At 73.3% G+C, this 57408-nt stretch carries 51 protein-coding genes (2 of these 51 running past the window's edge); 30 read left to right on the top strand and 21 right to left on the bottom strand.

The window, feature by feature from the left end; genetic code table 11:
- The 21 genes from ABZ937_RS05540 to ABZ937_RS05440 all read left to right on the top strand — a co-directional run.
- A protein-coding gene (locus ABZ937_RS05540) for a hypothetical protein (RefSeq protein WP_361685959.1) crosses the window boundary here: on the top strand, positions 1–1303 show its 3' portion. The gene continues 32 nt to the left of window position 1, outside the view; 1303 of the gene's 1335 nt are visible here — the last part of the coding sequence; its start codon lies off the left edge, out of view; the stop codon is at positions 1301–1303.
- A gap of 86 nt (positions 1304–1389) precedes the next feature.
- Entirely contained in the window at positions 1390–1962 is a 573-nt protein-coding gene (locus ABZ937_RS05535; RefSeq protein WP_361685957.1) for a GNAT family N-acetyltransferase, read from the top strand.
- 127 nt (positions 1963–2089) lie between these two features.
- On the top strand, positions 2090–2173 hold the full coding sequence (locus ABZ937_RS05530) for a putative leader peptide (RefSeq protein WP_309474722.1): 84 nt from the start codon (positions 2090–2092) through the stop codon (positions 2171–2173).
- Between the two features lie 126 nt (positions 2174–2299).
- Complete coding sequence (locus ABZ937_RS05525; protein WP_361685955.1) at positions 2300–3997, top strand: nitrite/sulfite reductase; 1698 nt, start codon at positions 2300–2302, stop codon at positions 3995–3997.
- A complete protein-coding gene (locus tag ABZ937_RS05520; RefSeq protein ID WP_361685953.1) occupies positions 3994–4176 on the top strand; it encodes a hypothetical protein in 183 nt (60 codons plus the stop codon). Before ABZ937_RS05525 ends, ABZ937_RS05520 begins: the two co-directional genes overlap by 4 nt.
- Positions 4173–4892 (top strand): phosphoadenylyl-sulfate reductase, encoded by a 720-nt coding sequence (locus ABZ937_RS05515; protein ID WP_361685951.1) that lies wholly within the window; start codon positions 4173–4175, stop codon positions 4890–4892. The genes ABZ937_RS05520 and ABZ937_RS05515 overlap by 4 nt, the downstream gene beginning before the upstream one ends.
- 50 nt (positions 4893–4942) lie before the next feature.
- A complete protein-coding gene (gene cysC, locus ABZ937_RS05510; protein ID WP_361685949.1) occupies positions 4943–5515 on the top strand; it encodes an adenylyl-sulfate kinase in 573 nt (190 codons plus the stop codon).
- Complete coding sequence (gene cysD / locus ABZ937_RS05505) at positions 5512–6447, top strand: sulfate adenylyltransferase subunit CysD (protein ID WP_361685947.1); 936 nt, start codon at positions 5512–5514, stop codon at positions 6445–6447. Before cysC ends, cysD begins: the two co-directional genes overlap by 4 nt.
- A gap of 2 nt (positions 6448–6449) precedes the next feature.
- Entirely contained in the window at positions 6450–7784 is a 1335-nt protein-coding gene (locus tag ABZ937_RS05500) for a GTP-binding protein (RefSeq protein ID WP_361685945.1), read from the top strand.
- A 235-nt stretch (positions 7785–8019) separates the two neighbouring features.
- A complete protein-coding gene (locus tag ABZ937_RS05495) occupies positions 8020–9132 on the top strand; it encodes an aliphatic sulfonate ABC transporter substrate-binding protein (RefSeq protein WP_361685943.1) in 1113 nt (370 codons plus the stop codon).
- 35 nt (positions 9133–9167) lie between these two features.
- Positions 9168–9947 carry an ABC transporter ATP-binding protein gene (locus ABZ937_RS05490; RefSeq protein ID WP_361685941.1) on the top strand — a complete coding sequence of 260 codons (780 nt, stop codon included), beginning with the start codon at positions 9168–9170 and terminating at the stop codon, positions 9945–9947.
- The gene (locus ABZ937_RS05485) at positions 9934–10824 is read left to right on the top strand and encodes an ABC transporter permease (protein ID WP_361685939.1); all 891 of its coding nucleotides are present in this window, start codon (positions 9934–9936) and stop codon (positions 10822–10824) included. Before ABZ937_RS05490 ends, ABZ937_RS05485 begins: the two co-directional genes overlap by 14 nt.
- A 5-nt stretch (positions 10825–10829) precedes the next feature.
- Positions 10830–11582: a sirohydrochlorin chelatase gene (locus ABZ937_RS05480; RefSeq protein WP_361685937.1), complete on the top strand. Its 753-nt coding sequence runs from the start codon at positions 10830–10832 to the stop codon at positions 11580–11582.
- A gap of 267 nt (positions 11583–11849) precedes the next feature.
- The gene (locus ABZ937_RS05475; RefSeq protein WP_361685935.1) at positions 11850–14042 is read left to right on the top strand and encodes a hypothetical protein; all 2193 of its coding nucleotides are present in this window, start codon (positions 11850–11852) and stop codon (positions 14040–14042) included.
- Positions 14043–14045: 3 nt separating this feature from the next.
- Positions 14046–15287 carry a hypothetical protein gene (locus ABZ937_RS05470; RefSeq protein ID WP_361685933.1) on the top strand — a complete coding sequence of 414 codons (1242 nt, stop codon included), beginning with the start codon at positions 14046–14048 and terminating at the stop codon, positions 15285–15287.
- Positions 15284–17836, top strand: coding sequence for a GTPase-associated protein 1-related protein (locus tag ABZ937_RS05465; protein ID WP_361685931.1), 2553 nt, complete (start codon positions 15284–15286; stop codon positions 17834–17836). Before ABZ937_RS05470 ends, ABZ937_RS05465 begins: the two co-directional genes overlap by 4 nt.
- On the top strand, positions 17833–19506 hold the full coding sequence (locus tag ABZ937_RS05460) for a hypothetical protein (protein WP_361685929.1): 1674 nt from the start codon (positions 17833–17835) through the stop codon (positions 19504–19506). The genes ABZ937_RS05465 and ABZ937_RS05460 overlap by 4 nt, the downstream gene beginning before the upstream one ends.
- Positions 19503–19628, top strand: coding sequence for a hypothetical protein (locus tag ABZ937_RS05455; protein ID WP_361685927.1), 126 nt, complete (start codon positions 19503–19505; stop codon positions 19626–19628). The genes ABZ937_RS05460 and ABZ937_RS05455 overlap by 4 nt, the downstream gene beginning before the upstream one ends.
- A 55-nt stretch (positions 19629–19683) precedes the next feature.
- The gene (locus ABZ937_RS05450; RefSeq protein WP_361686128.1) at positions 19684–20352 is read left to right on the top strand and encodes a tellurium resistance protein; all 669 of its coding nucleotides are present in this window, start codon (positions 19684–19686) and stop codon (positions 20350–20352) included.
- 8 nt (positions 20353–20360) lie between these two features.
- Positions 20361–21389: a PP2C family serine/threonine-protein phosphatase gene (locus ABZ937_RS05445; RefSeq protein ID WP_361685925.1), complete on the top strand. Its 1029-nt coding sequence runs from the start codon at positions 20361–20363 to the stop codon at positions 21387–21389.
- Positions 21390–22727, top strand: a complete 1338-nt coding sequence (locus ABZ937_RS05440) for a protein kinase (protein ID WP_361685923.1) — start codon at positions 21390–21392, stop codon at positions 22725–22727.
- 48 nt (positions 22728–22775) lie between these two features.
- Here ABZ937_RS05440 and ABZ937_RS05435 read toward each other — a convergent pair whose 3' ends face one another.
- The 3 genes from ABZ937_RS05435 to ABZ937_RS05425 form a co-directional block, all read right to left on the bottom strand.
- Positions 22776–23099 (bottom strand): hypothetical protein, encoded by a 324-nt coding sequence (locus ABZ937_RS05435; protein WP_361685921.1) that lies wholly within the window; start codon positions 23097–23099, stop codon positions 22776–22778.
- 48 nt (positions 23100–23147) lie between these two features.
- Entirely contained in the window at positions 23148–24668 is a 1521-nt protein-coding gene (locus ABZ937_RS05430; protein WP_361685919.1) for a hypothetical protein, read from the bottom strand.
- A 510-nt stretch (positions 24669–25178) separates the two neighbouring features.
- Entirely contained in the window at positions 25179–26195 is a 1017-nt protein-coding gene (locus tag ABZ937_RS05425) for a 2-dehydropantoate 2-reductase N-terminal domain-containing protein (protein ID WP_361685917.1), read from the bottom strand.
- A 383-nt stretch (positions 26196–26578) separates the two neighbouring features.
- Here ABZ937_RS05425 and ABZ937_RS05420 point away from each other — a divergent pair, with 383 nt between their 5' ends.
- Positions 26579–28822: an MMPL family transporter gene (locus ABZ937_RS05420; RefSeq protein WP_361685915.1), complete on the top strand. Its 2244-nt coding sequence runs from the start codon at positions 26579–26581 to the stop codon at positions 28820–28822.
- 105 nt (positions 28823–28927) lie between these two features.
- Positions 28928–29887, top strand: a complete 960-nt coding sequence (locus ABZ937_RS05415; protein WP_361685913.1) for a DUF6528 family protein — start codon at positions 28928–28930, stop codon at positions 29885–29887.
- 7 nt (positions 29888–29894) lie between these two features.
- On the opposite strand, the gene mgt is transcribed toward ABZ937_RS05415, so the two are convergent.
- The 4 genes from mgt to ABZ937_RS05395 all read right to left on the bottom strand — a co-directional run bounded on the left by mgt (position 29895) and on the right by ABZ937_RS05395 (position 34211).
- Complete coding sequence (gene mgt / locus ABZ937_RS05410; protein ID WP_361685911.1) at positions 29895–31106, bottom strand: macrolide-inactivating glycosyltransferase; 1212 nt, start codon at positions 31104–31106, stop codon at positions 29895–29897.
- A gap of 80 nt (positions 31107–31186) precedes the next feature.
- Entirely contained in the window at positions 31187–32458 is a 1272-nt protein-coding gene (locus ABZ937_RS05405; protein WP_361685909.1) for an extracellular solute-binding protein, read from the bottom strand.
- Entirely contained in the window at positions 32458–33291 is an 834-nt protein-coding gene (locus ABZ937_RS05400; protein ID WP_361685907.1) for a carbohydrate ABC transporter permease, read from the bottom strand. The genes ABZ937_RS05405 and ABZ937_RS05400 overlap by 1 nt, the downstream gene beginning before the upstream one ends.
- On the bottom strand, positions 33288–34211 hold the full coding sequence (locus ABZ937_RS05395; RefSeq protein WP_361686126.1) for a sugar ABC transporter permease: 924 nt from the start codon (positions 34209–34211) through the stop codon (positions 33288–33290). Before ABZ937_RS05395 ends, ABZ937_RS05400 begins: the two co-directional genes overlap by 4 nt.
- Positions 34212–34375: 164 nt before the next feature.
- Between ABZ937_RS05395 and ABZ937_RS05390 the strand changes: the two genes are divergently transcribed.
- A complete protein-coding gene (locus tag ABZ937_RS05390) occupies positions 34376–35239 on the top strand; it encodes an aminoglycoside phosphotransferase family protein (RefSeq protein WP_361685905.1) in 864 nt (287 codons plus the stop codon).
- Between the two features lie 13 nt (positions 35240–35252).
- Here the strand turns inward: ABZ937_RS05390 and ABZ937_RS05385 are convergent, their stop codons facing one another.
- The 4 genes from ABZ937_RS05385 to ABZ937_RS05370 all read right to left on the bottom strand — a co-directional run bounded on the left by ABZ937_RS05385 (position 35253) and on the right by ABZ937_RS05370 (position 39652).
- Positions 35253–35978 carry a 3'-5' exonuclease gene (locus ABZ937_RS05385; RefSeq protein ID WP_361685903.1) on the bottom strand — a complete coding sequence of 242 codons (726 nt, stop codon included), beginning with the start codon at positions 35976–35978 and terminating at the stop codon, positions 35253–35255.
- A gap of 102 nt (positions 35979–36080) precedes the next feature.
- The gene (locus ABZ937_RS05380; RefSeq protein ID WP_361685901.1) at positions 36081–37319 is read right to left on the bottom strand and encodes an SAV2148 family HEPN domain-containing protein; all 1239 of its coding nucleotides are present in this window, start codon (positions 37317–37319) and stop codon (positions 36081–36083) included.
- 116 nt (positions 37320–37435) lie between these two features.
- Entirely contained in the window at positions 37436–38782 is a 1347-nt protein-coding gene (locus tag ABZ937_RS05375; protein WP_361685899.1) for a copper amine oxidase, read from the bottom strand.
- 54 nt (positions 38783–38836) lie between these two features.
- The gene (locus ABZ937_RS05370; protein WP_361685897.1) at positions 38837–39652 is read right to left on the bottom strand and encodes a Tat pathway signal sequence domain protein; all 816 of its coding nucleotides are present in this window, start codon (positions 39650–39652) and stop codon (positions 38837–38839) included.
- Between the two features lie 197 nt (positions 39653–39849).
- On the opposite strand from ABZ937_RS05370, the gene glgX reads away from it, so the two are divergent.
- Complete coding sequence (gene glgX, locus ABZ937_RS05365; RefSeq protein WP_361685895.1) at positions 39850–41961, top strand: glycogen debranching protein GlgX; 2112 nt, start codon at positions 39850–39852, stop codon at positions 41959–41961.
- Here glgX and ABZ937_RS05360 read toward each other — a convergent pair.
- The 3 genes from ABZ937_RS05360 to ABZ937_RS05350 all read right to left on the bottom strand — a co-directional run bounded on the left by ABZ937_RS05360 (position 41958) and on the right by ABZ937_RS05350 (position 43428).
- Positions 41958–42191, bottom strand: coding sequence for a hypothetical protein (locus ABZ937_RS05360; RefSeq protein ID WP_361685893.1), 234 nt, complete (start codon positions 42189–42191; stop codon positions 41958–41960). The two genes, glgX and ABZ937_RS05360, sit on opposite strands and share 4 nt — an antisense overlap.
- Before the next feature lie 5 nt (positions 42192–42196).
- Entirely contained in the window at positions 42197–42508 is a 312-nt protein-coding gene (locus ABZ937_RS05355; RefSeq protein ID WP_361685891.1) for a hypothetical protein, read from the bottom strand.
- A gap of 503 nt (positions 42509–43011) precedes the next feature.
- Positions 43012–43428: a hypothetical protein gene (locus tag ABZ937_RS05350; protein WP_361685889.1), complete on the bottom strand. Its 417-nt coding sequence runs from the start codon at positions 43426–43428 to the stop codon at positions 43012–43014.
- Positions 43429–43491: 63 nt separating this feature from the next.
- On the opposite strand from ABZ937_RS05350, the gene treY reads away from it, so the two are divergent.
- On the top strand, positions 43492–45861 hold the full coding sequence (gene treY, locus ABZ937_RS05345) for a malto-oligosyltrehalose synthase (protein ID WP_361685887.1): 2370 nt from the start codon (positions 43492–43494) through the stop codon (positions 45859–45861).
- A 54-nt stretch (positions 45862–45915) separates the two neighbouring features.
- Here treY and ABZ937_RS05340 read toward each other — a convergent pair whose 3' ends face one another.
- The gene (locus ABZ937_RS05340) at positions 45916–46851 is read right to left on the bottom strand and encodes a LysR family transcriptional regulator (protein WP_361685885.1); all 936 of its coding nucleotides are present in this window, start codon (positions 46849–46851) and stop codon (positions 45916–45918) included.
- Positions 46852–46951: 100 nt separating this feature from the next.
- Here ABZ937_RS05340 and lpdA point away from each other — a divergent pair, with 100 nt between their 5' ends.
- Complete coding sequence (lpdA, locus tag ABZ937_RS05335) at positions 46952–48379, top strand: dihydrolipoyl dehydrogenase (protein WP_361685883.1); 1428 nt, start codon at positions 46952–46954, stop codon at positions 48377–48379.
- A gap of 137 nt (positions 48380–48516) precedes the next feature.
- A complete protein-coding gene (locus ABZ937_RS05330) occupies positions 48517–49767 on the top strand; it encodes a M14 family zinc carboxypeptidase (protein ID WP_361685881.1) in 1251 nt (416 codons plus the stop codon).
- 39 nt (positions 49768–49806) lie between these two features.
- Here the strand turns inward: ABZ937_RS05330 and ABZ937_RS05325 are convergent, their stop codons facing one another.
- A complete protein-coding gene (locus tag ABZ937_RS05325; RefSeq protein ID WP_361685879.1) occupies positions 49807–50220 on the bottom strand; it encodes an SSI family serine proteinase inhibitor in 414 nt (137 codons plus the stop codon).
- 107 nt (positions 50221–50327) lie between these two features.
- Positions 50328–50879 carry a DUF1707 and FHA domain-containing protein gene (locus tag ABZ937_RS05320; protein ID WP_361685877.1) on the bottom strand — a complete coding sequence of 184 codons (552 nt, stop codon included), beginning with the start codon at positions 50877–50879 and terminating at the stop codon, positions 50328–50330.
- Positions 50880–51056: 177 nt separating this feature from the next.
- Between ABZ937_RS05320 and treZ the strand changes: the two genes are divergently transcribed.
- Positions 51057–52802, top strand: a complete 1746-nt coding sequence (gene treZ, locus ABZ937_RS05315; protein WP_361685875.1) for a malto-oligosyltrehalose trehalohydrolase — start codon at positions 51057–51059, stop codon at positions 52800–52802.
- An 8-nt stretch (positions 52803–52810) separates the two neighbouring features.
- Here treZ and ABZ937_RS05310 read toward each other — a convergent pair whose 3' ends face one another.
- The 4 genes from ABZ937_RS05310 to ABZ937_RS05295 all read right to left on the bottom strand — a co-directional run bounded on the left by ABZ937_RS05310 (position 52811) and on the right by ABZ937_RS05295 (position 56662).
- Complete coding sequence (locus ABZ937_RS05310; RefSeq protein ID WP_361685873.1) at positions 52811–53746, bottom strand: aminoglycoside phosphotransferase family protein; 936 nt, start codon at positions 53744–53746, stop codon at positions 52811–52813.
- 53 nt (positions 53747–53799) lie between these two features.
- Positions 53800–54927 carry an aminopeptidase P family protein gene (locus ABZ937_RS05305; protein WP_361685871.1) on the bottom strand — a complete coding sequence of 376 codons (1128 nt, stop codon included), beginning with the start codon at positions 54925–54927 and terminating at the stop codon, positions 53800–53802.
- A gap of 170 nt (positions 54928–55097) precedes the next feature.
- A complete protein-coding gene (locus tag ABZ937_RS05300) occupies positions 55098–55661 on the bottom strand; it encodes a PDZ domain-containing protein (RefSeq protein ID WP_361685869.1) in 564 nt (187 codons plus the stop codon).
- A 134-nt stretch (positions 55662–55795) separates the two neighbouring features.
- Positions 55796–56662: a LysR family transcriptional regulator gene (locus ABZ937_RS05295; RefSeq protein WP_361685867.1), complete on the bottom strand. Its 867-nt coding sequence runs from the start codon at positions 56660–56662 to the stop codon at positions 55796–55798.
- Positions 56663–56755: 93 nt separating this feature from the next.
- On the opposite strand from ABZ937_RS05295, the gene ABZ937_RS05290 reads away from it, so the two are divergent.
- Positions 56756–57408, top strand: the 5' portion of a protein-coding gene (locus ABZ937_RS05290; RefSeq protein ID WP_361685865.1) for a hypothetical protein. Its footprint extends 97 nt past the window's final position; only the first 653 of its 750 coding nucleotides appear in the window; the start codon lies at positions 56756–56758; its stop codon lies off the right edge, out of view.

Raw genomic sequence — 57408 nt, 5'->3', positions numbered from 1 at the left:
ACGGGGCGCGGCACTGCGCGCCGTCCTGACCGGGACCGCGCTGGCGCTCACCGCCGCCGCCACCCTGATCAGCGCGTCCCAGGCCGAGGTCGCCGAGGACCCGGGTGCGCTCAAGCCGCTGACCTCCCCGGCGGACACGGACCGGCTCCGACTCCAGGAGGACCTGGTCCCCGCCCGCACGCTGGACCGGCTCGAGGCCGCGATGGGCCGCCCGGTCGGCGTCGACACCGTTCTGCAGAGTGCCGACCGGGAACTGCGGGAGGCCGCCGACTGCTCCGCCGGCGACCGCGCGTCCCTGCCCGTCGCCCCGGCCGTGGCCCGCGCCTACTGCTGGGACCCGGCCGACACCGCCGCCGACGACTGGCGGCCGGCCTCCGTGACCACGTCCGGGGACGCCGACGGCGACGGCGTCTGGGGCACCCACCGGGTCGTCCTCGCCGGCTGGACCCACAGCACCGGCACCGGCCGCCCCGGCGAGCGCGGCCTCGCCCGGGTCGCCTTCGTCGACGCCGACGACCCCGCGCACCTCGCCTACCGCTGGGTGCTGCTGGTGGTACCGGTCGACGGCGGCCGGGACTACCGGAGCCTGGCATCCGGCGTCTCCGGCATGGTCTGGTACGAGGACAAGCTGCTGGTCACCACCACGACCGGCAGCGCCGACGCGCTCTACGTCTACGACCTCGACCGCATCCAGCGCACCACGGTCGACGCACCCGCCGTCGGCCGGGTGCCCGGCGGCTGGTCCGCCGACGGCTACGGCTACGTCCTGCCCGCGGTCGGCTCCTACCGCTTCACCGCCGGCCGCTGCGGCCCCTCCGGGCCACCCTGCCCCGGCGCGCTCGCCCTCGACCGGGGTACGGCACCCGACACCTTGACCGCGGCGGAGTGGACCGCGCCCGGCGCCGACCGGCCCGCCCGGCTGTGGCGGTACGCGTTCAGCATCGATCCGGCGCGGGCCGGGCTGCTCGCCACGGACGGGGCGGGGCGGGCCGAGGCGGTGGAGGCGTACCGGACCCGGGCGGCCGGGATCAGGGGCGTGCTGTCGTACCGGAAGGCCGGCGCGGATCGGTCGTCCTGGTATGTGGGACGGCTGCCCGCTTCGCAGGATGGGCACGGGGGACTGTGGCGGCAGGACACCGAGGGCGCCCAGGCCGCCCGGTGCGGCTCCGACGCCTCGGAGCGCTGCTGGGCGCGGGGGGCGGGGTCCCTCTCCTACTGGCAGGAGACGGGCGAGGTGTGGTCCCTGTCGGACCGCATGCTGTTCGCGCTGCCCCTGGCCGACCTCGACGGCGCCCTGGACTGACCTCTCCGCGGGCGGCCCGGGCTCCCCCTCCGCCGGCGCCCGGACCCGATCGACAGAACCGGTGGCGGGATGATTCCCTGGCCCGCATGAGCAGCGTCCCTGTCACCACCTGGTCCCTGGAGCAGACCTCCCCGGCCGACCTCCTGCCCGCCGCCGCGCCCGACGGCGACGTCCGGATCGTCCGCGCCGCGGCGCCCTCCCCCGAGTTCAGCCGGTTCCTGTACGCCTCGGTCGGCGGCGACATCCACTGGACCGACCGGCTGAGCTGGTCGTACGCGCGGTGGCAGGAGTACCTGGAGCGGCCCGGCGTGGAGACCTGGGTGGCCTACGACCGGGGCACCCCGGCCGGCTATGTCGAGCTGGACCCGCAGGACGAGGGCGTCGTCGAGATCGTCTACTTCGGGCTGATCCCCGCCTTCCGCGGCCGGCGCATCGGCGGCCACCTGCTGTCGTACGGCACGGCCCGCGCCTGGGACCTGGCCGAGCGGTGGCCGGGGCGGACGCCGACGAAGCGGGTGTGGCTGCACACGTGCAGCAAGGACGGCGAGTTCGCGATGGACAACTACCAGCGGCGCGGCTTCAAGCTGTTCGACACCAAGGTGGAGCTGGAGCCCGACCTGGCCACTCCGGGGCCGTGGCTCGGCGCATACCCCGCCTGACCTGCCGGGACAAGCCTCCCGGCGACGCATGTGAGCGACGACACCCTTGTTCCACATTCCGGGACAAGGGTGTCCGCATGATGGACGAAGCTGGACTCTGTCCAGATCGCCGTGACACGCTTCCGCCATGTCTGGAACTGGAATTGCCTTGGTGAGTCGGCGGCACGTCGACCTCGGCCGCATGTCCAGCGCCATCTGTCCGGTGAGCTGACGCCCCCAGCACCGCCGCGAACCCCGTACCTGATTCTTCTTGCGCAATGCCGCGCACGCCTGCCCGCGTGCGCGCATCTGTGCAGGTCAGAGCTGATTTCCCATCGGTCCCGAAGGACGTACAACCATGGCCGCCACCCCGCAGAACCCCGCCTCCGCGCCCCGCCGCAGGGTGAGCCGTCACCGCGGCGAGGGCCAGTGGGCCGTTGGCCATTTCACGCCCCTCAACGGCAACGAGCAGTTCAAGAAGGACGACGACGGTCTCAATGTGCGGACACGCATTGAGACGATCTACTCCAAGCGCGGCTTCGACTCGATCGACCCGAACGACCTGCGCGGCCGGATGCGCTGGTGGGGGCTGTACACCCAGCGCCGTCCCGGGATCGACGGCGGCAAGACCGCGATCCTGGAGCCGGAGGAGCTGGACGACTCGTACTTCATGCTGCGGGTGCGGATCGACGGCGGGGCGCTCACCACGCGGCAGCTGCGGGTGATCGGCGAGATCTCGCAGGAGTTCGCGCGCGGCACCGCGGACATCACGGACCGGCAGAACGTCCAGTACCACTGGATCCGGATCGAGGACGTGCCCGAGATCTGGGAGCGGCTGGAGGGTGTGGGCCTGTCCACCGTCACCGCCTGCGGTGACACCCCGCGTGTGATGATCGGCTCCCCGGTGGCGGGCATCGCCGAGGACGAGATCATCGACGCCACGCCGGCGCTGGAGGAGATGAAGCGCCGCGTCCTGAACAACAAGGCGTACTCCAACCTTCCCCGCAAGTTCAAGACGGCCATCTCGGGTTCGCCGCTGCTGGACGTCGTGCACGAGATCAACGACGTCGCGTTCGTCGGCGTGCGCCACCCCGAGCACGGCCCGGGCTTCGACGTGTGGGTGGGCGGCGGCCTGTCCACCAACCCCAAGCTGGGCGTGCGGCTGGGCGCCTGGGTGCCGATCGACGAGGTCCCCGACGTCTACGAGGGCGTCATCTCGATCTTCCGTGACTACGGCTACCGCCGGCTGCGTACCCGCGCCCGGCTGAAGTTCCTCGTCGCCGACTGGGGCGCGGAGAAGTTCCGTCAGGTGCTGGAGGACGAGTACCTGGGAGGGCGCAGGCTGATCGACGGGCCCGCCCCCGAGCAGCCCGTGCAGCAGTGGCGCGACCACATCGGTGTGCACCGGCAGAAGGACGGCCGCTTCTACGTCGGCTTCGCCCCGCGGGTCGGCCGGGTCGACGGCGCCACGCTGACGAAGGTCGCCGACCTCGCCGAGGCGCACGGCTCGGGCCGGGTCCGCACCACCGTCGAGCAGAAGATGATCATCCTCGACGTCGAGCAGGACCAGGTCGACTCGCTGGTGGAGGGCCTGGAGGCGCTGGACCTCACCGCCCGGCCGTCCTCCTTCCGGCGCGGCACCATGGCCTGCACCGGCATCGAGTTCTGCAAGCTCGCCATCGTGGAGACCAAGCAGCGCGGCTCCCAGCTGATCGACGAGCTGGAGCGCCGTCTGCCGGACTTCGACGAGCCGATCACGATCAACCTCAACGGCTGCCCGAACGCCTGCGCCCGTATCCAGGTGGCGGACATCGGTCTCAAGGGCCAGCTCGTGCTGAACGACAAGGGCGAGCAGGTCGAGGGTTACCAGGTGCACCTCGGCGGCGCGCTGGGCCTGGAGCCGGGCTTCGGCCGCAAGGTCCGCGGCCTGAAGGTCACCGCGGAGGAGCTGCCGGACTACGTCGAGCGGGTGCTGAAGCGGTTCCAGGCGGAGCGCGAGGACGGCGAGCGGTTCGCCACCTGGGCTTCCCGGGCTTCCGAGGAGGCCCTGTCGTGAGCGAGCGGGCCGCGCCCTTCTACTGCCCCTACTGCGGTGACGAGGACCTGCGTCCCAGCGAGCAGGGCCACGGTGCCTGGGAATGCGGGGCGTGCAACCGCGCATTCCAGCTGAAGTTCCTCGGGCTGCTCGCCCGGGGTCTTCAGCGAGCCGACAACGGAGGGGATGACCGGACATGACGACGGCTCAGGAAGAGCGTACGACCGAGGAGTTGAAGGCCCTCGCCGAGCAGGCGGGCCGCGAGCTGGAGGACGCCTCCGCACTGGAGATCCTCCAGTGGGCGGTGGACACCTTCGGTGCGAAGTTCTGCGTCACCTCCTCCATGGAGGACGCCGTGGTCGCCCATCTCGCCTCGCGCGTGCAGAAGGGCGAGGCCCCCGTGGATGTGGTCTTCCTGGACACCGGCTACCACTTCCCGGAGACCATCGGCACCCGGGACGCCGTGGAGGCCGTGATGGACGTCAACGTCATCACCCTCACGCCGCGGCAGACGGTCGCCGAGCAGGACGCGGAGTACGGCCCGAAGCTGCACGACCGCGACCCCGACCTGTGCTGCGCGCTGCGCAAGGTCAAGCCGCTCGAGGAGGGGCTGAAGGGCTACGAGGCGTGGGCGACCGGACTGCGCCGCGACGAGTCCCCGACCCGGGCGAACACCCCGGTCGTCGGCTGGGACGAGAAGCGGCGGAAGGTCAAGGTCTCGCCGATCGCCCGCTGGACCCAGGACGACGTGGACGCGTACATCACCGAACACGGCGTGCTCGCCAACCCGCTGCTGATGGACGGCTACACCTCCGTCGGCTGCGCTCCGTGCACCCGGCGGGTCCTGGAGGGCGAGGACGCGCGGGCCGGCCGCTGGGCGGGCCGGGCCAAGACCGAGTGCGGGCTGCACGGATGACGGCGCACACAGCAACGCACACGTCGTCCACCGCTGCCGTCGCTACTGCTGTGACGGAAACGACCACTGCGATTCAGGAGAACCACGTGACGACCGGAGCCACCGTCTGGCTCACGGGTCTGCCGAGCGCCGGCAAGACCACCATCGCGTACGAGCTGGCGGGCCGGCTGCGCGCCGAGGGCCACCGTGTCGAGGTGCTCGACGGCGACGAGATCCGCGAGTTCATCTCGGCGGGTCTCGGCTTCTCCCGCGAGGACCGGCACACCAACGTGCAGCGCATCGGCTTCGTCGCCGAGCTGCTGGCGCGTAACGGCGTCAAGGCGCTGGTGCCGGTGATCGCGCCGTACGCGGACAGCCGGGACGCGGTGCGGGTGCGGCACGAGGAGAACGGGACGCCGTACCTGGAGATCCATGTGGCGACTCCGGTCGAGGTGTGCAGCGTGCGCGATGTGAAGGGCCTGTACGCCAAGCAGGCCGCGGGCGAGCTGACCGGGCTCACCGGGGTCGACGACCCGTACGAGGAGCCGGAGACGCCCGATCTGCGGATCGAGTCTCAGGACCAGACCGTGCAGGAGTCCGCGGCCTCCGTGTACGCCCTGCTGAGCGAGAGGGGACTGGCATGACCACGGTCGCCAAGGTGGAGGAGGGCACGGACAGCCCGTACGCCCTGTCGCACCTGGACTCCCTGGAGTCCGAGGCGGTGCACATCTTCCGTGAGGTGGCGGGCGAGTTCGAGAAGCCGGTGATCCTGTTCTCCGGCGGCAAGGACTCCATCGTCATGCTGCACCTCGCGCTGAAGGCGTTCGCTCCGGCCGCGATCCCCTTCTCCCTGCTGCATGTGGACACGGGACACAACTTCCCGGAAGTTCTTGAGTACCGGGACCGTGTGGTGGCCGCACATGGGCTGCGCCTCCATGTGGCCTCCGTCCAGGACTACATCGACCGCGGTGTGCTGAAGGAACGTCCCGACGGCACCCGCAACCCCCTCCAGACGCTGCCGCTCACCGAGAAGATCCAGTCGGAGAGGTTCGACGCGGTCTTCGGCGGTGGCCGGCGCGACGAGGAGAAGGCCCGCGCCAAGGAGCGCGTGTTCTCCCTGCGCGACGAGTTCTCCCAGTGGGACCCGCGCCGCCAGCGCCCCGAGCTGTGGAACCTGTACAACGGCCGGCACGCCCCCGGTGAGCACGTCCGCGTCTTCCCGCTGTCCAACTGGACCGAGCTGGACGTCTGGCAGTACATCGACCGCGAGGGCATCGAGCTGCCGCAGATCTACTTCGCGCACGAGCGCGAGGTGTTCCAGCGGGGCGGGATGTGGCTGACCGCGGGCGAGTGGGGCGGCCCGAAGGACGGCGAGACCGTCGAGAAGCGCCAGGTGCGCTACCGCACCGTCGGCGACATGTCCTGCACGGGTGCCGTCGACTCGGACGCGACCACGCTGGACGCCGTCATCGCCGAGATCGCCGCGTCCCGGCTGACCGAGCGGGGCGCGACCCGCGCCGACGACAAGCTGTCCGAGGCCGCGATGGAAGACCGCAAGCGCGAGGGGTACTTCTAAGCATGAGCACGACCACGACCGAGGCACTCTCGGCCACCACGCTGCTGCGATTCGCCACCGCCGGCTCCGTCGACGACGGCAAGTCCACGCTGGTCGGACGGCTGCTGCACGACTCCAAGTCGGTCCTCGCCGACCAGCTGGAGGCCGTCGAGCGCGCCTCCGCGAGCCGTGGCCAGGACGGCCCGGACCTCGCTCTCCTCACGGACGGCCTGCGCGCCGAGCGGGAGCAGGGCATCACCATCGACGTCGCGTACCGCTACTTCGCGACCCCGCGGCGCCGGTTCATCCTCGCCGACACCCCCGGCCATGTGCAGTACACCCGGAACATGGTCACGGGTGCCTCCACGGCCGAACTGACCGTGATCCTGGTCGACGCCCGCAACGGCGTGGTCGAGCAGACCCGCCGGCACGCGGCCATCGCCGCGCTGCTGCGCGTCCCGCACGTCGTGCTGGCCGTGAACAAGATGGACCTCGTCGGGTACGAGGAGCAGGTCTTCGCCTCCATCGCCCAGGAGTTCACGGCGTACGCCACCGAGCTGGGCGTCCCCGAGGTCACCGCGATCCCGATCTCGGCGCTGGCCGGCGACAACGTGGTGGAGCCGTCCGCGAACATGGACTGGTACGGCGGTCCGACCGTGCTGGAGCACCTGGAGACCGTGCCGGTCAGCCATGACCTGGCGCACTGCCACGCGCGGCTGCCCGTGCAGTACGTGATCCGGCCGCAGACCGCCGAGCACCCCGACTACCGGGGCTACGCGGGCCAGATCGCCGCCGGTACGTTCCGGGTGGGCGAGCCGGTCACCGTCCTGCCGTCCGGCCGTACCACGACGATCTCCGGCATCGACCTGCTCGGCACGCCGGTCGACGTGGCCTGGACGACGCAGTCGGTGACGGTCCTGCTCGCGGACGACATCGACGTCTCGCGCGGCGACCTGATCGTGCCCACGAAGGACGCCCCGGCCACCACGCAGGACGTGGAGGCGACCGTCTGCCATGTCGCCGACGCCCCGCTCACCGTCGGCCACCGGGTGCTGCTCAAGCACGGCACGCGCACGGTCAAGGCGATCGTGAAGGACATCCCGTCCCGGCTCACGCTCGACGACCTGTCCCTGCACCCGCACCCGGGGCAGCTCGTCGCCAACGACATCGGCCGGGTGAAGATCCGTACCGCCGAGCCGCTGCCGGTCGACTCCTACGCCGACTCGCGCCGCACCGGCTCCTTCATCCTGATCGACCCGGCCGACGGCACCACGCTCACCGCGGGCATGGTCGGCGAGTCCTTCGCGTCCCCCGAGCCGGTCAAGGACCCGGTGCCCGATGACGGCTGGGACTTCTGAACATGAACCCCACCGATGTCTACTCGACGTTCGCCAAGGAGGGCGGCCGCATCGGCAGCGGCGCCCTCGGCAGCGGGCAGGGCGGAGTGGCGCGATGTGTGCGCTGACGTACGCGCACCGCTTGCGCGCCCCGTCCCCCCACCCGACGTCCCGGTTGCGACGAAGACCCTTTGCCGAACTCCCGGCCACGACCTGAGAGACCGTGACCGCCGGGCCAACGAGAGGAACCCCTCCCGTGCCTGCCAACCGCTCAACGCTTCTCCGCCGCGGCATAGCCGCGATCGCCGCACTCCCCCTGCTGACCCTCGCAGCCTGCGGCTACGGGTCCGACTCCAAGGACGACAACACCACCACCAAGGTCGCCGCCGGAGCCAAGAAGATCGACGGGCTCGACACCGTCAAGATCGGCTACTTCGGCAACCTGACCCACGCGACCGCCCTGGTCGGCAACCAGAAGGGCTTCTTCCAGAAGGAGCTGGGCGCCACCGAGGCCAAGTACCAGATCTTCAACGCCGGTCCGTCCGAGATCGAGGCGCTGAACTCGGGTTCCATCGACATCGGCTGGATCGGCCCGTCCCCGGCGATCAACGGCTACACCAAGTCGAACGGCAAGAGCCTGAAGATCATCGGCGGTTCGGCCTCCGGCGGTGTGAAGCTGGTCGTCAACCCGGCGAAGATCAAGTCCCTGAAGGACGTCAAGGGCAAGAAGATCGCGACCCCGCAGCTGGGCAACACGCAGGACGTGGCGTTCCTCAACTGGGTGGCCGAGCAGGGCTGGAAGGTCGACGCCGAGAGCGGCAAGGGTGACGTGTCCGTCGTGCGCACGGACAACAAGGTCACCCCGGACGCCTACAAGTCCGGCTCGATCGACGGCGCCTGGGTGCCGGAGCCGACCGCGTCCAAGCTGGTCGCCGAGGGCGGCAAGGTGCTGCTGGACGAGGCGTCGCTGTGGCCCGACAAGAAGTTCGTGATCACGAACATCATCGTGTCGCAGAAGTTCCTCAAGGAGCACCCGAAGGCCGTCGAGGCGGTCCTGAAGGCGTCGGTCGAGACCAACAAGTGGATCAAGGCCAACCCGGACGAGGCGAAGGCCGTCGCGAACAAGCGGCTGGGCCTCGACTCCGGCAAGGAGCTGCCGGCGAAGGTCCTGGACCCGGCGTGGAAGTCGATCCAGATCACCGACGACCCGCTGGCCGCGACCCTCAGCACCGAGGCACAGCACGCCGTCAAGGCCGGTCTGCTGGAGAACCCGAAGCTGGACGGCATCTATGACCTCACCCTCCTGAACAAGGTGCTCACCGCCGAGGGCGGCAGCTCCGTCAGCGACGCCGGTCTCGGCGCGAAGTAACCCCGTAGCCGACGAGTTCCCAGGAGGTGACGACCATGTCCACGACCTTCGCCAAGGCCGACGAGTCGGTCGAGCACGCGGCGCGCATCGAGCACGTCTCGAAGTCCTTCGCCGTACCGGGCGGACAGCAGCTCGTCCTGGACGACATCAGCCTCGATGTCGCTCCGGGCGAGTTCGTCACCCTCCTGGGGGCCTCGGGCTGCGGCAAGTCGACCCTGCTGAACCTGGTGGCGGGGCTGGACCGGCCCTCCGCCGGCAGCATCGCGACCAACGGGCGCCCCGCTCTGATGTTCCAGGAGCACGCCCTGTTCCCGTGGCTGACCGCGGGCAAGAACATCGAACTCGCCCTGAAGCTCAGGGACGTGCCGAAGAGCGAGCGGCGGGAGCGGGCCGAGGCGCTGCTCGAACTCGTCCGGCTGCAGGGCTCGTACGGCAAGCGGGTGCACGAGCTGTCCGGCGGTATGCGCCAGCGTGTGGCCATGGCCCGCGCGCTCGCGCAGGACAGCCAGCTGCTGCTGATGGACGAGCCGTTCGCGGCGCTCGACGCGATCACCCGGGACCTGCTGCACGACGAGCTGACCCGGATCTGGCAGGAGACGGGCCTGTCGGTCCTCTTCGTCACGCACAACGTGCGCGAGGCGGTGCGGCTCGCCCAGCGGGTGGTGCTGCTGTCGTCCCGGCCCGGCCGGGTGGCCCGCGAGTGGCGGGTGGACATTCCGCAGCCGCGGCGCATCGAGGACGCGCCGGTCGCCGAACTGTCCCTTGAGATCACCGAAGTACTGCGTGGGGAGATCCGCCGCCATGGCCAGCACTGACACGACGAAGGCAGTCCTGCGGGACGCGGCGGGCGTCGAGGCCGGCCTGGACGCGCTGGAGGTCGGCGTCGTCGGCCGGACGCCGATCCGGCAGACCTTCAACGGCAAGATCCTGCCGCCGATCGTCGCCACCGCGGTGGTGCTGGTGGTGTGGCAGGCGCTGATCTCGTTCAAGATCGTCGACGATCCGACCAAGCTGCCCTCCCCCGCCGACGTGGGCAACGAGTTCAAGGACGCCTGGCTGGAAGGCAAGCTGCTCGGCTACATCTGGACCAGCGTCTCGCGCGGTCTGCTGGGCTTCCTGTTCGCGCTGGCCATCGGCACCCCGCTGGGTCTGCTGGTGGCCCGGGTGAAGTTCGTGCGGGCGGCCATCGGCCCGGTGCTGTCCGGTCTGCAGTCGCTGCCGTCGGTCGCGTGGGTGCCGCCGGCGGTGATCTGGCTGGGCCTGAACAACTCGATGATGTACGCGGTGATCCTGCTCGGCGCGGTGCCGTCCATCGCCAACGGCCTGGTATCCGGCATCGACCAGGTGCCGCCGCTGTTCCTGCGGGCGGGCCGCACGATGGGCGCGACCGGTGTGAAGGGCGCCTGGCACATCGTCCTGCCGGCCGCGCTGCCGGGCTATCTCGCCGGCCTGAAGCAGGGCTGGGCCTTCTCCTGGCGCTCGCTGATGGCGGCGGAGATCATCGCCTCCTCCCCCGACCTGGGCATCGGCCTGGGCGCGCTGCTGGAGAACGGCCGCAACGCCAGCTCCATGTCCATGGTGTTCGAGGCGATCTTCCTGATCCTGTTCGTCGGCATCGCCATCGACCTGCTGATCTTCAGCCCGCTGGAGCGGTGGGTCCTGCGCAGCCGCGGCCTGCTGGTGAAGAGCTGAAGCCCATGCGCCACGAGCCCGTTCTCCTCGTCATCGCCCACGGCAGCCGCGACCCGCGGCACGCCGCGACCGTGCACGCCCTGGTGGAGCGGGTACGGTCGCTGCGGCCGGGGCTGCGGGTGGAGACCGGGTTCCTGGACTTCAACGTCCCGTCGGTGAACGGGGTGCTGGAGTCGCTGGCGGCGGAGGGCGTGCGGGACGTCGTCGCCCTGCCGCTGCTGCTGACGCGCGCCTTCCACGCGAAGGCCGACATCCCGGCCGTGCTGCGGGACGCGCCGGCGCGGCTGCGGATCCGGCAGGCGGACGTGCTCGGCCCGTCCCCGCTGCTGCTGTCGGCGCTGGAACGGCGCCTGTACGAGGCGGGTCTGTCCCCCGCCGACAAGTCCTCGACCGGGGTCGTGCTGGCCTCGGCGGGGTCCTCCGACCCGGAGGCGATCGCAGTGATCGCCGACATCGCGCGGGAGTGGTGGCACACCGGTTGGTGCGCCGTGCGGCCTGCGTTCGCCTCCGCTGGTTCTCCCGCCGGGTTCTCCCGCACCGAGGACGCCGTGCGCGAACTGCGGGACCTCGGCTGCGAGCGGGTGGCCGTGGCACCGTACGTCCTGGCCCCCGGCTTCCTGCCGGACCGTATCGCGCGCGGCGCGGCCGGGGCGGATGTGCTGGCCGACGTGCTGGGCGCGGCACCGGAGGTGGCACGGGTGCTGCTGGAGCGGTACGACGGGGCGCGGCGGCCGGCGCTGGCGGCGCTCTACGCGTGACGCTGGTCCTGGCAGTGGTTCCGGCCGCACCGTGGGGCTGGCTGCTCATTGCGGACTGCGGGTTCGTGGTGGCTGGTCGCGCCCACGCGGCGGAGCCGCATATCGATACCGCCCCGCGCCCCTGGGTGGGTTGTCGCGCCGTCGGCTGTCACGGCACCGTACTGCCGCTCAGGCTCCTACCTGCTCGGCTTCCTCTAAAACCCTTCCTGGCCACCTCCGGATCTGCTGGGATGGTCCCCTGAGCACTATCGGGGGAGAGCGGTTCGCGTGGCCGGTCGGGAGTTCGGGCATCACCTGGGGCTGCCCAGGGCCCTGTCGGGTCTGCCGCTCAGTCCGCTCGTGCCCGGATACGGCACCCTCGCCGCCGCCCAGCACGCGGCGGGCTTACGCCATCTCGGCGAGGTGCTGGCCGCCGGCGGTGGGTTACAGGTGCTGGACGGGCTGTACGTGCCCGCGGGGCCGCGTGGCCGGCGCCGGGTGGACGCGCCGCTGCTGGAGGGACTGGCCCGGTCCTCGGGACCCGCCGTCGCCCCGCTCGCCGAGCGGCTGGCCGCGCTGCACCGCGCCGACCCGCAGGCACCGCGCCGGGTCGTCCTCTACCAGCTGATCAATCTCCTCCAGGACCAGCCGACAAGTCAACTGGCCTCGTACATAGGCCAGTTGGGCGTTCATCGCGACGAGGCGGCGGGGCTGCTGGCGGCGGCCCGGGTGCGGCCCGCGCTCGACCGGCGGCAGCGGGACGCCGCCGAGTCCCTGGCCGACGCCCGGGAGCAGCGGCGGCTGCACCGGCTGCGCGCCCTGCTCGACCGGCTCCCCGCGGGCGGTACCGACCCGGCGCTGGCGGCCGTGCGGGCCGAGACCGCCGAGCGGCTGCGCGCCGCCGAGGACGCCCTGCGGGCCGGGCGGCGGGCCGAGGAGCGGGGTGACCGGGAGGCGGCGAGCGCCGGGTACCTGTGGGCGCTGCACGCCGCCGCCGACGACCGGCGCGCCCTCGGCGGACTGGTCCGCGTACACGGCCGCCACCCCTCACTGGGGGCCGAACTCCGCGCTGAGCACGTCGAGTTGACCTGGAAGGACAGCCGGGAGCCGCCCGGTGAGTGGCGGCTGCTGCGGCTGTACCGGGACGGGCGGGGCAAGCCCGCCGTACGCGGCGTCCCCGACTCGGCCAACGCCACCGCGGGCACGGCACGGGACACGGGGGCCGAGCCGGGTGTCACGGTCCGGTACGCGGCCCTGCCCCTGCGCGACGGGCGGGTGGACGGACCGCCATTGGTGTCCCGGCGGCTGCTCGTCGCCCCCGAGGTGGAGCGCCCGGTGCTCACGGACGGGCCGGAGCGGATCGAGGGCACCTGGCGGCGCCCGGCCGGCGCCGCCGACGTCACGGTCGAGCACACCGGCCCCGACGGCCGCACCGCACAACTCCCCGCGCACGCCGAGGGGTTCACCGCCACCGGACTGCCCGCCGGCGGCCACGCCTTCCGCATCGTGTGCCACTACCGCACCGCCGGCGGCCGTACGGTCCCCTCCCCCGGCCTCCGGATCACCGCCACCGTGCACCCCTGGCCGGAGCCCGTGCGCACGCTGACCGCCCGGCCCGTGGGCGGCGCCGTACATTTCGGTTGGACCGGGGCCCAGGACGCCGAGGTCCGGCTGGTGGCCTGGCCCGACGGGGCGCCGGAGCCGGGCGCCGAGCTGCGCACCGACGCGCTGCCGCCCCCGCTGGACTGGCCCGGGCCGGCCGATGCCCTGTGCCCGCCGCCCGGCACGTACACCGAGGTCGGTGCGGTCGCCGTGCGCGGCGCCCGGGCGCTCGCGGGGCCCGCGGTCGGCGTGGAGGCCGTACGGCCCGTGGCCGGGCTGACCGCACACCGGCTCCCGGACGGGCAGGCGCGGATCGTCCTGGACTGGCCCGAGGACGTCCCGCACCTCGTGGTCGGCTGGACGCCGGTGGGATCCGGCGGCGGCGGGGAGCGCACGGTCACCGCGCACGCTTACCGGCGCGGCGGGCTTCAGTTGCCCGTCGGCCCGGGCGCCGTGCGGGTGCGGGCCGCGTCGGCGCCCCGCGTGCCCGGCGCGGTGGTCGTGGTCCCCGAAGCGGCCGAGGTGCTGGTGCCGCCGGACGCGGCCGTCTCCTATCAACTGGTCCGGGCGCCACGGCGGCTGCTCGGCCGGGGACGGACCCTGCTGCGGGTCACGCTGACCGCGCCCGGCGACTTCGCTCACGTCCCGGAGTTCGTGTGCGTCGCCCGCGGCGGCACCCTCCGCCCCCGCAACGCCACCGACGGCACGGCCGTCCTCAGGATCCCCGGGCCCGAACTGGCCCGGCACGGCAGCCTCGAACGGGAGCTGCCCACCGCCCCCTGCCCCGCCCCCTACACCCTGCGCGGCTTCCTGCTCGGGGAGCACGCGGCCTCGGTCCGCCTCGAAGAACCCTCTCTCGCCAGCCTGGTGGTGCGCTGAGCCATGACGACCGTGATCTGCCCCTACTGCTTCGCCCGCGCGTCGGCGGCCAGACTGCCGTACCGCTGCCTGATGACCCCGAGCGGGGTGCGCGGCGGAGCGCCCTGCGGGCCCGAGTCCGACGACAGGTGGGCCTCCTTCGTGGGGCCCGGCGTGCCGCCGGCGGCTCGGATGCGCGGGCCGGTGTTCGCGCCGGCGCGCCGGCTCGGCGGGCTCGGCAACGCCGGCAGCAGCGTGCCCTGCCCCGCGTGCGGGGTGCCGACGCCGGTGCGGGTGTGCGGGTCCTGCCACAGCGATCTGCCCAGCGACTACTGCGACCAGGACAGCCGGATCATCGCCCTGGTCGGCGCCAAGGCGTCCGGCAAGAGCACCTATGTGGCCGTGCTGCGCAACGAGTTGGACCACAGGGTGGGGCAGGCCTATCACGCGTCGCTGGCGGCGATGGGGCAGCACACCCAGGCCCGGGACAGGGAGATGACCGAGGACCTGTACGAGCGGCTGCGGCTGCCCGCCGCCACCCGGCCGGCCGCGCTGGGCTTCAACGACCCGCTGCTGTACCGGCTCAGCCTGCCCAGGCGGGGACTGCTGGGCGGCTCCGGCACCCGGCACACCACGCTGGTCTTCTTCGACGCGGCCGGCGAGGACCTCGCGGACGCCGAGGCCATGGACCGCTACACCCGCTACCTGAGCGCCGCCGACGGCATCATCCTGCTGGTCGACCCGCTGCAACTCGGCTCCGTCCGGGACCGGTTGCCGGTGCACGAGGGTCCGCCGCTGCCCGTGCTGGAGACCTCGCCCCGGCAGATCGCCGCCGACCTCGCGACCCAGCTGCGCACCCACGGCAAGGGCAGGGCGGGCGGCCGGGTGAGTACGCCGATCGCGGTCGCCGTCACCAAGACGGACATGCTCAGACCGCTGCTCGACCCGCACTCCCCGCTGCTGCGCAACGCCCCGCACCCGGGCGGCGCCTACGACGCCGAGGACCGGCTCGCCGTCCACGAGGAACTGCGCACCCTGCTGACGGACTGGGACTCCGGCGCGCTGCTGCGCCAACTGGAGCACGATTTCGCCCAGTTGTCGCTGTTCGGGCTGTCGGCGCTGGGCGCGCCACCGCCCGCGAACGCGCCGGCGGACGTACCGAAGTCGGGGCCGCAGCCGGTGCGGGTGGAGGACCCGCTGCTGTGGCTGCTGTCCCTGCGCGGGCTGCTGCCCGTGCGCACGGCCGGAAAGGAGCGGGTCCGGTGAGCCTCGCCCAGCTGCACTACACCTCGGCGCCGCCCGGCCCGGACGGGTCCGGCTTCCGCTTCACCGCGGTCAGCCCCGGCGTACCGACCACGCTGCTGCGGGAGGCGGAGCAGCTCATCGGGTACGAGCCGCCGCGCGATCTGCCGGACCGGCCGGACGCCGAGCAGCTGAAGTCCTTCCCGAGGGCCTTCGCCTGTACCGAACTGTCCGACGGCGGGCGCCTGTTGAGCCGGTCGGTGTACACCGGCGCCGACTACAGCGGGCGCTGGGGCAACTTCCACGCCCACGCCGTGCATCTGCCGCCCGGGACCCGGCTGCCGGACGGGGCGCTGCCGATCACCGCGTGGGAGTCGCCGCGCTGGGCGGACGCGACGCCCCCGGACGGCCGGCCGTGGCCGATCGACCGGTTCGAGCCGTCCGAGCTGGTGCGCCGGGACGGGCTCGTGGCGTTCGCCCGGTCCCGGGCCGACCGGCTCGCCGCGTTCTTCGCCGACCTGCGCACGCTCGCCGAGGGCAGCGACGTCCGGCAGATCGTGCTCGTGGAGCGGGACAGCGCGGACGTGGCCCAGTGGATCGCGCTGGCCTGCACGGTCCTGCCGCGCGAGCAGGCCCACCGGCTGACCTTCACGACGTACACCCGGCGGCCGCAGCAGGCCCGCCAGCAGATCGTCGGGGCGCTGCCCTCGTCGGAGCCGGTCGGGCACGACCACCGGTTCCGGGTGCACGACCACACCGGGCGGTCCGCCGCGGAGCCCGTGACGGACGTCTGGGCCGATGTGTGCGCGCGGGTCTGGGCGGCCGGGCGGCCGGAGCTGTTCCGGGACACCGCCCGCGCCGCCCGGGACACCGCCGACGTGGTCGGTCCCCTCGCCGCGACCGCGCTCGCCGAGGGCATCGCCCTGCGCCCGGCCGCCCGCGCGGCGGCGGCCCGCTGGGCCACGGAGCACGCCTTCGACCTGCCGGAGCCGGCCCTGACGGCCTTGCTCGGGGCGCTGGCGCAGGGGGCCGAGGACGAGGTCGGCGACGGTGCCGCGGACGACGAACCGGCCGCGCTGGCCGCCCTGTCGGCCCGGCTGGACGGGCAGGTGCCCACGGTCGTGTCGGCGCCGCTCGCCGCGCGGGTGCTGACCATGGCGGTGAGCGGGCGGGGCCCGGTCCCCGCGCCGGCCGCGGGGTCGCTGACCCCCGAGGTGCGGGCCGCGCTGGCCCGGGACCTCGCACCGGCCCTGCGGCACGGCATCGCCGACGCGACCGGGCCCGCCACCGGCCGGCCCCTGGCGCTGCTGCACATCGCCGACCTCCTCGACGTCGACTGCACGGACCTGCTGCCGGAGTTCGCGGGCCGGACCGCCCGGGAGCTGGTGAGCGAGCGGGAGCCGAGCGAGGCGGGCGGGACGGGCGACGGCCTCACGGGCGAGGCGGGCGACGGCCTCACGGGCGAGGCGGGCGACGGCCTCGCGGGCGGCGCGCTGCTCGACGCCGTCCACGGGCACCCCGCCCTGCGCGCGGCCCTGTTCGGGGCGCTGGACGCGCTCGCGGCGGCTCATCCGGCCGCCGTCGCGGGGCGGCTCGCCGGGTCGGGGCTGCCGGTGCAGCTGGACCCGGGCTTCCCGCACCTGCGGATGTGCGTGCTCGGCGCGGCGGCCGGCCGGTCCGGCGGTGACCGGCGTGCCCGGTTGCGTGCGGTGCTGCACACCGCCGGGGTCTCGCCGCACGCCGAACCGGCCGTGCTGCACACGGCGTTCCGTCTGGTGTGGCCCGACGAACCGCCCACCGGCGAGGAGGCGAGCCTGCTGCTGAACGAGCTGGGCTCGGACGCGCACCGGCTGGCCGGCACCCGGGACCTGCTGGTGGCCGCCGCGCTCGCCGCCCCGGCCGAGGACGCCGCCGTCCCGTCGCTCGCCGCCGACCTGCTGCGCTGCTTCACCGCGGAGCTGGCCCCGGCGCACCGGGCGCCGCTGCTCCTGCTGGAGTTCACGGCGCTGCTCGGCACCGACGGCGAGGGCGAGAACTGGGTGGAACGCGTGCGGACGCTGCGGGACGGCGCCGTCGAGCCGGTGTCGGAGCAGGTGACCCGGCGGGTGTACGACGCCGTCGCCCGGCGGCTGCTGACCGTGCCGGTACCGGAGAGCGAGCTGTACGCGCTCGCCCGCTCCGGTGACACGGCACTGCTGGCGGCCTACGAGCGGGCGGCGCGCGGCGCCACGGTGGCCGAGCGGCTGCGTACCGCGCCGTCGTACGTGGCCGCCCGTTTCTGTGACTGGAGCGCCTATCAGGACACCGACCCCGGCTGGGAGGCGACGCGCACGGCGCTGCTGGCCAAGGTGCTGCGGCCGGTGGTGCGGGCGCTGCCCGCCGAGGACCGGGCCGCCGTCGAGGAGGCCCTGCGGCGTACCGGCCGGGGCCGGCTGGACGCGTACCGCGCGTGGAACCGGCCCGGTGCCCTGGGCCGGCTGGCCGGCCGGCTGACCGGGCGCGGCCGGCGCGAGGACGGGCGGGCGCCCTGGCCCGGGGACGTCCGGCCACCCGCCGACGGAGGTGGCCGGTGAACGCCGCGAGCGGCGACCCGTACCTGCACATCGCGGTGCGGGTGCTGCTGGCGCTGTTCGCGTGGGCGGGCCTGGTCGCCGTCGCGGTGTGCCTTTTCCGGACGCTCTGGGAGTTCCTCGGGCGGGGTGTGCACGCGGTGTGGCGGGGGCTCGGGCCGTGGGAGTCGGGCCGGCTGGACCCGCGCCTGCCCGGCGTCGCCGGAGGGGAGCCCGCCCAGCTGGCCTACTGGTGGCGGCAGTCGTGGGCGGACGCGGCGTCCGCGAGCCGGGACGGCATGCGGATGCTCTGGCGGGCGTTCCGCGATCCCTGGCTGGACCGGATCGTACGGAACCTGTTCCGCGGCCGGCGCCCCCGGGGCCGCTGGGTGCGGGTGCCGCTCGGCCGGTTTCTGCTGGTCGCCCTGATCGCCCCCGGTACGGCGGCGGGCGCGCTGGTCGGCGCGGTGCTCGCCACCGTGCTGCTCGGCTGGGCCCTGCTGGTCCTGGCGCTGCTGCTGGGTGTGGTGTGGCTCGGCTGGGCGGCGAGCGTGCCGCTGCTACGCGGGGTGGAGCGGGGCTGGGCGCTGCTGCGCGGCCTGCGCGTCACCTGCCCCCACCCCGGCTGCTACGCGCCGGTGCCGCTGGCCCTGCACCCCTGCCCCGACTGCCCGGCCCGCCATGCCGAGCTGCGGCCGGGACGGTACGGCGCCCTGTGGCACGTGTGCGGCTGCGGGCGCCGGCTGCCGGCCACCCGGCTCACCGGGCGGGGCAGGCTGTCCGCGCTGTGCCCGGCGTGCGAGCAGATCCTGCCGGAGGCGGTGGCCACCACCCGGGTGGTGCACACGCCGCTGGTCGGCGGCACCTCCTCCGGCAAGACGATGCTGATGGCGGCCATGGTGGAGGGGCTGCACTCCTGGGCCCGGGAGGGCGAACTGCGCATCGAGTACGCGTCGGCGGCCGACCAGCGCTCCCACACCGGGGTCAGCCGGCAGCTGCACCGGTCCGGGTGGGCGCACGCCACCACCGGCGGGCCGCCCCGCGCCCTGATGCTCACCGTGTCCCGGGGCCGCAGACGGCGGCTGCTGTACCTGTACGACCCGATGGGCGAGTCGGTCAGCGAGGCCGAACGGGTCCGGGCCCAGCGGTACCTGGCGCACGCGGACGGGGTCGTCCTGGTCGCCGACGTGCTCGCCGATCCCACGGTGCGCGCCCGGCTCGGCCCGGCCGACGCCGAGCGGGCGGAGCGGGCCCGGCCCTCGGCGCAGGGCCCGCGGACCACGTACGAGCGGCTGACCGGCGAACTGGCCGCGCTGACCGGACGCCGGCGGCGGCTGCCGGTGGCGGCGGTCATCACCAAGCGGGACGCGCTGGACCAGCTGACCTCGCTGCCGAAGCCGGGCGCCCGGATCGACGACTGGCTCGGCGACATCGGCTTGGGCGCCCTGGTGCGGGCCCTCGGCCACGACTTCCGCACGGCCCGCTACTGGGCCGTCAGCGCCCACGCGGCCACCGGCACCGGGCCGTTGGAGAGCGAGCAGCGGCGGGCCGCCGAGCCGGTGCTGTGGCTGCTCGCGGCCACCGGGCTGCGCACCGGTCCGCTGACCGGGCGGGCCGGTGGCGGGGCGGGCCGGGTGCCGTGGCCCCGGCGGCGGACGGACGACGGCGGGGAAGGCGGGTACAGCCCGGCATGAACCATGTGACTCCGCCCGTCGGCCGGGCCCGGCGGGCGATGGCGGGACTGTTCGTCACCGCCCTGCTCCTGGCGGCGGCAGCCCTGCCCTTCGGGGCCTGGCTGCTCCTGCCCCACCCCTGACAAACCGCTTGGACACGAAAGGAATTGCGGCGTGAGTGACATTCCCGGCGGGCCGATGGCCAACCGGCCGGTCCACTTCATCTGGCTGCTCGACTGCTCGTACTCGATGCAGGGCGAGAAGATCGCCAAGCTCAACTACGCGATCAGAGAAGCCGTTCCGGAGATGCGGTCGGTGGCCCACGACAACCCCGCGGCCCAACTCCTGTTGCGCACGGTCACCTTCTCCACCACCGCGCAGTGGCACCACCAGACCCCCGTCCCCGTGGACGACTTCACCTGGCAGGACGTCCAGGTCGACGGCATGACCAACCTCGGTGAGGCGCTGCACCTGGTCGCGCGGGAGCTGCAGACCCCGCCGATGCCGCAGCGCGCGCTGAAGCCGGTGCTGGCGCTGGTCTCCGACGGCGTGCCCACCGACGACTGGAAGGCGGGCCTGAAGGCCGTGGACGCCACCCCCTGGGGCCGCAAGGCGGTCCGGGTGGCCATCGCGATCGGCACGGACGCGGACCGCGGGGTGCTCCAGGAGTTCCTCGGCAACCCGGAGCTGCAGCCGCTGGACGCCAACAGCCCCAAGCAGCTGGCGGCGGCCATCCGCTGGGCGTCGACGGCGGCGGTGAAGGCGGCGTCCCAGCCGGTCGCCGGCGAGGGCTCCGGGCCGAACATGGCGAAACAGCCGTACGCGCCGCCGGTGCTGGACGACGACGATGACGACGACGTGTGGTGACGCTCGGGGTGCGACGGTGGGAGACGCTGGCCGGCACCGTCCAGGGGGTCAACAAGCGGCGCAACCAGGACTGGCACGAATGCCGGGGCACCGGCTCCGCGGCGGATCCCCTGGTCCTGGCCGTGGCCGACGGGCACGGCTCGGCGGTGCACGCGCGCAGCGAGCTGGGCGCGCGGTTCGCCGTGGACCGGTTCGTGTCCCTGGCCGCCCACTTCGGCCGGGTGGCGCACGACTGCCATGAGCCGGGGCGGCTGGCGCGGCTGATGACGTACGCCCGGGACGACTTCCCGCGTGCCCTGGTGCACGAGTGGCGGCAGGCGGCCCTCGGCCACTGGGACCGGAACCGCCCGGTGGTGGAGGAGGCCGCCCGGGAGCCGGGGCCCGAGGAGAAGCTGGTCCTCTACGGCACCACGCTGATCGGCGCGGTGCTCACGCCGTGGCTGTTCGTGGCCTGGCAGCTCGGCGACGGGGACCTCGCGGTGGTCGAGCACGACGGCACGCTGATCCGGCCGCTGGCGCCCGCCGTGGAGGACCTGGGCGACGAGACCGAGTCGCTGTGCGGGCGGGAGGCGTGGCGGTCGATGCGGATGCACTGGGCGCCGGTGTTCGAGGAGGCGCGGGCGCCACGGCTGGTCGTGCTCTCCACGGACGGCCTCTCGAAGAGCTTCGCGTCAGCCGACGGCTACCCCGAATTCGTCACGGGCCTGTCCGCCCGCCTCACCGAGGAGGGCACCACGAACGTCCGCGACTCCTTGCCCACCTGGCTCACCCAGGCCTCCCACTACTCGGGCGACGACACGACGCTGACGGCGGCGGTACGGGTGGGGGAGGGTGCGGGGGACCCGGTGGATCCGGATCCGGGAGATCCGGGGGAGGCTCCGGTGGGTCCAGGAGAGGCATTGGTGGATCCGGGAGAGGCTTCGGTCCCGGCGAGCGCTGCGGCACCGGCAGGCGATTCCGCGTCGGTGGGCGCACGGACACCACCCCCCGGTCCGGTCGGGAACGGTGTGGACATGGAGAGGAACACGGAGACGTAGATGAGCGGCATGCTCGATGGCGGGGTGCGCCTCGCGGCGGAGAACGGTGACGATGTCGAGATCCTCGACTTCCTCGGCGCGGGCGGCCAGGGCGAGGTGTACCGGGTGCGGACGCCGGACGGGGAACGGGCCCTGAAGTGGTACTACCCGACCTGCGCGACCGCCGAGCAGGAGGCGATCGTACGGGAGCTGGTGACCCGGGACTTCGCGGACGACCGGTTCCTGTGGCCGGAGGCCTTCGTGCCGGCGCACCGCGGCTCGTTCGGCTATCTGATGGGGCTGCGCCCGGACCGCTACAAGGGTCTTCCGGCGCTGTTCCGGCGGCAGTTGCGCACCAGCCCGCGCGCGCTGCTGACGGCCTGCCTGTACACGGTGGAGGCGTACCAGGCGCTGCACTCGCGGGGCATCGCCTACCGGGACATCTCCTGGGGCAACATCTTCTTCGACCCGGACACCGGTGACGTCCTGGTCTGCGACAACGACAACGCGGTGGTGGAGGGCGACGCCAGCGGCATCTCGGGGACCATGGAGTTCATGGCGCCGGAGCTGGTGCGCGGGGATCCGGGTGCGCGCCCGGGCACCCAGTCCGACCTCCACTCGCTCGCCGTACTGCTGTTCATGCTGCTGATGAACCATCATCCGCTCAAGGGCAGGCGGGAGTTGGGAATTCATTGCCTGGACGAGGCTGCTGAGCGCAAGTTGTACGGCAAGAGCCCGCTGTTCGTGTTCGACCCGGCGGACGACGCCAACGAGCCCGACCCGATGGAGCACGCGACGGTGCTGGCCACCTGGGACGCGGCGGCGGAGAAGCTGCGGGACCTGTTCCGGCGCTCGTTCACGATCGGGCTGCGCGATCCGGCGGCCCGGGTACGGGAGTCGGAGTGGCGCGACGCGCTGCGGGCGGTGCTGGACGCGGTGGTCGAGTGCGCCTCGTGCGGGCGGCAGAACATGACCGAGCCGGGCGAGAACCCGCCGCCCCGGGACTGCTGGGGGTGCGGGGACCGGCTGGTGCTGCCGCCGAGGCTGACGGTGACCACTCCCCCGCCCCGCACCGAGCACCACATCCGGCTGCGCCGCGGGGCCCGGGTGCAGGACCACCATCTGCTGCCGGAGCCGGCGCGGCACGACTGTTCGGATGCGGCGCTCGTGGCGGAGCTGGTCGAACACCCCAAGAAACCGGGGCGGTTCGGGCTGGCCAACCGCTCGCGGCAGACCTGGGCGGGTACCCGCACGGACGGCACCGTGCAGCAGGTCGAGCCCGGTCAGACGGTGCCGCTGCGCTCGGGTCTCGACCTGGACCTGGGCGGCGGCGTACGGGCGGTGGTGCGGGCGCGGTAGCCCACGGGGCCCCGCGGTGGCGGGGCCCCGGCCACTCGCCCTGGCTGCCTACAGGCCCATGGCGTGCAGGAGTTGCTGGGTGAAGGTGAGGCTGGCGGTGCCGGCCGACGCTCCGATGGCGATCGTCTCCAGCGCGGAGCGGATCTTGCCCCGGTTGGGCGGCAGACCGTCCTCGGCGGACAGTGCCAGTTCGCCCTGGATGATCTCCCCGCTGCGCACGAGTCCCGGGTACTCGGCGTGCAGCGCCTCGGCGAGCCGGTCGGCGACCTGCATCAGGGTCGCCAGGTCCGGGGTGGACTGGTTGATCTGGATCTGGCCGTGGTCACCGAAGTTGGCCGGGCCGTTGACGTTTCCGAAGTTGTAAGTACTCATGTCCTGTCCTTGCTCGCGAGCATGACGAGCCGTCAAATGACTGGGGTCTCATGGCTTCGGCGCGGGCTGGCCGGATCCCGCGGGTCCGGGCGCGCCCTGGGCTCCCGGACCGCCGTGGGGTCCGGGGCCCTGCTGCCCGCCCAGGAGGACCGTCCCGTGGGCGCCGAAGTTGCTGGGACCGCTGACGTTACCGATGTTGTACGTCTGTGTGTTGATGACCTGGACGGCCTTGTCGAAGGAGCTGGTGTCGATGTTGTGGTCCCGCAGAAACCGTTCTGTCGCGGTCAGCACGCCCTGCTGGAGCCGGAACAGGAAGTCCTGCGCGTCGATGCGGTCGGCGTAGCCGGCCTCGTCCCACGCGCCGAGGTCCTCGCGCAGGCTGCCGGTGGCGCCGTAGTCGTGCCGGACGTGCTGTTTGGTGATCGCCCGGCGGGTCTTGGCCAGCGCCCGTGCGTGGTCGCGTTCCCAGCGGCGGCGCCGGAGTATGCGGCCGAGGGCTCCGCGCAGTTCGGGGCCGGTGCGCCGGGTGGCGTACCGGACGAGGTCCCACCAGCGTTCGAAGGGGGCCACCGGCAGCCGGTCGACGCGGTAGAAGCGGCCGTCCAGCGGCGGTATCGCGTAGGCGGCCACCTCCCAGGTGAGGCTGGGCGGCTGGAGTATGGCCCGCAGGTACATGGAGACGACGAGCCGGCCGCCCTCGCCGATGCGCTCCAGGCACAGGTGGGTGCGCATGCCGGCGCCCGGTGTCCGCAGGCCGGCCTGCACCAACTGGCTGGGTATCTGGGCGCCGGGCCGCCGGGTGCGGTCGGGGACCAGCTCGGCGATGAGGTGGGCGTTGCTGCCGAGGACGTAGAGCCGGTTCCTGGCCCGCAGTCCCTGCAGGCCGGAGATGCCCTCCATGTGGCGGGCCACGTACGTGTGCAGGTCGATGACGTCGAACGGGCGCAGCGGGAGTTTTCCGCCGCCCGGGGCGTCAGCGGGCCTGCTGATGTCGATGGGCTGCCAGACGACCTCCTTGATCTTCTCGCCGCTGCCGACGAACGGCTTGGTGTAGGCGGCCTCGTCGGCGTAGGGCAGGACGTTGGCGCGCTTCAGCTCGTGCAGCGCGGCCTCGGCCGCGGGTTCCACGGGGGGTGCCGTCTGTTCGGGCTTCGCCCCGGCGAGGAACACCTCCCGTGCCGTGTCACGGCTCTTGGCCTCGTGGTGGCGGACCAGGGCCCAGGCGCTCGCGCATACGCCGAGAGGGCCGAAAATCGCCACCCATCCGAGTGACCGGTGTCCGTTGACCAGGCCCCAGAGCCCGACGAGAAGGGCGATGGGTAAGGCCGCCTGGAGGCAGGCGAGCCGGCGGTCGAGACCGGCGCGGCGGCGGGTGGCCACGCGCGCGTGGCGAGCGAGGGCGACGAAGTTGATGCCGAGGCTCAGCCCGAGGGCGTTCAGCCGGTCGCCGGTGAGCATCCGGTCGACGTAGAGGGCGAAGTCGTCGTCGAGGTGCGCGGAGGCGCTCAGGCGCCGGGTCACTCCGTCCTTGCGGTACTGCGGCAACGACGGCAATGGTCTGCCCGTCATGCTCATCCGTCCCCCTCATGCCGTCCGCGCGCTTCACCCTAGGGACAACCCGGCGCGTCTGTCGCGCGGTTCGGTGAGCCTGGCCATCCGGGGGGCCGGCGTGTGGTATCGGCCGCCGCGGTCCGGCGTTCCCCTGTGACGTCGGACCGCGGTGGCGTCTCGTTCTGCGTCCGCCGCGGCCCCGGTGTCACAGCTGGACGCGCCAACTGCCCACCGAGGGTCGCTTATCGGCCAATCTCCGGGCCGTACCGATCCCGGTGCCGCGCGGGCGTTCCGGCTCGGCCACGACGTCGAGCCGGGCGCCCGCGCCGAACGTGAGGGCAGCCAGTCGGTGAGGTGGGCGACGGCCGCGAGGTGCGGCCCGGTCCGCCTCGAACCGTGCGGCCGGCCGCTGCCCGGTACCCGCCGTGAAGCCGGCCGCCCCGTGCCCTCGTCGTCCCCCCGTGCGCTACCCGTCGTACCCCTGCGCACTGGCCGCCGGTGATCACCGACGCCGTACCGGCCGGAGGATCAACCGCCGTTCCGTACCGCCTCGTCGGCCAGCCGGTCCAGTTCGGCGAGCGGCAGTGAGCCGGCTGCCCTGCCCTCCCGCGCGAACCGGTTCGCGAGGCGCTGCAGCAGTGCGTTGAGCGGGGTCGGTACGCCGTGCAGCCGGCCGAGCAGGACGATCTCGCCGTTGAGGTAGTCCGCCTCTATCGTGCCGGTGCCGCGGACGAGGGACTGCCAGGAGGAACCGCCGCCGCGCGGGGCCCCGTCCAGCGGGACCAGGGTGACCTTGTCGCCGCGGGCCGCCTGCTGCTCGGCCGTGCTCGCGTACGGGATCCCGGCGGCGTCGAGCACGGCCTCCCCCTCGGCCCGTACGCGCGCGAACAGGGCCTGGGCCTCGTCGCTCGCCAGGGGTCCGCTGACCGCTTCGAGGGCGTTGCCGAGGTTCCCGAGCAGCTTGGCGTACTGCCAGCGGGCCACGTCGGGCACGACGGGCGCCTCGAAGTGCGCGTCCGCGAGGTCGGCGGCGATCCGGCGGGCGGTGTCGTCGGTGCCGTGCGGGGCGCGGCCGAGGTGCAGGACGCCGGTGAGCGGGGTGCCGGCGGCGGAGACGACGCCGGGTTCCACGAAGGTGGACGGCAGCCAGACGCAGACGCCGTACACCTGCCGGAAGCGGCGCAGCGCGAGACGGCCGCTCTCCACGCCGTTCTGCAGGCAGACGAGCGGCAGCTGTTCGGCCGCCGTGCCGCCGCCCTCCACGGGTATGCCGGCCCAGGTCTCCAGGGCGGCCACGGTGTCCTGGGTCTTCACGGCGAGGACGAGGACGTCGTCGGCGCGCAGTGCGCCGAGCGGCTCCGGCCCGTCGACGGCGGGCAGCCGGTACGTCAACTCCCCCTGGGGGACCCGCAGGCGCAGCCCGTGCTCGCGGAGGGCGGCCAGGTGCCGGCCGCGGGCGACCAGGACGACGTCGCGCCCGGCCTGGGCGAGCCGGCCGCCGACGGCGCCGCCGACCGCCCCGGCTCCGATGATGATGTAGCGCATGGCCGAGAGCCTCGCACACACGTCGGAACGCGCCGCATCCCCGGTGCCCTGACGTGCGGCCGTCGTGCCCCGTGGGGGCGGGCACGACGGCCGCGCCCGCGCGCGGGGCGGGCTGCGCGAAACTCTGGCCGATCACCGGGGGCCCGGGCAACCTCTACACGCACCTGTGACTTGTTCGACAAGGTTTCGCAACCCCGAGAGGCACCCCCGAGAACCGGCCATAGATGTAAGGGGCCACAGTCCTCCCCAGCGATGATCCGAACTTCGCACACTTCACCGGGCAGTACGACGAGATGTCTTTATCCGGCCCCTACTGTCGAACCCGAGCAAGTGAAGACGTGGCGGCTGGGGGCCGTCACCGCACACGAGGGGGAAGACCCGTCATGGGGAACACAAAGGTGCGGGGGCTGGCCGCCCGTGCCGGCGGCTGGAGCGCCCGGCACCGCTGGGCGGCCGTCGGCATATGGGTGCTGTTCGTCGTCCTGGCGATGGGGCTCGGCTCGGCGGCGGGCCGGGCCGACGTGGACCAGGGCGACCAGCTGAAGGGCGAGACACACACCGCCGCGAAGATCATCGACGACGCCGGGATCAAGGAGCCGGCCTCGGAGACCGTCCTGATCCAGGCCAAGGGCAGCGCGGTCAAGGCCACCGGCGGCGAGTTCCGCGCGGCCGTCGCCGATGTCGTCGAGGCCGTCGAAGGCACCGGGAAGGTCACCGGTGTGACCTCGCCGTACGACACGCACACCATCTCCCGCGACGGCCGCAGCGCGCTGGTCCAGTTCGATCTGCGCGGTGACGCGGAGACGGCCGCCGACCGGATCGAGCCGGTGCTGGACGCCGTCGCCGGGGTGCAGAAGAAGCACGACTCGCTGCGGATCGAGGAGATCGGCGGCGCCAGCATGCAGAAGCAGTACAAGGACGCCTTCGGGGACGACTTCCAGCAGGCCGAGTACTCGGCGGTGCCGGTGGCGCTCGGCATCCTGCTGATCGCGTTCGGCGCGCTGGTGGCCGCGCTGCTGCCGGTGGCCCTGGCGATCACCGCGATCATGGCGACGATGGGCCTGATGGGCCTGGTCAGCCACCTCCAGCCGATGAGCGACACCGCCAGCTCCGTGATGCTGCTGGTCGGTATGGCCGTCGGCGTCGACTACTGCCTGTTCTACCTGCGCCGCGAGCGCGAGGAGCGGGCGGCCGGCCGGGACGCGGGCACCGCCCTCCGGATCGCCGCCGCGACCAGCGGCCGGGCGATCATCGTCTCCGGTGTCACGGTGTGCGTGGCGATGGCGGGCATGCTGTTCACCGGGCTCGCCGAGTTCGAGGCGATGGGCCTGGCCTCGCTGATGGTGGTGGCGGTCGCCATGGTCGGCTCGGTGACCGTGCTGCCCGCGCTGCTGTCGCTGCTCGGCGAGCGCGTCGAGAAGGGCCGCCTCCCGTTCCTGGGCCGCCGGCGGCGCAGGCAGGGCGCGGACTCGGGAAGCCGGTTCTGGACCGCTGTGCTGCGGGGCGTGCTGGCCAAGCCGCTGATCTCGGTCGTCGTCGCGGCGGGCGCGCTGCTGGCGATCGCCGCGCCCGCGCTCGGCATGAAGACCCAGCAGCTCACCCTGGACCAGGAGTTCGGCGACTCGCTGCCCATCGTGCAGACGTACAACCGGATCAACGACGCCTTCCCGGGCGGCAGCGAGCCGGCTCAGGTCGTCGTCAAGGCCAAGGACATCAACTCCCCCGAAGTGCGCCGGGCACTGGCCGACTTCAAGAAGCAGGCGGTCGCCTCGGGCGCCTCGCGCGGCCCGGTCGACATCAAGCTGTACGACGCGCAGAACGTGGCGCTGGTCTCCGTGCCGCTGGTCGGCGGCTCCGACCTGGACGAGGCGACGAAGAGCCTGCAGAAGCTGCGCGACGAGGTCCGGCCGGCCACGCTCGGCAAGGCCGACGGCGTACAGGCGCCGGTCACCGGGCAGGTCGCCGGCAACCATGACTTCAACGACCAGCTGATGGGCTCGGTCCTGCCGGTCTTCGCGTTCGTGGTCGTCTTCGCCTTCCTGCTGATGCTGCTGTCGTTCCGCTCGCTGACCGTCGCGATCACGTCGATCGTGCTCAACCTGCTGTCGGTGGCCGCCGCCTACGGCATCCTCGTCGCCGTCTTCCAGCACGGCTGGGGCGCCTCGCTGGTGGGCGCGGAGGGCGTCGGTGCGATCGTCACCTGGCTGCCGCTGTTCCTCTTCGTGATCCTGTTCGGGCTGTCGATGGACTACCACGTCTTCGTGGTCTCCCGGATCCGCGAGGCCCGGATGCGGGGCCGTACGACGAAGGACGCGATCCGGCACGGCGTGGTCACCACGGCCGGGGTGGTCACCAGCGCCGCGGTCATCATGGTCGCCGTGTTCGCCATCTTCGGCACGCTGTCCATGCAGTCCATGAAGCAGATGGGCGTGGGCCTGGCCGCGGCGGTCCTGATCGACGCCACGATCATCCGCGGGGTGCTGCTGCCGGCGGTGATGGCGCTGCTCGGCGAGCGCAACTGGTACCTGCCGAAGTGGCTGCACCGGCTGCCGGACCTCACGCACGACGAGGCGCCGGAACCGGCCGCGCCGCCGGTGCCGGACCGGGGCGAGCGGCTGACTGTCTGATTCCGCCCGTTGACGCAGGGCCCGTTGGTTCCCGGGGGAACCAACGGGCCCTGTGCCGTCCTCTGGTTGTCCGGACACGTACACCGAGCACGGGGGAGGAACCACATGGACCGGCGGAATCTGCTGAAGGGCGCCCTGGCGGTGCCCGCGGCCGGGCTGCTGACCGCGGCGCCCGCGCACGCGGCTGGGGCGGCGGCGCCTCCGGCGTTCGACGTGCTCATCGGGGACGTGAACTCCGGGAAGGTCTTTCTCTTCGACCGCAACAAGCCGTTCACCGACGCCCACATCAAGTGGCAGCTGAACCCGGTGGGTTCGGGCCATCCGATGGAGCACCGCTTCCGTGACACGAACGGCGACGGACAGATCCTGCTGGCCGTGACCGGCACCCCGAGCAGCGGGACGGCGAGCATCTACCGGCGCCGGGACAAGAAGCTGCTGTGGTCCGCGGACATCCCCAACTACCCGCACTCCATCGAGCGGGCCCGCGGCACCGGTGTCGTCGTGGTCGCCGGGCGCAGCAAGGGGCCGGGCGGCGGTGAGGCCAAGGGCGGCAGCCTGCACGTCTTCCGGCCCACCGGCAGCCACAGCGGCTCGCTGGTCCGCGCGGGCTCGCCGATCCCCTTCGACCAGGCGCACGGCCTGCTGTGGGACCCGCAGCTGGAGCGGATGTGGGCGGCGGGCGGCTCGGTGCTGAAGGCGTACCGGATCGTGACGACCGCGAACTCGGCCAAGCTGGTGGAGGACACCGATCGCCGGCTCACCGGCTTCCACCACCCGCACGACCTGCAGCCGGACTACCAGCAGCCCGGCCGCCTCCTGGTCACCGACACCAACGGCGTCTACGCGGTCGACAAGTCGACGATGACGCCGACCACCCTGCACACCCGCAAGCTGGTCAAGTCGTATGTGCGCCACTCCTCCGGCGAGCAGATGTGGACGGGCGCGGTGCCGGGCGGCAACGACTTCGGGACGAAGTACGTCCACTTCAACGTGAGCGGGGTGCCCCGGGCCCGGGAGGGGGCGGTGATCTACAAGGCCCGGCTCGACACCACCGCCTACCTCTGACGGCCGCCTAGGCCCTGTCGGGCAGTTCGGCCTCGATGAGGTCGGCCGCCCGGCGGGTGCCGCCCTCCTGGGCCATCTCGGCCCGGACCTCCTTGAGCCGGCGCGTGACCTCCGGGTCGTCCACCAGGGCGAGGGCGGCCTCGCGGAGGCGCTCGGCGGTGGCCTCCTCGGCGGGCAGGTGCCGGGCGACACCGAGCCCCTGGAGCATGTCGGCGTTGCCGAACTGGTCGACGGCCTGCGGTACGGCGATCATCGGCGTGGCGGTGGCCAGCCCCTCCTGGCTGCCGCCGGCGCCCGCGTGCGTGACGAACAGGTCGGCCTGGCGCAGGATCGCCAGCTGCGGCACCCAGTCGCGCACTTCGACGCCGGCCGGTACGTCGCCCAGCTCGGCGCGGGTCACATGCCGGCCGACCTGGAGGACGAGGTGCCAGCCGGGCAGGTCGGCGAAGGCGCGCACGCACTCCCGGTAGAACGCGGGCTGCCTGGTGAAGGCCGAGCCGAGCGACACCAGGACGACCTTCTCGGCCCCGGCGGGCCGCTGCCAGTCGCCCTGGTCGGCGCGGTCGCCCTGGCAGGCTCCGACGAAGGTGTGGACGCGTTCGTCCACCCGGTCGGCGTGCGGCTGGAGCGCCTTCGGGATAAGCACCAGGGAGCGCGGCGGGCGGCCGGCGAAGGAGTCCGGGTGCTCGGTGATCCCGTTCTCCGCCAGCCACGCCTCGAACCGGGCGTAGTAGGCCTGGCCGCGCTCGGTCTGCCGCGGCTCCTTCCACATCGGCTCGGCCACCTCCTCCTCGTAGCCCTCCCAGGCGACGAGGTTCGGGGAGAGGGAGATCGCCGGGACGCCCCAGCGGCGGGCGAGGACGCGGGCCGGGTAGGAGGCGATGTCGTGCAGGACGAGGTCGGGGGTGTCGCCCGCGTAGGCCTCTATCAGCTGCGGGAGTGCCTGGATCGCGTCGGCCAGGAACGGCTCCACGTTGTCCAGCAGGGTGGTCCCCCAGGCCTCCGGGTCGGCGTCGGGGCCGGGCAGGGTGGAGGTGTAGGGCACGGGCCGGGCCCCGGTGGCGGCCACCTTCTCGGCGAAGACCGGCGGAATGGCGTACGTGACCCGGTGGCCCCGGGCGACGAGTTCCCGGATCACCTCCAGGCTGGGGTTCACATGGCCGTGCGCGGCGATCGAGAACATGGCGATATGGGCGGGTGCGGTCTTGTGCGCGGTCATGAGCACGAGACTAAACAAGACGATACGTCTCGTCTAATCGATTTCCCGTGCCGTACGCCCCGATTCGCGTTGCCGGTCGCTCAGCGCTGGTAGCGCGCCAGCACCAGGTTGCCGTCCCGTTCCAGGCGGCGGCGCAGCTCGGCGAGGCCGATCGCGCCGCTGTAGTACTCCTGGTAGGCCGGGGTGGCCACCTTGTCCTTCCACTCCGGGTAGCCGCGCACGGACTGCGCGGGCGCCGGGCGGAGCCGGGTCGCGAGGGCGGTGCCGGTGGCCCAGCCGTTCTCGGCGGTGTGCAGGGCCGGGTCCCGCAGCGCCTGGGTGCCGGTGGGCAGCATCCAGTCGCCGAGGGCGAGGCGGACCGTGTTCTTCGGCCGCAGCAGGAAGTCGATGAACGCGACCGCCTCCCTCTTGTGCGGGCAGTCGGCGGAGACGGACAGGGTCTGCGGGCTGACGCCCTGGGTGAGCCCGTCGGCGCCCGCCGGGGCCGGCAGCACCTCCCAGCGGAAGCCCTCGGGGGCCTGCTGCACGATCTGCTGGCGGTAGGAGAAGCCCAGCGGGACCATCGCGTACCGCCCGGCGAAGAAGCCGGGCAGGGTGTCCGAGCCCCCGCTGCCGAGCGTCGACGCGGGGGCACTGCGGTCGACCGCGATCTGGTCGTGGACGGTGCTCGGCACGACCGCGTCGCCGGCCGTGAACCGCACGGTGACCTTGCCGTCCGCACCTCGGTGGAAGAGCCGCCCGCCCGCCGACAGGGACAGGTTGAGCGTGGCGGAGACGGGCTCCTTCAGCGGCCAGGCCACGCCGTACGTCCCCGGTCCGCTGAGCTTCTTGGCGACCTGCCGGAACTCCGCCCAGGTCCAGGGGTGTTCCGGCGTCGGTATGCGCACCTTCGCCGCGCGCAGCCGGCGGGCGTCGGCGATCAGCACCCGGGGCTCCTGGAGGAACGGCACGCCGTAGACACCGCGCCCGAACGTGGCCGTCTGCCAGCTGGTCCGCGGGATGTCGGACCTGAGCCGCGCGGGCAGCAGTCCGGTGAGGTCGGTGAGGTAGCCGCCGTAGGCGAAGTCGGCCAGGTCGTCGGAGGCGTCATGGATGACGTCCGGGGCCTCACCGCCCTCGAAGGAGGTGAGCAGCTGGTCGTGCACGCTGTCCCAACTGCCCTGGACGTACTCGACCTTGACGTCCGGGTGGCTCGCGTTCCACTCCTTCACCAGCTCCTTGTTGGCGGCGACGGACTCCTGCTGCCAGGCCAGGGACTGGAAGCGCAGGGTGATCGGGCCGTCGCGGTGTCCCGGTGCCGAGCAGCCCGCGAGGAGCAGGAGGACGACGAGTGCCTTGGCGAGGGTGCGCATCAGCTCTTCACCGCCCCGGCGAGCAGGCCGCCCGTGATCCGCCGCTGGACCAGCGCGAAGACGGCCACGGAGGGCAGGGTGGCGAGGAACGCGGCGGCGGCGAGCGGGCCGAGGTCGGCCACGCCCTCGGCGCCGATGAAGTGGGTGAGGACGACCGGGAGGGTCTGTCTCTCCGGGCTCTTGAGCAGCACCAGCGCGAAGAAGAACTCGTTCCACGCGGTGACGAACGCGAACAGGGCGGTCGCCGCGATGCCGGGCGCGAGCAGCGGTGCCGTCACCGACACGAGTGTCCTGAGGCGCCCGGCTCCGTCGACGGCCGCCGCCTCCTCCAGCTCGGCGGGCACCGCCCGGACGTGGCCGACGAGCATCCACAGCGCGAACGGCAGCGCCCACACCACGTACACCAGCACCAGTCCGGTCAGCGAGTCGATCAGCCGCAGGTTCTTCAGCACCAGGAACAGCGGGATGATCACCAGCACGAAGGGGAACGCCTGGCTGACCACCACCCAGCCCGAGGCTGCCCGGGCCAGCCGGGTGCGGTGCCGGGCCATGACGTAGGCCATCGGGGTGGCGATCAGTACGGCGACGACGGCGGTGCCGAGCGCCACCAGCAGGGAGTTGAGGGCCGCGTGCGCCAGCGGCTGCTCGGCGAAGGCCTGCCGGACGTTGGCCAGGGTGGGGTGGCGCGGGATCCAGCTCGGGTGCAGGCTGCCCAGCTCGCGCGGGGACTTGAGCGCGGTGGACAGCAGCCACAGCAACGGGAAGGCCAGGAAGAGCAGATACGCGAGCAGGGCGGCGTACTGGCCGGCGCGTGCCGTTCGGCGGGTCCTCATGCCTCGTCACCGCCTCGCAGCCGTCCGGCCAGGAACACCGCGAGCAGGATCGAGACCACCGCGACGAGCACACAGCCCATCGCCGCGGCGTAGCCGAACTGGCCGTAGCGGAAGGCCTCTTCGTAGGCGAAGAGCATCGGCAGCCGGGTCTTTCCGCCGGGGCCGCCGCTCGTGAGCACATAGACCAGGGCGAAGGAGTTGAGGTTCCAGATGAGGTTGAGTGCGGTGATGGCGAGGGCCACCGGCCTCAGCGCGGGCCAGATGACCGTGCGGAAGCGGCGCCAGGCGCCCGCGCCGTCGACCGCGGCCGCCTCGTGGAGTTCACGCGGGACGTTCTGCAGTCCGGCGAGCAGGGCGACCGTGGTCTGCGGCAGGCCCGCCCAGACACCGACGACGATGACCGCGGGCAGCGCGGTGGCCAGGCCGCTCAGCCAGTCCCGGCCGGAGCCGAGGCCGAGGTCGCGCAGTGTCTCGTTGAGGACGCCCGCGTCCGGGTTGTAGACGAGCCGCCACATGATGCCGACGACGACCTCGGGCATCGCCCAGGGCACGATCGCGAGAGCGCGGGCCAGGCCGCGCAGGCGTAAGTCCTCGTTGAGCAGCAGGGCGAGGCCGAGCGCCAGCAGGAACTGGGGCACGGTCACGCCGATGGCCCAGACCAGTCCGATCCGGAACGATTCCCAGAAGAGGGTGTCGTGCAGCAGGTCCTGGAAGTTGAGGGTGCCGATCCAGCGGGTGGCGGCCGTCCGGCCGGACTGGGCGTCGGTGAAGGCCAGCAGGATGCCGTAGAGCAGCGGGCCGACGCTGAGCACGAGGATCGGGATGAGGGCGGGCAGGACCAGGAACCATGTGCCGCGATCGGCGATCCGGCGGCCGGCCCGCCGCCGCGTTCCCACCGCTGGAGTCCGCGCCTCGGCCACTGATGTCACGGAATCAGCCCCTTTGCCTGCTCCGGTTGGCGTGTTCATGGTCGTGAAGGCCCGGCACCTCGTCAAGGGACCGCGCACGGCGGCCGACCTGTGCGAATGCGAGACTGGCCGAGGACCGGACACACGGCACGGGACGAGGGCACGGAGGCACCAGGATGGACGAGGCACGCGCGCGGGACGTACTGGCCGCGGCGGGAGTGCTGCCGGGCCCGGCCCGGGACGCGCGGCTCCTGGCCCTCGGCGAGAACGCGGTGTTCGCGGCCGGCGACGTGGTGGTCAAGGTGGGCCGGGACGCCGAGCTGCTGCCGCGGGCCGAGCGCGAGCTGGCCATCGCCGGCTGGCTGGCCGAGGCGGACGTACCCGCCGTGCGGGCGGCCGAGCCGAAGCCGCTGCTGGTGGACGGCCACCCGGTGACCGTGTGGCACCGGCTGCCGGATCCGGTGCGGCCCGCCGGGCCACGGGACCTGGCCGGACTGCTGCGCAGGGTGCACGCCCTCCCCTCTCCCTCGTTCGCGTTGCCGCCCCGCGATCTGCTCGGCGGCGTGGAGCGCTGGCTGCGGCTCGCGGGCGACGCCGTCGACCCGGACGACGCGGCCTACCTGCGTGCGCGCCGCGACGGTTTCGCGGCTCGGGCGGCGGCGCTGACGCCGCGGCTGACGCCGGGGCCGATCCACGGCGACGCGCTGCCCCGCAATGTGCACGTCGGGCCGGACGGGCCGGTCCTGGTCGACCTGGAGACCTTCTCCGCCGATCTGCGCGAGCACGACCTGGTGGTCATGGCTCTCTCCCGCGACCGGTACGGGCTGCCCGCCGAGGCGTACGACTCCTTCACCGAGGCGTACGGGTGGGACGTACGCGAGTGGGAGGGCTGCGCCGTACTGCGGGGCGCCCGGGAAACGGCCAGTTGCGCATGGGTGGCCCAGCACGCCCCGGCCAACCCGAAGGCGCTGGCCGAGTTCCGCCGCCGGGTGGCGTCCCTGCGGGACGGGGACGAGACCGTGCGGTGGTATCCGTTCTGAGCGTGCCCGGTGTCTACGCCGGCTGGCCCTCGGTCAGCTCCCGGAGGGGCCACGTGCCGTCGATCACCGCGTCCGCCTCCCCCTTGCGCCGCAGGAACGCCTGGAAATCCGCCGCCCATTGCGCGTACCACTCGATCTGGCGGCGGTGCAGTTCCGCCGGGCCGAGGGAGGCGATCTTCGGGTGGCGGTCGGCTATCGCGGAGGCGAGCCGCGCCGCGGCGAGGGCGTCGGCCGTGGCGTCGTGGGCCGCGTCGAGGACTATGCCGTACTCGGCGCAGACCGCCTCCAGATTCCGCTTTCCGCGGCGGTAGCGGTCGACCCAGCGGTCGATGGTGTACGGGTCGATGACCGGGGCGGGCGGGGCGCCGCCCAGCCGGTCGGCGAGGGACGGCAGGCCGTGGCGCCGCAGCTCCGCGGAGAGCAGGGTGAGGTCGAAGGCCGCGTTGTAGGCGACGACCGGGACTCCCGCCGTCCAGTAGGACACCAGGACGTCCGCGATGGCGTCGGCCACCTGGTCGGCCGGGCGGCCCTCGGCCGCCGCGCGTTCGTTGCTGATCCCGTGCACCGCGACCGCGTCGGCCGGGATCTCCACGCCCGGATCGGCCAGCCAGTCCCGGCGCCCCATGGGCTCACCGGCCCTGACCTCGATCACGGCACCCGTGACGATGCGTGCCTCACGCGGATCGGTCCCGGTCGTCTCCAGGTCGAAGCCGATCAGCAGCTCCCGGTGCCAGCCCATGGGCGGCCCCCCTTCTTGGTGGTGCTTTCCCCCAGTGGCCTCCACCATCGCACGCGGCACTGACAATCCGAGGACAGCATTCCGCTTCCCGCGACCGACAGTTCAGGACACCGGGCGCGAATCAGCCCAAGCCAGCTCGAATTCCTCGCGATATGTCGGGAAGAGCCCAGCTTCGCCCACGTCGTCCGACTTGACCACCCGACTGCCGTTGCGCAGCACCAGGACCGGCGACTCCATGCCCCGCGCCCCGCGCAGATAGGACTGCACCACGGCGATGCCGTCGGCGCCGTCGCCGTCCACCAGGTAGGCGGTGAAGCGGGGCGTCTCGTCGTACACCTGGATCTCGAAGGCGCCCGGGTCGCGCAGCCGGGACCGCACCCGGCGCATGTGCAGGATGTTCATCTCGACCGAGCGGCTCAGCTCGCCCCGCTTCATCCCCAGCTCGCGCTCGCGGCGCTTGACCGAGCTGGAGGCCGGGTTGAGGAAGAGCAGCCGTACCCGGCAGCCGGACTCGGCGAGCCGGACCAGGCGCCGCCCGGAGAAGTTCTGCACCAGAAGGTTGAGGCCGATACCGATGGCGTCGAGCCGGCGGGCGCCGCCGAAGATGTCCTCGGCCGGGAACTGGCGCATGAGCCGCACCCGGTCCGGGTGGACGGCGACGACGTCCGCGTACCGGTCGCCGACCAGGTCCTCGACCGCGTCGACGGGCAGCCGGCGCGCCGAGGGCACGTCGCCGCCCGCGCCGAGCATCTCCAGCAGCCGGGCGGAGGCCCGCTCGGCCTGGCTCAGCACCGCCTCGGACAGGGCCCGGTTGCGGGAGACGACGTTGCGGGTCACCTCCAGCTCGTCCAGGGCCAGTTCGAGGTCCCGGCGTTCGTCGAAGTACGGCTCGAAGCACGGCCAGTGCTGCACCACCAGCTCGCGCAGCTGCGGCAGGGTGAGGAAGCTGAGCACGTTGTCGTCGGCCGGGTCGAGCAGGTAGCCCTTGCGGCGGCTGACCTCGCGGACGGCGACCGCGCGCTGCACCCACTCCTGCCCGGCCGGGCCGGCCGCGGCCACCACCCACTCGTCGCCGTGGACGGGTTCGTAGATGGGCCGCAGCACAGCGGCCACGACCGCGCGCAGCCGCTGTTCGACGAGGTTCAGCCAGATGTAGGCCCGGCCGGCCCGCTGAGCGCGGGTGCGCACCTCGCGCCAGGCGTCGGCGTCCCAGTCCAGCTCCGGCCCGATGGACCCCGCGTCCATCGGCCGGGCCAGGGACACCGCGCCGGGCGGGACGTCTGTGGAGTTCCCCTCGTGACCCTCGTCACCAGGAGGCAGCTCCAGCCCTCCCGAGCCCACCCGTGCACCGCCTTCCGCTCCCCCGGGCCTTTCCCGTCTCAACGATCAAGGAAGGGTACTCCGCGAGCGGTCGGCGGTGCAGCCGGATGGACAGGTCGGTTTCCCGAGTGCTCAGCTCAACTGCGCGGCTCCCAGTGGCCGTTCTCCCATGCCAGGTCCTTCGGAGTGAGCGGATTCATAGCCGTGACGTCGCGCGGGGCGATGGAGAAGCCCTGCCAGTGCACGGGCATGGGCTGCTGGTCCTCGTCCCGGGCGATGTGGTGGAAGCCGACGTTCATCCAGACCACGGGGTGGGTGAGGGCCTGGCCGCCCACCCACTTGTCGACGGACTTGGGGTGGCCGTCGCCGCACTTGAGGTTGTTGCTGGCGAACAGCTCGCACTTGTTGTACTCGGTCACGTACAGGTCGTGCTTGGTGAAGGCGCGGCCCGGGTACTTGGTGGTGGGCCCGGGGACCAGCTCGTACGAACGGGCGTGCCCGTCCTTGTTCTTGCCGGTCGCGCTGACCGCCCGCCACCAGCGGTAGGTCTTGTAGTCGCCCGCGAGTTCCTTGGCGATCTTGGTGCGGGTGGTCTTGGCGGTCGGTCCCTCCCGGCCCGAGGCGGGAGCCTTGACGACCGAGTCGTACTGCTCGACCTTGGTCTTCGACGAGCCGTCGAGGCCGAAGTCGAGCCGCCAGAACACGTTGTGGCTGTGGCTGGTGGCGTAGTCCCTGGCGCCCTTGCCGATGGGCCAGCCGCGGCCGTCCTGGGCGTTGTAGTCCTCGTAGGAGAGGCTGCCGGTCGCGCCGATGTTCATGTTGATCGTGCCGTCGTCCTGGAAGCGCCACTCGGTGATGTACTCGTACCAGCCGACCTGGTTGACCGTGTACACCAGCAGGTCCTTGCCCTGCTTCTGGTAGGTCTTGTCCGGCTGGAAGAGGTCGTGCATCCGGTAGGCGTGACCACGCGAACGGGTGGTCGTGCACAGGCCCTTGACGTTCGGGTGGCGCGGGTCCCCGTCCGGGACGCGGACGGTCTTGATGGTGCCGCCGGGGCACTCACCGGGCGCCAGTTCCTGCAGCTCCTGGGCGAAGTCCTGGCCCGTCAGGTCGTAGTACTCGTGCTTCCCGTCGTCGTACGGGACGTGGATCTGGCCGAGTCTCGCACTGTTGAGGACCTTGATCGGCTTGCTCTCGCCCTCGGGCTGGTAGGAGACGTTCTCCAGGACGAGGCCGGCCTTGCTGTCGTAGTGCCAGCACATCCGCCAGGTCGTGCCGGTGGAGAGCTTCTGTTCGATCGTGTAGGCGGCGCTGCAGCCGGGGGCCGCCGCGGGAGCGGTCTGCGGGCGGGCCGCGGCCGGGCCGGCGGTCGTCGTCGCGCCGGCGGCCAGCGCGGCCAGGGTCAGTCCGACGGCCGCGGTCTTGCGGGCGGCACGGCCGGCGGTTCGCGGCCGGGCGCCGCCGGGCTGGTGCTGTTCAGGCATGAAGAGCTGACTCCCTTGCCGGAGGTACGGGTGTGAAGGACGGGCGGCGGCGCGTCAGCCGCGGTCGAGGGCGGCGGCCTTGCGGGCGCTGAGGTCGATCACCAGGTCCCTGGTGTCGATCCACGGCCCGTTCAGGACCTTGGAGAACAGCCGCACGCACCGGTGCGCGCCGCACTTGTCGAGCACCGCGGGTTGGGCGCCCGGGGCGGCCTCGTAGATGCCACCGGTCAGCTGCAGCTGGTCCGGCGAGGTGAGTTCCTTGCCGGTGGCGTCCTTGTAGTCCGCCTTGAGGCCCGCGCCCAGCGGGTCCGCGATCAGTATCCGGGCCGCCTCCGCGTTCTCGGCGCGGCTCGGCGGCGGCTGGACGCCGTGCTGGGTGCCGGTCCGCTCGACCTTGCCGGTCTTCAGGTTGACGGTCCGGGTGACGAGTGTGTCGGTCTTGTAGTCGTAGAAGGTCACGTCGGCCCGCCGCGGCGCGTCCGGGTCGTCCGACTCGCCGTCCTCGGGTTCGGCGAGGTCGACGGTCAGCCGCTGCGCTCCGCGGCTTCCGTCGACGTCCCGGCCCGTGGCCGAAAGCTGTCCGGCGGCGGCGATCTTCTCGACCCGCCCGATCTCGTCGCCGGTCAGCGGGTCTCGGCCCGTGCCCTTCCGTGCCTCGGCGGGCGCCTGCTCGACGACGCCGGGCGGCGCGGCGCCGGGCTCCTGCCCGGCCTGCCCCGCGGCCCGGGTACCGCCGCCGGCGGCCCCTCCGGATTCGTCCGCGCCCGCCGTGCCCGGCAGAGTGACCGCGACCATGGCGGCGGTCCCCGCCGCCGCCAGAGCCGCACCGGTCAGTACTTTGCCCAGATGGCGGTGGACTGTGTCTCGCACATCTTCCCCCTACTCCCCCTGATCCCCGGGAGTACGTTTCTGCCCCGCTGCTTCGGCGCACGGCGGGTACCAGAACCGCCGTGCGCACTGGTCGCTGGGTAAGAGGCGCGTAAGCCACGGGAGGTTGCGTCACTTTCGGACGAGACGCGGGGCCGACGCGGCCCCAGCCGGACGGCACACCTGGGAGAGTCGTATCCATGCAGGTCTGGCCTGGAGAGGCGTATCCGCTCGGCGCCACCTATGACGGCGCCGGAACCAACTTCGCGGTCTTCACGGAGGCCGCGGACCGAGTAGAGCTGTGTCTGCTGCACGACGACGGCTCGGAGACGGCGGTGGAACTGCGCGAGAGCGACGCGTTCGTGCGGCACGCGTACGTGCCGGGCGTGATGCCCGGACAGCGCTACGGCTTCCGTGTGCACGGCCCGTACGACCCCGCGCGCGGGCTGCGCTGCAACTCGGCGAAGCTGCTGCTCGACCCGTACGCGAAGGCGATCAGCGGCTCGATCCGATGGGGCGAGGAGGTGTACGGCTACCACTTCGACGCGCCCGACCGGCGCAACGACCTGGACTCGGCGCCGCACACCATGACCTCGGTGGTGATCAACCCGTACTTCGACTGGGGCGACGACCGGCCGCCGCGCACCGAGTACCACCACACGGTGATCTACGAGGCCCATGTCAAGGGCCTGACCATGCGTCATCCCGGTCTCCCGGAAGAGCTGCGGGGCACCTACGCGGCGCTCGCCCACCCGGCGATCATCGAACACCTGACCAAGCTCGGCGTGACGGCGCTCGAACTGATGCCCGTGCACCAGTTCGTGAACGACCACCGGCTGGCCGACATGGGCCTGAGCAACTACTGGGGCTACAACACCATCGGCTTCTTCGCCCCGCACAACGCGTACGCCTCCTGGGGCGACCGCGGCCAGCAGGTCCTGGAGTTCAAGTCGGCCGTCCGCGCGCTGCACGAGGCCGGCATCGAGGTCATCCTGGACGTCGTCTACAACCACACCGCCGAGGGCAACCACCTGGGCCCGACGCTGTCCTTCAAGGGCATCGACAACCCGTCCTACTACCGGCTCGCGAACGACCCCCGCTACTACACGGACACCACGGGCACCGGGAACTCGCTGCTCATGCGGTCCCCGCACGTGCTCCAGCTGATCATGGACTCGTTGCGGTACTGGGTGACCGAGATGCATGTCGACGGCTTCCGCTTCGACCTCGCGGCCACGCTGGCCCGGCAGTTCCACGAGGTGGACCGGCTGTCGTCGTTCTTCGACCTGGTGCAGCAGGACCCCGTGGTCTCCCAGGTGAAGCTGATCGCCGAGCCGTGGGACGTGGGCGAGGGCGGCTACCAGGTGGGCAACTTCCCGCCGCTGTGGACCGAGTGGAACGGCAAGTACCGCGACACCGTGCGGGACCTGTGGCGGGGCGAACCGCGTGCGCTCGCCGAGTTCGCCTCCCGGCTGACCGGCTCCTCGGACCTCTACCAGGACGACGGCCGCCGCCCGCTGGCCTCGATCAACTTCGTGACCTGCCACGACGGCTTCACCCTGCACGACCTCGTCTCGTACGACCAGAAGCACAACCAGGCCAACGGCGAGGACAACCGCGACGGCGAGAGCCACAACCGGTCGTGGAACTGCGGCGTGGAGGGCGAGACCGACGACCCGTCCGTGCTCGCGCTGCGCGCCCGGCAGATGCGCAACTTCGTCGCCACGCTCATGCTGTCCCAGGGCGTACCGATGATCAGCCACGGCGACGAGTTCGCGCGCACCCAGCGCGGCAACAACAACGCCTACTGCCAGGACAACGAGGTGTCGTGGCTGCACTGGCCGGAGTCGCTGGAGGGCGAACTGCTGGAGTTCACGCGCGCGATGGTGTGGCTGCGCCGTGACCATCCCGTCTTCCGCCGGCGCCGCTTCTTCCACGGCCGTCCGGTGGAGGGCACCCACGACGAGCTGTCCGACATCGCCTGGTTCACCCCGGAGGGCGGGGAGATGACCCAGCGGGACTGGAACTCGGCGCGGGCGTCCGCGCTGACGGTGTTCCTGAACGGCAACGCGATCTCCGAGCCCGGTCCGCGCGGGGAGCGCATCGCCGACGACTCCTTCCTGCTGATGTTCAACGCCTCGCCGGGCCCGCTGGACTTCGTCGTGCCCGTCGACCACGGACGGCAGTGGCAGGTGGTCGTCGACACGGCCGACCCGGACGGGGTGCCGTCCGGCACGGGCGCGAAGGTCTCGGCCGGTGACCGCGTCACCCTGCCGGACCGCAGCCTGACGGTGCTGCAGCGGCCGGCCTAGCTTTCGGGACCTCCGGCGTACGTCGTCGGGCGGACCGTCAGGGCGAGCACGAAGGCGAGGCCGGCTGTCGTGCTCGCCGCCGCGAAGGCCGCCGAGGAGCCGTGGGACTCGGCGAGGCGGCCGGTGACGGCGACCGCCAGGGCCTGGCCGCAGACGAGGGCGCTGGTGGCGATCCCCATCGCCTCGACCGGCCGGGACGGCGCAACCGCGCGCTCCAGGAGACCGAACACGGTGATCAGGTGGGGGGCGTAGGCGATGCCGAGGACGGGACGACGGCGTACAGGCGGGGCAGTCCGGTGGTGCCGAGCAGCGGCAGGGAGAGCGCGAAGGCGGCACCGGTCGCCAGCCGCCAGCGCACCCGGGGCCCGATGCGCTCCGGTACGGCGGCCATGGCGAACCCCGCGGCGGCGCTCATCACCCCCATGGCGGCGTACACGAGCCCGGCCTGATCCGCCTGCCCGAGCCGGGCGCTGATCGCCGTGATCCCGGCCTGACAGGCACCGAACATCGCATCCTGGAGGACGAGTACGAGGAGCAGGGCGGGCACGCAACGGGGCATCGGGGGGCGTGTGGTGCGTCCGTGGTGGGGGTCGGGGGTTCGGCGTACACCGGGGGTCCAACCTGGGCCGGGATTCGCGCCCCGGGGTGTCGCGGCGGGGGCCTTCTCGCGTGGGGGTGATCCACGCGGGCCTCGTCGGGATCGACGCGTGCGGGGTCGACCGGGCGGGCTGCACCGGGGCCTACGAGCGCGGGATCGACCACGCAGGCCGAGTCCACATCCACGCGCGCGGACTCGAACGCAGGGATCGAACCGGGGGCCACGCGGGCCGAACCGGGAGCCGCGCCGGCGGGGGCGGCCGTGCGGGCCGTCGGGTGTAGGGCGAAGCCCGTGCCGCAGAGCGCCACCAGTAGGGCCGCGCCGCCCATGACGTAGGCCGGATGGGCGAGTACCGAGGCCACTCCGACGAGTGCCGGGCCGAGGACGAACGACAGCTCGTCCAGGGTGCTCTCGAAGGAGAGCGCGGCGCCGAGCGTCGCCTCGGGGGCGCCCTAGCGACGGGCGAGGGCGACCAGGCGGGTGCGCGCCAGCGGGCCGACGAGCGGCACGGTGGCGCCCGCGGCGGCCCCCAGGAGCGCCAGGACGGGCGCAGGAAGGCCGGCGAGCGCGCCGGTGACGAGCGCGACCACGGCGAGGGCGTTCGTGAGCGAGAACGTGAGCACCACCGGCCGCTGGCCGTGCCGGTCCGCGAGCCGCCCCACGAGCGGCCCGCAGGCCACCTGGCCGAGCGCGAGCGCGCCACCGGTCAGGCCGGCCGCGCCGAGGGAGCCGCTCGTGCGGGCGACGAGCAGCACGCTGCCGAACTGGACGGTGGCCGTCGGCAGCCGCCCCAGGAACGACACGCACGGCAGCAGCGGCCCGGCGCCGCCCCGGCTTCCCCTGTGTCCCCATCGCTCGAACGTAGGCACGCGTGCGTGATCCGGGCAGAGGTGGATGACACGAAAGGCGGTGAGCGGGGTACGTAGGTTCCCATGACGTCTGCGCGACCCGGACCGGGGGTGCCCAGGGCCACCTACCGGCTGCAGCTCCAGCCCACGTTCCCGTTCGCCGCCGCCGAAGCGGCCGTACCGTACCTGGCGTCGCTCGGCGTCTCGCATCTGCACCTGTCCCCGGTCCTGGAGGCCGTCCCGGGCTCGGCCCACGGCTACGACGTCGTGGATCACGCGCGCGTGCGCGCGGAACTGGGCGGCGAGGAGGGGCTGCGCGCGCTGGCGCGCACCGCGCGGGAGCACGGTCTCGGCCTGGTGGTGGACATCGTGCCGAACCACATGGCGCTGGCGCCCCGGTTCAACCACGCCCTGTGGGAGGTGCTGCGGGACGGCCCCGGGTCGCCGTACGCGCGCTGGTTCGACATCGACTGGGAGGCGCAGGGCGGCCGGGTGCTGCTGCCGGTGCTCGGCGGCCCGGTCGGCTCGGAGCTGGCGCACCTGGTGGTCGACGGTGACGTCCTGCGCTACCACGAGCACGCCTTCCCGATCCGCCCGGGCACCGAGCAGCTGCCGCTGCCGGAGCTGCTGGACGCCCAGTGGTACCGCCCGGCGTGGTGGCGGCTGGCCCGCACCGAGCTGAACTACCGGCGGTTCTTCAGCATCTCGGAGCTGATCGGGCTCCGGGTGGAGGACCCCGGGGTGTTCGACGCGACGCACGGCACGATCCTGCGGCTGCTGGCGGAGGGTGTGATCGACGGGCTGCGGGTCGACCATCCCGACGGGCTCGCCGACCCGGACGCCTACCTCGCGCGGCTGCACGAGGCGACCGGTGGGCGCTGGACGGTCGTGGAGAAGATCCTGGCCGACGGCGAGCAGCTGCCGGCCTCCTGGCCCGTCGCGGGCACCACGGGCTACGACGCGCTGCGGCACGTCGACGGCCTGTTCACGGACCGCACCGGGGCGTACGAACTGCTCGGGCGGTACCGGGCGTTCGCGGCGCCGCAGACGGACCGGGGCGGCAACTGGGAGGCCACGGCCCGGCGGGCCGCCTACAAGGTGCTCACGCACGAACTGGCCACCGAGACCGACCGGCTCACCCGGGTGGCCGCCCGGCTGTGCGCCGCCTCGCCCGACCTCTCGCTGCGCGACCGCGCTCCCTGGACGCTGCGCACGGCCGTGGAGGAGCTGCTGGTCCGGCTGCGGGTCTACCGGCCGTACGCCTCCGGTGACGCCTCCACCGTGATCACGGAGCAGGCCGCCGAGGAGGCCCGGCTGGCCTTCGTGGTGCCGGAGGAGGCCGAGGCCGTCGACATCGTGCGCCGGCTGCTGGTCGAGCCGCCCGGCGACGCGGCGGCGCCGGACCACGCCGACCGGGTGGAGTTCCGCACCCGGTTCGCGCAGACCGCGTCGGCGCTGCGCGCCAAGTCGGTGGAGGACACGGCGTTCTACCGCTACGTTCCGCTGCTGTCGGCGGCCGAGGTGGGCGGCGACCCGGGGAGCCCGGGGGTGTCCCCGGAGGACTTCCACGCGTACTGCGCGCGCGTGCAGCGCGACTGGCCGCTCACCGGTACGGTCGTCACCACGCACGACACCAAGCGCAGTGCCGATGTGCGCGCGGCGCTTTCCGTGCTCACCGAATGCCCGGTCCGCTGGGCCGAGTTGCTCGCCGAGGTGACCCTCGCCGAGGAGGGCGTGCCGGACGGGCAGCTGGCCTGGGCGGCCTGGCAGACCGTGTTCGGACTGGGGCCGGCGGAGGAGGAACGCGTCCAGGGGGCGCTGCTGAAGCATGTGCGCGAGGCGGGCATGTACACCAGCTGGACCGAGCAGGAGCCGCCGTACGAGGAGGCGGTGGCGGCCTTCGTCGGCGCGGGGCCCTGCGGGCCGCCCGGCGAGCGCGTGGCCGCGTTCCGCAAGGCGCTGGAGCCGCACGTGCGGGCCAATGCCCTCGGCACCGCGCTGGTCCATCTGACGATGCCGGGGGTGCCGGACGTGTACCAGGGCACGGAGGGCGAGTACCGGGCGCTGGTGGACCCGGACAACCGGCGGCCGGCGGCGTTCCCACCCCGGGCGCCCGGCGAGAAGGCCGCGCTGACGGCGGCGGCCCTGCGGCTGCGCGCGCGGCGCCCGGACGCCTTCGGCGCGGGCGCGTCGTACGACCCGCTGAACGCCGAGGGCCCGGCGGCCGAGCACTGCCTGGCGTTCGCGCGCTCCGGTGAGGTGGTCACGGCGGTGACCCGGCTGTCGCTGCGGCTGGCGGAGGCGGGCGGCTGGCGGGAGACACGGCTGCCGCTGCCACCCGGCCGGTGGGTGGACGTGCTCGCACCAGGACGGGAGTTCATCGGCCACGCGCGCGTGGCGGACCTTCTGGACCGCCTGCCGGTGGTCCTGCTGGAGCGGGTCGGGACGGGCTGAGGGAACGGCGCACTGGGTTGTGCACGGGCGATGGTGTCGAGGGGGCGGGGCGGTTCATCCGGTGGGCGTGTTGGGCGCCTCGCAGTGTTCGTAGGGGCCGGTGGTCGTCAGGGCCGGCCAGGTGGCGCGCAGGAGGTCCACGAAGGCCGCCGCGGCCCCGGTGGGCGGCACGCGCGCGTAGACGGCCAGGGTGCGCTTCCAGGCCGGGTCGGGGGTGAGGACCACGCAGTCCTCGCCGACGGCTCCCCGCACGATGTGGGCGGGCGCGACGCACACCCCGACGCCGGCGGCGGCCATCCGGACGGCCGTCGACGTGTGCTCGGTCCACACGGCGGTCCGGGGCCGGAACCCGGCCCGCCCGCAGGCCCAGTCGAGGAAGCGCTCGCCGTGCACGACGGGCTCCATGGCGCAGCGGATCCAGGGGCGGTCGGCGAGTTCCGGGAGCGTGATCGTCGTACGGCCCGCGAACCGGTCGTCGAACGGCACGACGAGGACCAGTTCCTCCTCGCCGACGGGGACGACGGTGCCGGGCCGGCCGGTGGGCTCGGGGCCGACGGCGAGGTCGGCGGTGCCGCGCTGCACGGCCTCCTCCAGGGCCTCGGCGGTGGCGTACTCGTGCAGGCGCAGCAGGACCCTGGGGTGAGCCGCGCGCCAGCGGGCGAACACGTCGGGCAGGGCGCCGACGGCGATGGAGTGCAGGGCCGCGACATGCAGTTCCCCGCCTTCGGCGCCGACGGTGGCCCGTGCCGCCCGGCGGGCCTGCGCGGCGCTGCGGACGGCTAGTTCGGCGTGCGGCAGGAAGGCGCGGCCCATGGGGGTGAGGCGCACGCCCCGGGGCAGCCGCTCCAGCAGCGCGCCGCCGACCGACTTCTCCAGTGCCTTGATCTGGTGCGAGAGCGCGGGCTGGGTGACGTGCAGGGTGTCCGCCGCGCGGGTGAACGACGCCTCCTGGACGACCGTCACGAAGTACTCCATCTGACGCAGGCTCAACTCCCCGTCCCCTCCCCCGTCCGCCCATAAGGACTGTGCATGGATTCCACAACAACATTGCCTTGGACTCATGACAAGAGGTGGACGGAGGGTGGATGCCATGACCATCGATACTTCGGACGTGATCGTCATCGGCGGGGGCACGGGCGGCTACAGCACCGCTCTGCGCGCCGCCTCCCTCGGCCTGGACGTCACCCTCGTCGAGCGCGACAAGGTCGGCGGAACGTGCCTGCACCGGGGCTGCATCCCGAGCAAGGCGATGCTGCACGCCGCCGAACTGGTCGACGGGATCGCCGAGGCCCGCGACCGCTGGGGCGTGAAGGCGACCGTGGACTCCGTCGACTGGGGGGCGCTGGTGGCCACGCGGGACGACATCGTGGCGCGCAACCACAAGGGGGTGGAAGCGCATCTCGCGCACGCCGGCGTACGGGTGGTGCACGGCAGCGCGCGCCTGACAGGGGCGCGCACGGTGCGCGTGGAAGGCATACAGGGCGCGCACGGCACGCACAGCCTCACCGCGCGCCGTGCGATCGTCCTCGCGACCGGCTCGCGCCCGCGCACGCTCCCGGGGCTCGCGCCGGACGGACGGCGCGTGGTGACCAGTGACGACGCGCTGTTCGCGCCCGGGCTCCCGGCGTCCGTCCTGGTCCTGGGCGGCGGCGCGATCGGCGCGGAGTACGCCTCCTTCCACCGGTCGATGGGCGCCGAGGTCACCCTGGTGGAGGCCGCCGACCGGATCGTGCCCCTGGAGGACGCGGATGTGAGCCGGCACCTGACGCGCGGCCTGAAGAAGCGCGGCATCGACGTGCAGGCCGGAGCACGGCTGCTGGACGCGGAGGTGCGGGAGAACGGCGTACGCGCGCGCGTGCGGACCGCGCGGGGCGAGACCCGGACGGTGGAGGCGGAGCGGCTGCTGGTGGCCGTCGGCCGGGCTCCGGTCACCGAGGGCCTGGACCTGGCCGCGGCCGGACTGGCGACGGACGAGCGGGGGTTCGTCGTACCGGCGGACTGGGACCGGCTGGAGACGGCCGTGCCGGGCATCCACGTCGTCGGTGACCTGCTGCCGCCGCCGTCGCTCGGCCTCGCCCACGCCTCGTTCGCGGAGGGCCTGCTGGTGGCCGAGACGCTGGCCGGGCTGAGGCCGGCGCCCGTCGACTACGCGGCTGTCCCCCGGGTGACGTACTCCTCGCCGCAGACCGCCGCGGTCGGGCTCGGCGAGGCCGAGGCACGCGCGCGTGGGCACGAGATCGACGTCAACACGATGCCGCTGACCGCCGTCGCCAAGGGCATGGTGCACGGCCAGGGCGGCATGGTGAAGGTGGTGACGGAGGCCGGCGGCGGGCAGGTGCTCGGCATCCACCTGGTCGGGCCGAACGTGTCGGAGATGATCGCCGAGAGTCAGCTGATCGTCGGCTGGGACGCCGAGCCCTCGGACGTGGCCCGGCATGTGCACGCGCACCCCACGCTGTCGGAGGCGGTGGGCGAGGTGTTCCTGACACTCGCGGGACGCGGTCTGCACCAGCAGTGAGCCCGTGACACGCAGGGGCCCGAGAACGGGCGGGCCCCTGCGTCCGGGCGCCCCCGGGAGCCTCCCCCGCCGACTGCTTGACAGTTCCCCCGTGCCGTGCGGGACTGGGAGGGCGAAGCCGGGCGGACTAGTCGGGGGTGAGTCTCCTGCCGGAGCTGCGCTACCCCAGCGTTCCCGAACTGGTCGCCTCCGCACAGGCGTTGGCCGCTCAGGAACCCGGGCTGTGCACGCTGCGCCAGGTGGGGGTCTCGCGCGGAGGAAGACCCTTGCACCTGCTGTCGGTGGGACACGCCCGCCGTGCGGTGCTGGTCGTCGCCGGCGCCCACGCCAACGAACCGACGGGCGGTTCCACCCTGCGGGTGCTTGCCGAACGTGTGCTGGCGGAGCGGGAGTTGCGGACGGGCACCTCCTGGCACTTCCTGTTGTGCGCGGACCCGGACGGCGCGAGCCTGCATGTGACGCCGGCGCCGCGCAGCCTGCTCGACTACCACCTCGGCTTCTACCGGCCGACGGGTGCGGAGCAGCCGGAGTGGTCGCCCGCGGTGCTGCCGCCGGACCGGCTGCCGCCCGAGACCCGGGCGCTGACCGGGGTGATCGACGAACTGCGCCCGTACCTCCAGGTGACGCTGCACGGCACGGACCTGGGCGGCAGCTGGGTGCAGCTGACCAAGGACGTGCCCGGCCTCGCCGAGCCGTTCGCCAAGTCCGCGGCCGAGCTGCACATCCCGGTGGAGACGGGGGCCTCGGACGCCGCGGGCTGGCCTGCCTCCGGGCCCGGGGTGCATGTGATGCCCGGCCCGGAGACGGGTGTGGCCTATCCGAGCATGCCGGACGACGCCCGGCACAGCACCTGGTACCACGCCCACCGGTACGGCGGCCTGACGGCGGTGGTGGAGGTGCCGATGTGGGCCAGCGACCTGGTGGACGACCCCGCGCCGCACCCCGCACCGGCGGCGGCCATGCGACGCCTGGCCACGCGGCTGCTGCGGGACGCCCGGGAGGTGGAGCGGGTCCTCACCGACGCGCTGCCCCGGCTGGACGGCGCGGACGGGCCGCTGCTGCGGGCCGCGCGGTGGGCGCTGGAGCTGATTCCGGGCCTGGCCGAGGACTGGATCCACACCTCTCCGGCGGGCACGACGATGGCGTACGTCGGCAGCGTGGACGCCTTCGGGCGGCGGCTGCCGCTGCGGGCCGCGGCGATGCTGCTCCGGGTGCTGCGGGAGACGGACGACCGGGCTGCGCCGCGTCTGGAGCAGCTCGTGGCCGCCTGGTGCGACGCCTTCGCGGACCGGTTCCGGGCCCGCTGGGTGCCGTTGGAGAACCAGGTGGAGCACCAGTCCCGGACGGTGCTGGTGGCGGCGCAGCAGGCGCGGCAGCGGGTGGTGTGAGCCGGTGCCGGCCCACGCCACCCGGTCCTGGGCCCCCGGTCAGCCGTCCACGGCGAAGACGTGCCGCGTCCGCGCCTTCATGACGCACGCGCTGGAGTAGGTCTCCTGGAAGTCGACCACCCGGCCGTGCCACCGCCCGCGCGCGTGGACGGTCACCGGGGCGTAGATCATCGTGCAGAAGACCTGCTCGGCAGGGATGCGGTCGATGGCGCCGTCGGCGGCGGCCAGCTCGGTGCAGGCCTCGGCCGCGTGCTTGTGCCCCTCGGGCGGGTCGCACAGCAACAGCGTGCCGGGGCCTTCGGCGGCCTTCGCGTCCCCCTTGGTGACGGTCAGGTAGAGCCAGTTGTCCGAGAGGGCGTCGCGGGAGGCCGCCTGGGCCTGGCCCACGGTGAGGAGACCGGCGGCGGCCAGCAGGGCGCCGGCCGCCGCTGCCGCTCTGGTGATGTATGTCATGCCGGTTGCATCGGCACGGCGGGCCGGCTTCCGCAGTGGGGCTCACCCGATCGGGACAGCACACGCGCGTGGCTGGGCGTCCGTTCGGGCGGCACCGGCCGGGGACGTCAGCTCGTCGCGAGCCGGAACGCCGTTCGGCCGAAGGCGACCTGGTCACCCTCACGGACGACGACCGAGCCGATCACCCGGCGGCCGTTGACGGTGGTGCCGTTGGTGGAGCCCAGGTCCCTCAGGACCCACAGGCCGCCCTGGTGGCTGAGTTCCGCGTGCACCCGGGAGACGGTCTCGTGGTTCAGGCGCAGCCCGTTCGCGGGGTCCCGGCCGATGCGCAGCGGGTGGGTGTGGGTCGGGTGCGGCAGCAGCAGCTTGGGCAGCCGCTCGGCCTGCCAGGCCCGGCGCAGTCGTACGGTGAACCCGGAGACGGCTTCGACGGTGCCGAAGACCGCGCGGGAGAAGCGGTTCTCCTGGGGCAGGTCGGCGACGAGGGCGGCGAGTTCGTCGGAGCGGCGGGCGGCGAGCGCCAGCTCCATGCGGCGCACGAAGGTGTCGTGCGAGAGCCGGCCCATGGCGACGCCGTCGCGCAGCGCGTGCAGCGCCTTGTCGCGCTCCGCGTCGGACAGGCGCGCGGGGTAGGTGGAGAACTCAAAGGACGACGTCACGCTGGTGATTGTCGGGCAGTGAACCCCGGGTGTCCAGAAAACGCGGAATCGGGGCCCGGGTGCGGGCACTTCCGCGACACCTGCCGGCAAAGGGCGGATTCGAAAGCGGATTGATCGTCCGGGGCGGCACGATGGACTCGCGGGACATCACGGTGAGCAGACGAAGGGGAACCGTCCGTGCAGTTCGAGGTGTGGGCACCGCAGGCAGACCGAGTGACGCTCCATTGCGAGGGCACCACGCGCGCGTTGGCGCGCGATCCCGCGCGCGCGGGCTGGTGGACGGGCGAGGCGGAGGCGGCGGACGGCGCGCGGTACGGGTTCGCGCTGGACGACGGCCCCGTGCTGCCCGACCCGCGCTCGCGCCGCCAGCCGGACGGCCCGGACGGGCTGAGCGCGGTCGTGGACCACGGGCGCCACGAGTGGCGCGCCGAGTGGGCGGGGCGGGGGCTGCCGGGTGCGGTGCTGTACGAGCTGCACGTGGGGACGTACACCCGCGAGGGCACGCTGGACGCTGCCGCCGCCCGGCTGGAGCACCTGGTGGAACTGGGCGTGACACACGTCGAGTTGATGCCGGTCTGCCCGTTCCCCGGGCGGCACGGATGGGGGTACGAGGGTGTGTCCCTGTGGGCGGTGCACGAGCCGTACGGCGGCCCCGAGGCCCTGAAACGCTTCGTCGACCGGGCGCACGCACTGGGGCTGGGTGTCGTCCTGGACGTCGTGCACAACCACCTGGGCCCGTCGGGCAACTATCTGCCCGCGTTCGGCCCGTACTTCACGGACACCCACCACACCCCGTGGGGCGCCGCGGTGAACCTGGACGCGCCCGGCTCGGACGAGGTGCGCGCGTTCCTCGTCGGCAGCGCGCTGGCGTGGCTGCGGGACTACCGGATCGACGGGCTGCGGCTGGACGCGGTGCACGCGCTGTACGACACGCGCGCGTGCCACTTCCTGGAGGAGCTGTCGGCGGCGGTGGACGGCCTGGCCGGCGAGGTGGGCAGGCCGCTGTTCCTGATCGCCGAGTCGGACCTGAACGACCCCCGGTTCATCACCCCGCGCGCGGAGAACGGCCTGGGGCTGCACGCCCAGTGGAACGACGACTTCCACCATGCCCTGCACACCACCCTGACGGGCGAGTCCCAGGGCTACTACGCCGACTTCGCGAGAGCCCCCTTCGCCGCGCTCGCCAAGACGCTCACCGGCGGCTACTTCCACGACGGCACCTACTCCGGCTTCCGGGGCCGCCGGCACGGCCGTCCGCTGGACCGCGCGCGCGTGGCCGGGCACCGGCTGCTCGGCTACAGCCAGACCCACGACCAGGTCGGCAACCGCGCCCAGGGCGACCGGCTCGCCGCGCACCTGTCCCCCGGTCTGCTGGCCTGCGCGGCCACGCTGACGCTGACCGCGCCGTTCACACCGATGCTGTTCATGGGCGAGGAGTGGGCGGCGTCCACGCCCTGGCAGTTCTTCACCGACCACACCGACCCCGAGCTGGCCGACGCGGTACGGCGGGGCAGGCGGCGGGAGTTCGCGGCGCACGGCTGGGCCGAGGAGGACGTACCCGACCCGCAGGACCCGGCGACCCGCGAACGGTCCTGCCTGGACTGGTCGGAGCCGGAGAACGATCCCCACGCGCGCGTGCTGGCCTGGTACCGGCAGCTGATCGCGCTGCGCCACGCCCAGCCCGACCTCACCGACCCGGACCTCGCCGACACGAAGGTGGCGTACGACGAGGACGCCCGCTGGCTCGCCTTCCGGCGCGGGGACGTACGCGTGGCGGTGAACCTGGGCAAGGAGGCCGCGGCGATCCCCCTGGGCACCGGCCGGGTGGAGCTCCTCGCGGCCTGGGACCCGGTGACGGCCCCGGGCCCGGACGGACTGCTCCAGGTGCCCGGGGAGTCGTGCGTGGTGCTGGCGCAGCCCTGAGACGGCCACTACTCCTCCGGGTCGTCCTCCTGGAGGTCGGTCACCCGCTCCAGCAGGATCGGCTCCCAGGCGCGCCGCAGCTGGGTGCGCAGCAGGGGCAGGGAGCCGGTCGTGCGGCCTTCCAGGTGGTCGGTGAGCCGGATGACCGTGTCGCAGCGGGCCAGCCACAGGCCGCGCAGGCAGGGGCGGGCGCCGTAGCCGGCGAGGGTGGCGGCGCGGACGGCCGCCGGGGAGCCGACGGCGACGGCGAGCCCGGCGATGTCCTCGGCGGGGTCGCCGAGCGCCGCCGCGGTCCAGTCCAGGATGCCGCGCACCCGGCCGTCGGCGCTGACCAGCACGTGCGCGCCGGTCAGCCCGTGGTGGGTGAGGACGGCCGTACCGGACTGCGCGGCGAGCTGGGCCGCGCCGGGCGGGGTGAGCTGGTGCAGCCGGGCGGCGTCGAACTCGTCGGCGGCGGCGAGCCGTTCGGCCGCGTGCACGGCCATCCGGCGCAGCGCCTCCAGCGAGCGCGGCGCGGTGCGCGGCACACCGAGCGCCTCCGCCTGGCGGGCGGGAACCTCGCGCAACCCGCTGAGCAGCCCGGCGAGGTCGGCCTCGCCGACGGCGGAGACGTCGTACTCGTCGGCCGTGCCGCCGGGCACCCGGGTGTCGAGGGTGTAGGCGAGGCCGGGCGCCCAGTCGCCGTGCGCGACGCTGGTCGGCACGGCGACGGGCACGTGCGGGCGGACGAGGTCGCGCAGGCGCAGTTCCCGGCGGCGGCGCACCGAGGCCTCGCGGTCCGGTGCGAGGCGGAGCACATGGCGGCCGCCGATCCACCAGGTGTGCTCTTGTTCCTCCGTCACGGGCCGCACTTCGGGTCCCCCGGTGCCGTCGTCGCCCTCCTTGAGCAGCGAGCGGACCAGTCTGCGGACGGTGTCCGCGGTGGGTGTCGGTGCCTGGGTCATGGGTCGCGCCGTAGCCGTTCCGGGGGGTCGTCGAGGGTGTGTCTCCTGGTCTGTCAGTCCACTATGACCATCTCACGGGTGGTGTTGTTGAGGCGTCGGCCGCCGTCCTCGGTGACCGTGACGATGTCCTCGATGCGCACCCCGAAGCGGCCGGGCAGGTAGATGCCGGGCTCCACGGAGAAGCACATGCCCGGCACGAGCGGCTGCTCCTCGCCCTCGATCATGTACGGCGGCTCGTGGGTGGTGACGCCGATGCCGTGCCCGGTGCGGTGGATGAAGTACTCGCCGTACCCGGCGTCGGTGATCACCGCGCGGGCGGCGCGGTCGACCTCCTGGCAGGCCACGCCCGGCCGTACGGCCCGGAAGCCGGCCTCCTGGGCTGCGCGCACGACGTCGTGGACCCGGCGCTCCTCCTCGGTCGGCTCGCCGACGTGGACCGTGCGGGTGGTGTCGGAGCCGTAGCCGTCCTTCAGGCCGCCGAAGTCGAGGACGACCATGTCGCCGGGCTGGATGACACGGTCGCCGACCTCGTGGTGCGGGTTGGCGCCGTTGGGGCCGGAGCCGACGATGGTGAAGTCGACCTGGGAGTGGCCGAAGCGGCGCAGCAGGCCGGCGAGGTCGTGGCCGACGTCGGACTCGCGGCGGCCGGCGAAGGGAACCTTCCGGATCTCCTCGAACGCCTGGTCGGCGGCCGCGCCCGCGGCTGCCAGGAGTTCCAGCTCGACCGCGTCCTTCACCGCGCGCAGCATGGGCAGGGCATCGGTGAGGGCGGCGTAGGAGGTGGCGGGCAGGGCCCGCTGGAGGCCCAGCAGATGCATCGCCCAGGTGTTGTCGCTGATGCCGAACCGGCCGCGGGCGTCGAGGAGGTCGGCGGTGACGGCGTAGGGGTCCTTGCCGTCGGTCCAGTCGCGCAGGGTCAGCGCGGCGGCGCCGGCCGCCTGCTCGGCGTCCGGGGCCTCCAGGGCAGGCACGACGAGCACGGGGTCGCGGCCGGGCGCGAGGACCAGCACGGTCAGCCGTTCCGTGACCGCGGTGGGCGTGTAGCCGGTGAGCCAGACCATGTCCGGTCCCGGGGCGACGAGCAGTCCGGCGAGGCCGGCGTCGGCGGCGGAGCGGACGGCGCGCTCCATGCGGGCCCTGTAGTCGGCGGCGGTGAAGGGCGCTGGCGTACTACCGGTCATCCGGGCCTCCGGGCGCGGGCGAGGAAACGGGACGATGACGTCTCGGGCGGCATGTCTCGGGCAGCATCCATGATGACCCGCGGGACGGACGGTGACCAAGGGGTTTCCTGGCGTGTACGGAGTGGCGTGCACGGACCGGCCCGGGCCGGGCTCGGTCAGGTCACCACTTCTCAGGTCACCACTCCGGGGATCACCGTCAGCTGCTGGTAGCCGCCGCCGCTGTGGCGCACGGTGAGGAGCACCGGCTTTCCGGGGCGGGCCCCGCTGACGGCCCGGGCGAGGTCGGCGGCGCTGTCGACACGCACCGTGCCGAACTGCAGTACGACATCTCCGCGGATCAGGCCCGCCGTGTAGCCGGGGCCGGGCACGTGCACGCCCACCACGAGCGCGCCCGGCTTCTCTCCGTCGACGGCCTCGATGCTCATCGTCGTGCCGGGCCGGGCGGGGCCGGAGGTCGGGGCGGCCGTGGTGGTCGCCCTGGCCGAGGGGGCGGGCGGCGGGGTCTGCCGTTGCAGCTCGGCGAGTCTGCTCATGCCGATCACCGTGGCGCCGACCGTGCCGATGCCGACGCCGGAGAGCACCAGCACGGTGCCGGCGCACACGCCGAACAGCAGGGTCCGCAGCCGCCGTCCGCGCCGGCGCGCGGCGTGCGGGCGGTGGGTGGGGCCGGGGGTGCCGTCCGGCCGCCGGTCCTGACCGGGCATCGGTTTGGGACGCAACGCAGTCTGTTCCATGGTTCGCTCGCCTCCGGCTGGTGCTCTACCCGGGGCGGCGGGCCGCGACGAGACACGAAAGGGTGAGACTGGCCGAAGGGTGGCGGAGGGTAGTCATAGCCGTTGAGACGGCACCTTCCGGCCTTCCTGCGCCCTCACCCCGCGCCCAGCAGCCGCTCCGTCACCTCCGCCGCCGCTCCGGCGGGGGCACCGCCGTGGATCAGTTCCGTGCGGTGGACGAGCCGTGGGTCGGTGAGCGGGACGGCGGCCGTGCCGGGTACGCCGGTGGCCGCCGAGTGGGGCAGCAGGGTGAGGCCGTGTCCGGCCGCCGCCAGGGCGGTGAGGGTGCGGACGTCGGTGCCCTCGTAGCGCAGGGCGGGCCGGAAGACGCCACCGGCGGTCGCGGCGCGCAGCTGCGCGAGCGGGAGTGCCGCGTCGGGCGCGTCGAGCCAGCGGGCGTCCCGCAGGTCGCCGAGGCGCAGGCCGGGGCGTCCGGCGAGCGGGTGACCGGCGGGCAGCAGGACGCTCACGGGCTCCTCGGCGACACCGTGCGTGGTCAGCGGTGCCACATCGGGCAGCCGCAGCGGATCACTGGGCGCGGCCAGCCCGTCGACGAGACCGAGGTCGGCGCCGCCGGTGGCGACGGCGGCGGGGATCTCCGCGCGGGTGAGGACGCGCAGGGTGACGCCGGCCGGCGGGAGCGCGCCGAGGACGGCGGGGCCGAGCGCGGTCGGGGTGGTGGCGAGGGTCAGACCGTGCTGGGGTGCGGCGGCGATACGGATGACGTCGGCGCGGGCCGCGTCGAGGCGCAGCAGCAGCGGACCCGCGTGCTCCAGCAGCCGTTCACCGGCCAGAGTCGGCGCGACCGGCCGGCGGGTCAGCAGGGGCGCGCCCAGGTCCTGTTCGAGGGCGGCGATGTGCTGGGAGACCGCGGACTGGGTGTAGCCCAGCTCGCGTGCGGCCTCCGAGAAGGAGGCGAGGCGGGCCACGGTGACGTAGGTGCGGAGCAGATGCGGGTCCATGCCGCCCAGCATCCCACTCCATCAGCAGTACTTATCGACCGTGCAGAAACCATCGTTGGACGTGAACAAGTAGTGGCGCGGAGGATGGTGGCCATGACGAACACCGCCAGGCTCGCCCTCGTCGGCGACCGCTCCGCCCACGTTGTCTCGCACACGCGCGTCCCGCTTCTGCTGGACGCCCTGGCCGCACGCGACCGGCTGGTCCTGGACGCGTACTGGATCTCCTCTCAGGACGCCGAGGCCGAGGACGCCGTGCGGGGATTCGACGCCGTGTGGGTGCTGCCGGGCAGCCCGTACCGCAGCGAGGCGGGTGTCCTCGCGGCCGTGCGCACCGCGCGCGAGGAGGGCATCCCGTTCCTGGGCACGTGCGGCGGCTTCCAGCACGCGCTGCTGGAGTACGCCCGGAACGTGTGCGGGCTGACCGGCGTCGCGCACGCCGAGAACGACCCGGACGCCGAGGACCCGCTCATCGAGCCGCTGGCCTGCTCGCTGGTGGGGCACGAGGCCGCGGTGACGATCGCGCCGGGCTCGCTGGCCGCGTCCGTGATCGGTGCGGCGCGCACGGTCGAGCGGTACTTCTGCGCCTACGGCCCCTCCCGCCATCTCGACACGCTCCGCGCCCAGGGACTGCGGTTCTCCGGGCACGACGAGGACGGTCAGGTCCGGATGGCCGAGCTGCCCGGCCATCCGTTCTTCCTGGCGTCGCTGTTCCAGCCGGAGCTGGCCGGCGACGGCTCGGACCCGCA

This window comes from Streptomyces sp. NPDC046727 (assembly GCF_040645635.1).
In the GTDB taxonomy this organism is placed as follows: domain Bacteria; phylum Actinomycetota; class Actinomycetes; order Streptomycetales; family Streptomycetaceae; genus Streptomyces.
Note: the sequence above shows the minus strand (reverse complement) of the source record. Positions and strands in the feature narration are given on the sequence as shown.

Coding starts and splice junctions, on each gene's coding strand:
- ABZ937_RS05485 (WP_361685939.1), top strand. CDS start 9,934: ATGGCCAGCACTGACACGACGAAGGCAGTCCTGCGGGACGCGGCGGGC.
- ABZ937_RS05530 (WP_309474722.1), top strand. CDS start 2,090: ATGTCTGGAACTGGAATTGCCTTGGTGAGTCGGCGGCACGTCGACCTC.
- ABZ937_RS05480 (WP_361685937.1), top strand. CDS start 10,830: ATGCGCCACGAGCCCGTTCTCCTCGTCATCGCCCACGGCAGCCGCGAC.
- ABZ937_RS05455 (WP_361685927.1), top strand. CDS start 19,503: ATGAACCATGTGACTCCGCCCGTCGGCCGGGCCCGGCGGGCGATGGCG.
- ABZ937_RS05375 (WP_361685899.1), bottom strand. CDS start 38,782: ATGCCTGAACAGCACCAGCCCGGCGGCGCCCGGCCGCGAACCGCCGGC.
- cysD (WP_361685947.1), top strand. CDS start 5,512: ATGACCACGGTCGCCAAGGTGGAGGAGGGCACGGACAGCCCGTACGCC.
- ABZ937_RS05325 (WP_361685879.1), bottom strand. CDS start 50,220: ATGACATACATCACCAGAGCGGCAGCGGCGGCCGGCGCCCTGCTGGCC.
- ABZ937_RS05390 (WP_361685905.1), top strand. CDS start 34,376: ATGGACGAGGCACGCGCGCGGGACGTACTGGCCGCGGCGGGAGTGCTG.
- ABZ937_RS05490 (WP_361685941.1), top strand. CDS start 9,168: ATGTCCACGACCTTCGCCAAGGCCGACGAGTCGGTCGAGCACGCGGCG.
- treY (WP_361685887.1), top strand. CDS start 43,492: ATGACGTCTGCGCGACCCGGACCGGGGGTGCCCAGGGCCACCTACCGG.
- ABZ937_RS05515 (WP_361685951.1), top strand. CDS start 4,173: ATGACGACGGCTCAGGAAGAGCGTACGACCGAGGAGTTGAAGGCCCTC.
- ABZ937_RS05435 (WP_361685921.1), bottom strand. CDS start 23,099: ATGAGTACTTACAACTTCGGAAACGTCAACGGCCCGGCCAACTTCGGT.
- ABZ937_RS05440 (WP_361685923.1), top strand. CDS start 21,390: ATGAGCGGCATGCTCGATGGCGGGGTGCGCCTCGCGGCGGAGAACGGT.
- ABZ937_RS05470 (WP_361685933.1), top strand. CDS start 14,046: ATGACGACCGTGATCTGCCCCTACTGCTTCGCCCGCGCGTCGGCGGCC.
- ABZ937_RS05300 (WP_361685869.1), bottom strand. CDS start 55,661: ATGGAACAGACTGCGTTGCGTCCCAAACCGATGCCCGGTCAGGACCGG.
- lpdA (WP_361685883.1), top strand. CDS start 46,952: ATGACCATCGATACTTCGGACGTGATCGTCATCGGCGGGGGCACGGGC.
- ABZ937_RS05310 (WP_361685873.1), bottom strand. CDS start 53,746: ATGACCCAGGCACCGACACCCACCGCGGACACCGTCCGCAGACTGGTC.
- ABZ937_RS05500 (WP_361685945.1), top strand. CDS start 6,450: ATGAGCACGACCACGACCGAGGCACTCTCGGCCACCACGCTGCTGCGA.
- ABZ937_RS05405 (WP_361685909.1), bottom strand. CDS start 32,458: ATGCGCACCCTCGCCAAGGCACTCGTCGTCCTCCTGCTCCTCGCGGGC.
- glgX (WP_361685895.1), top strand. CDS start 39,850: ATGCAGGTCTGGCCTGGAGAGGCGTATCCGCTCGGCGCCACCTATGAC.
- ABZ937_RS05420 (WP_361685915.1), top strand. CDS start 26,579: ATGGGGAACACAAAGGTGCGGGGGCTGGCCGCCCGTGCCGGCGGCTGG.
- ABZ937_RS05525 (WP_361685955.1), top strand. CDS start 2,300: ATGGCCGCCACCCCGCAGAACCCCGCCTCCGCGCCCCGCCGCAGGGTG.
- ABZ937_RS05415 (WP_361685913.1), top strand. CDS start 28,928: ATGGACCGGCGGAATCTGCTGAAGGGCGCCCTGGCGGTGCCCGCGGCC.
- ABZ937_RS05430 (WP_361685919.1), bottom strand. CDS start 24,668: ATGACGGGCAGACCATTGCCGTCGTTGCCGCAGTACCGCAAGGACGGA.
- ABZ937_RS05400 (WP_361685907.1), bottom strand. CDS start 33,291: ATGAGGACCCGCCGAACGGCACGCGCCGGCCAGTACGCCGCCCTGCTC.
- ABZ937_RS05450 (WP_361686128.1), top strand. CDS start 19,684: ATGGCCAACCGGCCGGTCCACTTCATCTGGCTGCTCGACTGCTCGTAC.
- ABZ937_RS05305 (WP_361685871.1), bottom strand. CDS start 54,927: ATGACCGGTAGTACGCCAGCGCCCTTCACCGCCGCCGACTACAGGGCC.
- ABZ937_RS05535 (WP_361685957.1), top strand. CDS start 1,390: ATGAGCAGCGTCCCTGTCACCACCTGGTCCCTGGAGCAGACCTCCCCG.
- ABZ937_RS05295 (WP_361685867.1), bottom strand. CDS start 56,662: ATGGACCCGCATCTGCTCCGCACCTACGTCACCGTGGCCCGCCTCGCC.
- ABZ937_RS05425 (WP_361685917.1), bottom strand. CDS start 26,195: ATGCGCTACATCATCATCGGAGCCGGGGCGGTCGGCGGCGCCGTCGGC.
- mgt (WP_361685911.1), bottom strand. CDS start 31,106: ATGACCGCGCACAAGACCGCACCCGCCCATATCGCCATGTTCTCGATC.
- ABZ937_RS05385 (WP_361685903.1), bottom strand. CDS start 35,978: ATGGGCTGGCACCGGGAGCTGCTGATCGGCTTCGACCTGGAGACGACC.